This window comes from Pseudomonas sp. OG7 (assembly GCF_014192825.1).
GTDB classification, from domain to species: domain Bacteria; phylum Pseudomonadota; class Gammaproteobacteria; order Pseudomonadales; family Pseudomonadaceae; genus Aquipseudomonas; species Aquipseudomonas monteilii.
Window position 1 is genome coordinate 1 of the sequence record NZ_JACHYK010000002.1, and the last position, 57671, is coordinate 57671.

The following is a 57671-nucleotide window of genomic DNA, read 5'->3' on the forward strand; positions in this document are numbered from 1 at the left end:
CAGCCGTCCGAAGCCCCGCCGCAGCCCCATGTGCTCAAGCACGACCAACTGAACTGGGTAGCCGACTTCAAGGCCCGGGACGATGCCGACCTGCAGGCGCTGCTGGACCTGCAACCCTTCAACAACGACCAGATCGTCTCGCCCCACGCCTCACGCCAGGCCCTGGCGCCGCCAGTGAACCAGACCAAACCCCGTGGCGCCGCCATCGTGATCGAAGACGCCATCGGCATTACCCAGGAGCTCAACGCCTGGCGCAATGCCGCGGTCGATGATGTGAAAACGAAGTGGCTGGAACGCACCGTGGAACCCGGCGTGGACAACGAGCGCAAGCTGCTGGTGGCGCAATCGTTTCTGGAGATCGAGAAGCTCTACCCGCAGATGGTGACCGAGCAGATCGTCAAGCGCGAAGTCATGGCCGAGAAAGTGCGCAACCAGCCTCACCTGCATGCGGAGATCTACGCCTTTTCCGAACGGGCCAGGCAGCAAGCCGACGCCCATGACGAACGCATGAAGCCCCACATGGCGCAGTTCGAGCGCGACATCCGCGCCAAGGCCCAGGCCCGCCAGGACACCGGCGAGTTCACCAAGAAGTTCGACCAGAAATACGGCCACTTGGTCGACCGCCAGGCCATGCACGATCAGCTCGACGCGTTCGAGCAGGCCATGCAACAGGCCCAGCAAGCCGCCGAAGACCGCGCCAAGGACCATGCCCGCTGGGTGATCAGCGAACGCTTGCTGCAAGCGCTGGACCGCTACGACAACGCCGACCTGATCAGTGGCCTGGCCTTTGCCGAGCAGACCGGCCAGTGCGTGATCGGCATGGAGCTGAGCGACTGGGGCACGAAAGTGCTGGACCATTGGTGGCGCAGTGACGTGGCGGACCGGGGCAACCTGGCGATGCGCGGCATCAGCTACAACCAGGACGACATCCGGGAAGAGCTGGCGGCGCTGACTGAGGCCGCCAAGGGCGAACCGCCCTCGGAATTCAACTACACGCTGGCCGAAGGCCTTGCCAGGCGAGCACACGCGGCAGCGAATGCCTTTGGACGTATCAACTCGCTGTACGAGGAACTGCAAAAGCAGAACAACACCGCCAGCATCGGCCTGCATGCCTGGTTCGTCGCGCTTGGGCGACAGGTGCTGCGTAGCGGAGCCCCCAACAGTGCAGACCGGGCGCTGCACCATGGCCTGCGACTGACGTTGTTTGCGTCGGTGCATGAGACCGCGCTCGACATTCGTCTGAGCGAAGCCGCTCGAAATGGACAATCGCTCAGCTCTCAACGCAGCGGTGGCCAGATTGCACGCTTTCTGGACCAGGCCTGGGCTGAGGGCTTGATGCAGGCAGACGGCAAGAAAAGTGACTTCTACAAAGTGCGTGCCGCCAGTCTGGTCTGCCTGCTGGAAGGCATGCTGATGGCGTTCAAGGCGCGGGAGCTGCCCGACAGTGATGCGCGAGTGAAGACCGAACTCCTGGCAGCCGCGATGACCACTGCAGCGGCGGGCTTTGAAGTCGGCGCCAGCTATGTGGACCAGGTGGTAACCCGATACGGCGCTAAGAGTGTGACCGGGAAAGGGGCAGCAGCGACATTGGGAAGGTTGAAACTATGGGGCGCTGGATTGGCGGGTATCGGAGGCTCGCTGCTAGCGTGGTGGGATTTCACTGATTCAGTTGAGCATTTCAATAGCAGCCAGAGTGGCGCTACCAAGCAGGCTGAAAAAAACTCCAGACTCTTAGCCGCTACGTATTTTCTAAGAGGGATGGCCACAATAACCCTTTCACTGGCAGAGTTAGGAACAGCAGTTGCGATTGCAAAGCCCCTCTTCGACTACCTTTCTCAAAATGCCAAAACCAAGCTGGCAAGGATGGTATCCACGTCCTTGGGAGCGATCGCAGAAAAACTCGGTACGCAAGCTGCTCGTTTATTACTTACTCGTCTAATTCTTGGCGCTTTCTGGGTCGGCCTGGCTCTGACTGTAATAATTTACATATTTGAGGACGATGCTTTAGAAAAATGGTGCAAACGCAGCACGTTCCGTCTTGCAAAAAATTCAAAGCCTTTTGAAGATATTGAAGAGCTGAAGACCCTGCACTCGGCATTCAGCGAGGTATTGTAAATGTATTTGATCGAATGGGGTTTTTGGAGAATGGCCAAAGAATCCAAGGCTGAGCGAGAAGCATATGAAGCAGAACGGACACCGAAAGAAAAACGCGGAAATCAGGACTTCTATGAGGGCGATTTGCAGGAAGAAATACATTTCCAATCCGTCAGTGAAAAACCTTGTGCAAGAGGCCCTGTATTCGCTTTTAACGACATCTTCTTGGAAGTTCGCTGTGGTGGCTCAGAAGAAAAGCGAGGCCTAATTACGCTCGCAACGCTCGGCGCTATCGCCCCAGCCATCGCTGTCGGACTATACATCACCATTGGTTTTATATGGATGGATATTACGGATCCTGAGGGGCGATCCGCAGTCACCCTCCTCACCACAGTAATAATGCTCTCAGCTTCCTCGACCATACTCTATCTTTACTCGAAATATGGAATTCATCTAACCCGACTGGAAATGCTCACGAGCCGCCACCTACTCATTCGCTTCAATCGAGTAACTCAACAAGTTTACCTCCATAGACCGAAATACTGTGGTGGCATCGTAACTTTCCCATGGAGAACAACCGGAAGCACTGCCATTGACCCAGAAGATGACTCACTCAGCCTAGGCATGCGACTCGGTCTGGTCTGGCACCCCAGCCGCACCGGCCTCCCCCATATGGAAATGGCCCTGCTCGGCAAACAAGGCCAAGGCGGCAGTGAACTCCGCGACGAGTGGGAGTTCATTCGCCGCTACATGGAAGAAGGCCCGCACGCCGTCCCCCGCCCTCGCCTGAGCACCCAACTGCCCTCACCCATCCAGGCCTTCAGCGCCCAGTTCGAAGGCCTTGGTCGCTTCTTCCGCAAAAGCAGTTGGCTGTTCAAAGTCGTCCTGCTCATGATCTGGCCCGCCTTCGTCATCGTAGGTACCGGCCATTGGCTCAGCCTGCTGCTGTGCTGGCGACCACGTTGGCCAAAGGTCATCCGCGAGGCGGGTATGCCTGGCAAACCCGTCCCACCGGTGACGACCCTCAGCGACTACCCGCCGGCCATTCAAGAACGCCTGCTCGCCAACGCCGATCGCTGGCAGCTCAAGCCTGGCAAGCGTCCGGAGAAAAAACCACGCAAACCGCGGACGTCGAAGTCGAAGGGTGCACCGGCCCCATGATGTTCAAAATTCGACCGTGTACCCCACAATCACCCGGTTCTCATCCGCTGCATCGGCAAAGTTCGAGCGCATGCTCGCATTTCGCCAGCGCAGCGACACATGCCTGAGTGGCCCCGACTGCACCACGTAGGTGATATCCGTGGTGCGCTCCCACTCCCGCCCTTCTCCATCGTCTGTCGCCAGGGCTCTGCCCTTCACGCTGGCTATACGCTGCGGCTCCACCTGGTCGCCCTTCACATAACGCACATTGAACGTAAGCCCCGGGATACCCAAGGCGGCGAAGTTGTAGTCGTAGCGCAGCATCCACGCACGCTCGTTGGCCAAGGCAAAGGTGCTGACCTGCTGTTCACTGAACAGGTAGGTATCGGTACCGCCCACATAGGCGTACGCCGTGTCACCGCTCACCTTCTGATAACCACCACTGAACGTGTGGCCCTGAATGCTGTAGCCGACGTTGGTGCTGAGGGTCTGGTTGTCGACTTCACCCAACAATGCCCGGCCTTGCTGGCGTGCATTGAACCAGCGCCACTCGGTGAAGACATCCCCCGGCCCCAGGCGGGTCTTAAACTTGAACCCGGCAAAATCACGGCGGAACAGGTCCTCCAGCTTACTGGTGTGCAGGCTGAAAGTCAGGTTGTTCAGGGGTTGGTAGTCCGCACCAACGTAGTAAAGCCGGTCACTGGTGACTGTTGCCGAATAGGCCCCTTGCTGCGCCATGGCCGTCAGGTCTTCGTAGTCAGTGGAGTCGCGCAACTTGGTGGCATCGACTTGCAGCAAGGTAAAGGTAAACCGGTCCAGATCCTTGCTCACCAGCTGCGCACCGTTGAACCACTGGGGGAACAGCCGGCTGTTGTTGGACGCCAGCAGCGGCAATTGCGGGCTCAGGCCGCCGACTTTCAGTTCGCTCTGCGCCAGCCTGGCCTTGAAGGTAGCTACGGCCTTGGCGTAGTCATCCGCCGCTCGTTTGTCGCTGCCCCGTGGCAGCAGGCCGGTGCCACTGCGGTCGGGCGAGGAGTCCAGCTTGAACCCAAGCATGCCCGCCGCATCCACGCCGAAGCCGACCACGCCGTCGGTGTAGCCAGACTGCAAGCGCAGCAGAAACCCTTGGGCCCATTCCCCGCGCCGGGATTGCGTGGCGCTGTCACCGTGAAAGTCGCGGTCGAAATAGAAATTGCGCAGTTCCAGGCTACCGCTGCCGTCATCGACGAAGGCAGCCTGGGCGGTTTGGCAGGCGCAGCAAAGCGCCGCGAGCATCAGCGATGCTCGCCGGAAACGGATGATCATGGGTGTGCCTTGTTCTTGTTGTTCGAAGACTCAGCGCCAATCAGCTTTTGGGGTTGCGCACGTAGCGCATCACCACCAGGCAGGCGATCAGGATCAGCGGGGCGATCGACAGCATGCCCATGTAGGTGCTGCCGGTAAGGTCATTGATCTTGCCCACCATCACCGGTGCGACGATACCGCTCAGTTGCCCCACCGAGTTGATCGCAGCGGTGCCTGTGGCGATCGCAAGCCCCGAGAAGGTCGACTGGGGAATGGTCCAGAAGATCGGGATGGCGATAAAGGTGCCTGCGGTAGCCAGCACCAGTGCGGCCATCATCGCCATTGACGAGTCGGAAAACAGGCACGCCAGCAGATAGCCGATGGCCGCTGCAAGCAGGCAATACACCAGGTAGCGCTTGCGTTCACCGGTACGGTCGGAGCGCCGGGTCAGTAGCACCATGCCGATACAGGCCACCGCATAGGGTAACGCCGACAGCACGCCGACCCAGAGCATGTCCTGCACGCCCGATGACTTGATCAGGTGTGGCATCCAGAAGTTAAGGCCATAGGACGCGGTTTTGACCACGTAGTAGATGAACGCCATGATCGCGACTTCACGGGTCAGCAGTACCCGCCAGAGCGAGCCGAGGATGGGTTTTTCGGTGCGTTTGTCCTGGGCCAGGTTTTCCTTCAGCACGTCTTTCTCTTCACGGCTCAACCATTTCGCCGCGTCGATGTCGCGGTCCAGCTTCCTCAGCACCAGCAGGCCCAGCACCACGCAAGGCAGGCCGGACATCAGGAACAGCCAGTGCCAACCGGCCAGGCCCAGCACGCCGTCCATTGTCCCCAGCAAAAAGCCTGCTGCCGGGCCACCCACCGCGCCGGCCAGCGGCACGGCAAGGAACCACAAACCATTCATCTTTGCCAGGTGTTTGCGGGGGAACCAGCACGCCAGGTAGAACAGGATCGCCGGACCGAAACCGGCCTCCATCACCCCGATCAGAAAACGCAGGAAGTACAGGGTGTACTGGGTATAGGCAAACACCAATGCAGCCGTGGCGAGGCCCCACGACACCATGATCCGGCAGATCCAGGCCGGCGCACCGTAGCGTTTCAGGCCCAGGCTGCTGGGCACCTCGAACAATACATAGCCGACGAAGAACATGCTTGCGGCCAGGCCATAGGCGGCATCGCTCAAGCCCAGTTCCTGCTGCATCTGGGCTTTGGCGAAACTGATGTTGATACGGTCGAAGTACGAGAACAGGAAGCAGATGATGGCCAGCGGCATGATGCGCCAGGCCACACGGCGGTAAAGCAGCAGTTCGTTGATGTGGCTGTCGGTGCGCTCACGCGCCAGTTCGCCGGTCATGGCAACCATGGTGGATCTCCATTCTTGTAATTATTGGAGAGCAGCAGCGCCTCGGCGGGCGCCACTTGCAGGGTTTTCAGCGGATGCGGATCAGCTTTTCCTTGAAGGCCTGGCCTTTGCCAACGTATTCGGTGGCGTTGCGCCGCATGGCGGCGATAGCGTCCGGTGTCAGTTCGCGCACCACCTTGGCCGGCGCCCCCAGGATCAACGAGTTGTCCGGAAACACCTTGCCCTCGGTGACGATTGCGCCAGCACCGACCAGGCAGTTATTGCCGATGACCGCGCCGTTGAGCACTACCGCCTGGATGCCAATCAGCGCCCCGTCACCAATGGTGCAGCCATGCAGCATGGCCTGGTGGCCGATGGTGACGCCCTGCCCCACGGTCAGCGCAAAGCCTGGATCGGCATGCAGCACCGCGCCTTCCTGTACATTGCTGTACTGGCCAATCCGGATGGGTTCGTTGTCTCCGCGCAGCACGGCCTGTGGCCACACGCTGACACCTTGTTCGAGGGTAACGTCCCCGATCACGCTGGCATCCTCGGCAACGAATGTTTCCGGGTGCAGGCTGGGCGCAAGGGTGTCGTATTGATAGATCGCCATCTCAAGCCCCCCTCACACCGCGTCGTCGGTTTTCAGCACACCCGCCGCGCACAGCTCGGCAATGTGTGCATCGCTATAGCCCAGGTCGCGCATCACCTGGCGGGTGTGCTCGCCAATCCGCGCAATAGCTCGGCGCGGCTGCAGGCGCTGGCCGTCCAGCGACAGCGGCAGCAATGGCATCGGCGTGTGGCTGCCGTCTTCCAGTTGCAAGTCGGCCATGCCGCCGCTCTGTTGCAGGTGCGGGTCATCGAACAATTCTTCCGGGCGGCGGATGGGGGCGAAGGGAATGCCATTGGCTTCCAGCTGCAATGCCAATTGCCCGGCGTTCAGCGGTGCGAATACCTCGGCCAGGTGCGCGAGCAAGCGCGGCCGTTGCAACACACGGTCGTTATTGCTGGCGAGTGTCGGGTCATCCAGCAAGGCCGTCTGCCCCAGTAACTGGCACAGCGCATGCCACTGCCCTTCACCGGTGGCGGCGACAAACATCTGCTCGCCACCGGCGAAGGTGAACACGTCGTAGATGGCCCAGGCGCTGATACGGTTGGGCATCGGCGCCGCTGCCTCGCCAGTGACCACGTACTGCTGCATGTGCTGGGCGGCCAGCAGCACGCAGTTCTCGTACAGGGCGCTTTGTACCTCGCGGCCGGTGCCGCTGGTGTGGCGCTCGTTGAGCGCGGCCAGCACACCAATGGCACCGAACATGCCGCCCATGATGTCGTTCACCGAGCTGCCCGCGCGCAGCGGGCGGCCTACCGGCCCGGTCATGTAGGCCAGGCCGGCCATCATCTGCACCACCTCGTCCAGCGCCAGGCGGTTGTCATAGGGCCCGCTGAGGAAGCCCTTGTGCGAGGCGTAGATCAGCCGAGGGTTACGCTGGCGAAGCGCGGCGTAGTCCAGGCCCAGCTTGCGCATGCGCCCGGGCTTGAAGTTCTCGATGAACACGTCAGCAGTGTCGATCAGTTGCAGCACGGCCTCACGGCCCTCAGGCGTTTCGACGTCGACAGCGATGCATTGCTTGTTGCGGTTGAACGTTCGGAAAAAACCCGCCCCTGCGCCCAGCAGCCGGCGTGTGCCATCGCCACGCACCGGTTCGATCTTGATCACTTCGGCGCCAAGGTCACCGAGGATCATGCCGCAGGTCGGGCCCATGACCATGTGCGAAATCTCGACGACACGAATGCCGTCCAAGGGAAGTCTGGACATCGTGATATTCCTCGTGCGTGCGGGTCAGGCGTGGTGGGCTGCATTGGCGAAGTTGAGCGGCAATCCGGCGCGGGCAATGCAACCGTAAAGTGGCTCGTCCGGCAGCGCCTCACTCAATACCCGGCGCGACTCGATCAGCGCAGGCAGGTCGATACCCGTGTCGTAGCCCATGCTCTGCAGCATGAACACCAGGTCTTCGGTGACGGTATTACCAGACGCGCCAGGGGCAAACGGGCACCCCCCCAGGCCAGCCAGCGAAGCGTCCAGCTCGCGGATGCCCTGTTGCACCGCAACCAGGCTGTTGGCCAGGGCCAGGCCACGGGTATCATGGAAATGCGCGGCCTTTAGACGGTCACCGGCAAGCGCACGCACAGCCTGCAGCACCTTCGCCACCTGGTCCGGGTTGGCGTAGCCCGTGGTGTCGCCTAACGAGACCAGGTCACAACCGGCTTCGATCACGTGGCGGGTCAGTGCGCAGAGGTCGGCCAGCGGCACTTCACCCTGGCGGGTGCAGCCAAAGGCAACCGACATGCCCGCCATGACCTGCACCTCGTGCAGGCCCATTTCGGTACGCAGTTGGCACATGCGCCCCAGCTCCTCGACCATTTCCCTGGGTGTGCGCCGCACGTTGGCCAGGCTGTGCGCCATGCTGACCGATACCGGGGCAACGATGCGGTGGGCGCCGGACTCGAATGCGTCCCGGGCACCACGCAGGTTCGGGGCCAGCACGGTGACGTGCAAGCCCGGGTATGTGAGGGCATGGGCCACCACTTCGCGGGCATCGGCCATTTGTGGCAGCAAGCGCGCCGGCACAAACGAGGCGACTTCCATGTGGCGCACGCCAGCGGCGTAGGCGGCGTCGATCCAGCGGCGCTTGGCGTCCGTCGGCATGATTGTCTGCAGGCTCTGCAAGCCATCGCGCATGCCGACTTCGTTGATTGTTATTGTTGTCATCACGGTCTCTCTGTCTGAAGCGTTGCGCCAGACTAAGAGCTGCATGGCAAGCAGAAAAGACGTGTTTCACGGGCTGATCCATCGTCAGCCACGATGGATCAGCCTGCCGATTGCCAGGCCGGTGCGCGCAGTAACAGGTGGTCGAGCAGGCGCCGCGCAGACAGCGACAGCGTGTGCCTGTCGCGCATGCAGATGACGAACTCGCCCAGCGCCCAGTCGTCGGTCAGCGGAATCACCCTTAGGTCGAACAGCGCTGCATAGCGGGCCACGGCCTCCTGCGGGAACACCGCCAGGCCCAGACCGAACTGCACCAGGCGATACGCAGCGTCGAACGAGGACACATACGAACGAAAGCGCAGCTCCCGGCCGGCCTGTTCTGCACTGTTGCGCATGAAGCTGTTCAAGGTGGCGAATGCCGACAGGCCCAGGTGTTCATAAGCCAGCGTCTCTTCGAAGGCAACCTGGCTGCGGCCGGCCAAGGGGTGTTCGGCGCCCACCACTACCGCCAGGTGGTCCTGTCGGTAAGGCACGAACTCCAGGTCGCCCACCGCCATGGACTTGCGGCAAACCCCCAGGTCCGCATTGCCTTCCGCCACACCGCGCACCACGTCCGGGCTGAAGCGCTCTTCGATATCGGCCTGGATCAGCGGGTTTTCCAGCATGAACGCCGAGAGTTCCTCAGGCAGGAACTCCATGATCGACGACACGTTCGCCAGTACCCGCACATGGCCTCGTGCCCCTTCGGCGTATTCGCTAAGTTCGCTGTCCAGTCGCTCCATGGCGCGGGTCATGTCCCGGGCATGTCGCAGCAGGGCCAGCCCCGCCGGGGTAGGCTCTACGCCGCGTTTGCTGCGTTTGAGCAAGGCGGTGCCAAACCGCGCTTCGATGTCCGAAATGCGTTTGCTGACGGCGGACGGCGCCATGAAAGCGCGCTCGCCGGCGCGAGCGATGGTGCCCTCTTCGCAAACGACGATGAACAGGTTCAGGGACAAGTGATCGAGGGGTTGCATTGCATCGCTCGGCGTGGGGAGGTGGAAGGCCGATGCACTGTAGCAAAGTTGGGACTGCACCCGCCTGTCGAGTCGCAAAGGCCTCCCCCCAATCCCCAATCCTGGGGGAAGGCTGCCCACCGTCGACAGCGTGTGGAATGCCCCGTTTAAAAACTGGATCCCTTGTGCCGCAAGGCCTTCAAGGCACTTTCCAGCTTTTGGCACAGCTCTTGCCGATCTCCTCCCAGACGCCCCAAGTCCATGGGCCCGTTTGCAGGAGGAATAGACTCATGCACCGACCGATACCCCACCCGCTGGCAGTGGCGATTTTCGCCGGCATGCTCCAGCTCCCGGCGCAGGCTGCCCTGAACGCTGTCGATCCAGGCGCCTACGTCCCCGCCAACGGCGGCTTCCCTGCCTGGTACCAGGACAGCCACGGTCGTACCCTCGACCTGTGCCTGACCAAGGCGGTCAGCTCCAGGGTTGCCGGCGCACCCGGCGCACCGGCGTACATGTGTACGCTGCTGCCCACGCCGGGCGTATTCGACGATACGCAACCTATTGTCTTCCCCACCAACTTCCCTGACGAAGCGTTCTGGTTCACTGCAGACGCCGCCATCGTCGACGCCGCCCGTGGCATCGACCTCAGCTACGGTACCGCGATCGAAGCGGCATTCGCCGCCGAAGAGCCGGTCGAGGGTGACCAGGTCAGCTTCGCCCGGGTGCGCATCCGGGTCGATGTGCCTACCGCTGGCACCTACGTGGTCACCCACCCCTACGGCGTCGAAGTGTTCGACGTGCCCGCCGCCGGGCGCCGGGCGATCAACATGACCCGCGACATCGGCATTGCCGGCGCAGGCGACTTCACCGGCGCGCTCAAGGGCGATGTCGGGCCTTTCCTGCGCAGTGTCAACGGCCCCTACACCGAAGGCAGCGAGCGCTTCATCGGTGACCCGAACCTGGATGAACGGGTAACCGGTAGCCCATTCAACACCAACTTCGTACGCATCGAAGGCCCCGGTGGCATCGACCTGCGTACCGAGCTGTTCTCGATATCCGGCAAGCTCTCGACCGTCGCCCTGCCAACCCCGCTGATGCCACAGCGCAGTACCTATTCGCGGCACACCGAAGACGGCAACCTGCGCGCCCAACAAGACATCTTCGTGATGGCCCCGCCGCCACCGGCCAGTGTCACCCTGACCAGTCAAACACCCAGCCTGAACCTCACTGAGGCCAACGGCACCGGCGCCTGGTATGCGCAGTCGGCCCTCAACCCGGCGGCAGGCAGCATCCTGACGCTGACCGCCGACAACAGCGTGGCGATCCCGACCAGCAGCCTGACCACCCGCAACGTGCCATTGACCGACCTGGTGACCATTACCCAGGCCCAATACCGCCTGTCCACGGGCGAACTGACCCTGGTGGCCAGTACCAGCGACGAAACGACCCCGCCAGTGCTTACCGCACACACCGGCAACGGCACGTTGATCGGCAACCTTGGCGGCACCGGCGCCGTGAAAACGTTGAGCATGACCCTCTCGCCCATCCCGCCGGCCAAGGTGCAGGTCACCAGTGCCAATGGCGGTAGCGACACTGAAGACGTGGTGCTGGTGCCATGAACAGACAAAGGCTCAGCCTTCAAGGAGGCCGCATGAACACTTGGTCGCGCCGTGCGCTGTTCGCCGCCGGTTTTTCCCTCACCGTTACCAGCGCCGCCTTTGCTGCGCTGTCTGAAGTCGACCCAGGGCCTTACACCTTCGCCACGGGCGGCTACCCCATGTGGTACAAGGACAGCCTCAACCAGTCCCTGGAGCTGTGCCAGTCACGCGCCACCAGCACCCGGGTACCCGGCACCCCCGCCGCGCCATCCTACATGTGCACGCTGCTGCCAGAGCCCGGAATCTACGACGATGCATTGCCGTTGGTATTCCCCGACAACTGGCCGCCAGAGATGTTCTGGTTCCTGGCCGAGGCCACCATCCCGGCAGTCGGCAACAGCGGCTATGAACTGGATGCCTACGTTGCCGGCCTGGAAGCAGCCTTTGCCGCCGAAAACCCGGTAGACGGCGACCAGCAGAGCTTCGCCCGCATTCGTATCCGCGTCTCGGTGCCGCGCGCCGGTACCTACACCATTACCCACCCCTACGGTGTGGAAACGGTCAACGTCACCACGCCAGGCCGGCGGGCGATCAACATCACCCGCGACATCGGCATCGGCGCACCGGGCAACTTCACCGGGGCACTCAACGGTGCACTCGGGCCATGGTTGCGCGGGGTTGGTGGGCCTTACACCGAGGTCAACCCGGACACCGGTGCCACGGAAACCTTTATCGGCGACCCGAATCGCCCGGAAGCCGTGGTCGGCAGCCCGTTCAACACCAACTTCATCCGCATCGACGGCCCGCCCGGGCGCATCGAGACCGCACTGTTCACCGTATCGGGCAAAGTGCTGGACCAACGCGCGCAAACGCCGGTCACGCTGGAGCGAGCCACCTACTCGCGCACCGGTGGCGGCACCCGTGTAGAAGTGTTCGCCAAGGCCCCGAGAGAGGCCAGCCTGTGCATGCGCAATGGCCTGGCCCTGATCGGCACGCCCCCTTCGCCGTGCCAGTTCAACCTGACGGCGGACAACAACGGCCTGTTCTTCAGCCAGCAACTTAGCCAAGACGTACCGCCTGCGGTGGTGGTGGTCACCGCCAGCAACAGTGCTGGCGGCACCCAGCCGACCGCGCTGTCGAGCAAGTTGACCGATGTGGTCAAGGTCAGCACTGCACGCTATGACTGGGCCAACAAACGCCTGCTGATCGAGGCCATGTCCAGTGATGAGGTCGTCATCCCCGACATGCTCGCCCAAGGCTACGGCCGCATGTCGAAAGCGGGCACGCTGCAAAGCATCACGGTCAACGACGTGGCACAACCGCCAGCCACCGTTACGGTCAAGTCTGCCCACGGGGGCAGCGATGTAGAACCGGTGATCGTGGTCGGCAACGCACCGGTCGAGGCAGCCAACCAGCCACCGCTGGCCCAGGCCGATGTCGGTAGCACCAGTGTCGGTGTGCCAATCACCCTCAACCTGCTGCAAAACGACAGCGACCCGGACGGTAACGTGCCGTTGACCATCAGTGACCTCACCCAACCAGGCACCGGCCTTGGCGGCGTGGTGCTCAACGGTACCACCTCGGTCACCTACACCCCGCCAGCCGGGGCTACGCAACCACTGGTGGCCACCTTCAGCTACCGGGCGGTGGACGCCAAGGGCCTGAAGTCGGAACCGGCAACAGTCACCATCAACGTTGCACCCAACCAGGCTCCAACCGCCAACCCGGAAACCGTCGCCACCCTGAGCGTGCCTTTGACCATCAACGTGCTGGCCAACGACACCGATCCGGAAGGCAACGTGCCGTTGGCTGTTGCGGCCGTCACCCAACCGGCGGCAGGCCGAGGCACCGTCAGCACCGATGGCACCACGGTGACCTACACCCCACCGGCCACGGTAACCGCAGCCTTCACCACCACCTTCACCTATCAGGCACGTGACTCGCTGGGGGCGCTGTCCACCCCGGGCACGGTCACCGTCAACGTGTCGCCAAGGCCAGCCGCCGAAACCTTCACGGTCACGGCAGCTACCGTCACGGCACGCTCCAACAACCGTTACAACTGGGATATCAGCGGTACCTCATCGGTTACCACGGGCAACGTTGTCACGGTCCGGGTCACCACTACCACCGGGGTGCAGACGCTGGGTACCGCCACAGTGCCGGTTACCGGCCGCTGGCGCCTGGCCGTCAGCAACAGCACCACGATAATCCCGACCGCCGCGCCGACGGCGACCATCACCACCAGCCCGGGTACTACCCGCACCGTCAACGTGGTTGTGCAGTAAAGGCGGGGAAACGCCATGAAACGCCTGTATCCACTGCTGCTCAGCCTGGCCCTCGTGGGCCAGGCCAGCTGGGCCGACGACCTGATGGACAATGCCGACCTTGCGCCCGGCAACGACCTCGGCGACCCGGTGATCATCCGCCTGCTACCGGTCGGTGCCGGTCAGGCTGCGGTGATCGAGCAGCAAGGGGCGGGCAACCGCGCCGCCCTCGACCAGAACGGCCAGGCCCTGCTGGGCCGCATCGTCCAGGCCGGCGGTGCGCAGGAAGCGTACATCTTGCAGGAAGGCAGTGACCTGATGGCCAGCATCAGCCAACAGGGAAATGGCAACAGCGCATCGATCCGCCAGAGCGGCAGCGGCAACAGTGCAGCCATCGAGCAGATCGGCAACGACAACAGCGCCAGCATCGTGCAGTCCGGCTCGGGCCTCAACAGCTCCGTGACCCAGACCGGCAATGGCCAGCATGTGCAGATCACCCAATACCGATAGACCTGGAGGCACCACCATGTACAAGCTCGCTCCGTTAAGTGCCGCTATCGTCCTGGCCCTCGCTGGTCAGGCCATGGCTGCTGACAGCACCTCGTCCCAGACCCAGGACGGCAAGGAAAACATCGCCGAAGTCAGCCAGACCCAGGCGTCCTTCGCTTCGGCCACCCAGAACCAGACCGGCAAGGGCCACAATCACCTGGCCGTGCAAACCGAAAGCACCAGCGATATCCAGCAGAGTGCCACCGGCCAGTACAACGCGGGCTATGCCGAGCAGTTGTTCGAAAATGGCAGCCAGATCAAACAGCAAGCCGCAGGCAGCTACAACGATGCTTTCGCCAGCCAGTCGGTGGGGCTGAACAACGAATCGCTGCAAACCCAACAAGGTGTCGGTAACAAATCCACCGTGTGGCAGGACAGCCAGGAAGGCAGCAAAGCCACCACCTGGCAATCCGGCCAGCGCAACGAGGCCTTCATCGAACAGACCTTCGGAGGCAGCAACAACCGCAGTACCGTCAACCAGACCGGCCAGGACAACTATGCCGCCGCCGAGCACCTGAACCATGTCGACGGCGACATCCAGGTCTACCAGGATGGCCACGACAACTGGGCTTACGGCGACCAGCGCGAAGGCACCGGTGGCACCATTGGTATTGGCCAGTACGGTGGCGGCAACTCGGTTGAAGTGTGGCAGGACACCCAGATTGGCAGCCAGGCTTCCGTGGTCCAGACCGGCCAGTCCAACGAAGGCTATATCGACCAGAGCTTTGGCATGAACAACAAGGTCAGCCTGTCGCAGCAAGGCAACGCCAACGCCAGTTGGTCGGACCAGTTCGAGACCAACAACTCGACCACCACCATCACCCAGACGGGCAACAACAACCTGCATTTCACCTATCAGAATGGTGAAAACCTCAACCTGACCATCAATACCAAAGGCAATGGCAACAGTATCACCGCCAGCAACTGGAAAGGCGCCAAGATGGGCGGCCAGTTCGGCACCAATCAGAACGCCACCATCAACCAGAACGGTAACGGCAACGGCGTCAACCTGACCCAGAACGGATCTGACCAGCTGGCCACGCTGACCCAGACAGGTAAAGGCAACCAGATGCAGACCAAGCAGGCCGACAGCAACAACGAGCTGTATTTCGAGCAGAACGGTACGGACAACATCCTGATCGCCGACCAGCGCGGTACCGACAACTACGCCTACGGCAACAGCCAGGGTACTGGCAACACCATCACGCTGGACCAGTCCGGGTACAGCAACCAGAGCTACACCAACCAGCTGTACGGTAGCGGCAACGAAGCCACCATCAAGCAGACTGACAGCATCAACGTCGCCTACGTGACCCAGGGAGGCCAGGGCAACAAGGCGTACGTCGACCAGAGCGGTATCGCCCAAACCGCCACCATCACCCAGCTGGGCAGCGCGAACCTGGCCACCGTGACCCAGAAGTAAACGACTCCCCCCTTGAACCGCGGTGCTCCTCTCCCTGGTGCCGCGGTTCCTTTTTCTCGATTGCACATGCCGGGATACAATGCCGTAACCCTTGAACATGTGCAGTGCCATGATCCAGTCCGACCTCGACCTGTTCGGCCCTCAGCCACAACGCCTGGCCAGCCACACCGTGCTGCTGCCCGGCTTCGCGCTGGGCGAAATCGAACCCCTGCTGGACGCTTTGCGCCCGGTACTGCGCGCCGCGCCGTTCCGGCACATGCGCACACCGGGAGGCCTGCACATGGCCGTGGCCTTGACCAGTTGCGGCGCACTGGGCTGGGTGAGTGATGAACACGGCTATCGCTACAGTGCCACCGACCCGCTCAGCGGCAAGCCCTGGCCCGCCTTGCCCCCGGTGATACTGAGCCTGGCCGCCCGCGCTGCGGCAATGGCGGGTTTCGAGGGTTTTGTCCCCGACGCCTGCCTGGTCAACCATTATCTGCCCGGCACCCGCCTGAGCCTGCACCAGGACCGTAACGAGCAGGACTTCAGCCAGCCGATCGTGTCGTTTTCGCTGGGGTTACCGGCCGTGTTCCTGCTTGGGGGCCTGCAGCGCGCCGACAAGACCCAGCGCGTACCCCTGAGCCATGGCGATGTGTTGATCTGGGGCGGCGAAGACCGCTTGCGCTTTCACGGCGTGCAGCCCATCAAGCCCGGCGTCCATCCGCGCATGGGCGAGCGGCGGATCAACCTCACCTTGCGCAAGGCCGGTGGCTGACACAAACACGATGAACGTGCATGAAACACGTTGAACATCTTGGTTTGGCAAGCTTCAAAGGATAAGCCGCGTTCTCACACTCAGGAGCCTGCCATGCCGTACTTGCCTTGCCCGATGCCCCCGCACGACTCACCGGCCGCACGCTCATGAAAATGCCCGGTCGTGCACCCAATGCCTCGCTGCAACTCGATTACGTGCGCGACACCCTGTTTGGCCCGGTGGCGCAAAGCGTGGAGTGCCAGTGCCAACTCGCCGCCCTCAACCTGCAGGGCCGGCCAGCGTTGCGTTTGCACATTTGTCCGCCACTGCCCGACAAGGTCGACCGGGCCCACAGCGTGGCGTTCATTTGGGACGGGCGCAGTTATCACGGTGTCGTACGTGACCAAGGCAAGTGCGGGGATGGTGGTTTGAACCTGTTGCTGGAACTGCAGTAAGCCGGATAACGCAAGTACACCCGGCCAGCTCAAGCCGGCCGGGTATACATCGGCTCACTCAGGCAATGGCCTTGAGTGGCACCGGGTGGCTGTCACGCAGCGCGTGCAGCTGCCCCACCAGGTGGACCAGGTCACGGCAGCTGTTGAGGCTTTGCAGCGGGACCCCACTCAGGGTCACGCCCTCGTCGAGACTCTGACCCTGACCCAGGCGGATGGTCAGGTTGGTGCCATCCAGGCAGCTGACTTCACAGCGATCAGGCAAGCAGGCCTGCTCGATCAACTGCCGCATCTCTAGCATCGAAACTCCAATCAACGACATGGTACGACCCTCTCTGTGGGATGGCCTGTTGTGTGGATTTACGCCCTTGTGCGGCGAGGCGCCAATTGATATTGCGCATGCCCGGGCAGGCCTCCATGCGCCCGGGCAATGATGATGCTGGGAATCCTTTAGCACCTTAGTGGATGATTGCCAGCAGGGGCCGTGTGTTCGGTCGCAATCGCACACTTGGCGACGGGTGGTATTGGCAGCGTTCATGAGGGCGGGCTATCGCTCAGTGGGCCGCACCACCACGTTCGTCCTGCATCTGCCCAAACCGCCCGGCATGGAAGTCGTCGAACGACTCGGCAATTTCCGCCTGGCTGTTCATCACGAACGGGCCATAACCGACGATCGGCTCATCGATAGGCTCGCCACTGAGCAACAGCACACTGGCACCTTCCAGCGCTTCGACAGTTACATCCTCGCCACCTCGGTCCAGCAGCATCAGGCTCGATGGCCCGGCATCGCGTTCACCGTTGACCTGCACGCTACCGCGCAACACCACCAGCGCCGCGTTGCGCCCGGCGGCCAGCGGCAGTTGCAGGGCCACACCGGCGTTCAGCCGCAGGTCCCATACATCCAAGCGGGTAAACGTCCGCGCAGGGCCGGTATGCCCACGGTAGCTACCGGCAATTACCCGCAAGCTACCGCCCTCGCCGTCCAGCGTGACTTCAGGGATGTCCTGCGCCAGCAACGTCTGATACCCGGCCGCTGCACGCTTGTCTCGCGCCGGCAGGTTGACCCACAGCTGCACCATCTCCAGCGTACCGCCACTGCGGGCAAAGGCCGGGGAATGGAACTCTTCATGAATGATGCCGTTGGCTGCGGTCATCCACTGCACGTCGCCAGGGCCGATCAGGCCGCCAGCGCCCGTGGAGTCACGGTGCTCCAGCTCCCCTTGGTAGACGATGGTGACCGTCTCGAAGCCGCGGTGCGGGTGCTGGCCAACGCCACGCCGTGCGTTGGTGGGGGTGAAGTCATGGGGCCCGGCGTAGTCCAGCAGCAGGAATGGACTGATTCGGCTGGCCAGGTTGTCGTAGGTGAACAGGCTGCGCACCGGGAAGCCGTCACCCACCCAATGAGCGTGCGGGCTGCGGTGGATACCCAGGATCTGTTTCATGAGAAGGCTCCTCTCTTGGCTGAGTTAACCTTATCAATGATGGCAATCTGGCGGTAGCCAGCGGAATTGGCATGCATCGTTCCATACATGGAACAGTTAGCCCTGCAAGAAGGCGAGCACCTGCTGGACCGCCGCAGCCGGGTCTTCCTGCATGAAACAATGACCACCCGCAACTTGCTGTGCAGTCACGGTGCGGTTGAGCCCCGCCAGACGGTTCACTGAGTGCGGCACGAAGGGGTAAGTATGCTCGCCATACAACACCCGCGTCGGCGTCGTGATTGCGGCCAGGTTTGCCCACATGCGCTTGGGGAATGAACTGAAAATTTCCACTTCCCGGCTGGGCCGGCACTTGAGTACCACCGCATCACCGCAATCACCGATGGCATGTTCGACATAGGCCTGCAGCGCCGCATCGGCCCAGCCCTTGAAAATGCCCCGCCCTTTCAGCGATGCCAGAGCTGCCTCGCGATCGGGCCAGTGGCTGCGGCGGCCGGCAGCCTTGCGCGCCAGGGCATGGCGTTGGTGCAGGCCAACCAGAGCAGCCGCCCCCATCACACCGATCATGCGCCGGCTGAACAGTACCGGGTCAAGCAGCACCGCACGGGCAAACAGGTGTGGCTCACTGGCCAGGATCAGCCCGGTGAGCACGCCACCAAAACTGTGGCCCACGGCAAACCGGGGAACATCGCCATACTCGCCACGCCCGGCCTGAAAAGCTTCCACTGCCAGCTCGGCTGTACGGTTCCACCCCCGAAACACACCGCCGTGATCGCTGTCACCATGCCCCTGAACGTCGCAAAGCCACAGGTCAAAATGCTCGCCCAGGCCCATCAGCAATGGCTGGTAGGCCAGGCAACAGAAACCGTTGCCGTGCAAGAAATGCAGCAGCGGCTTGCCACTGGCCGGGGTTCGCCAGCCACGCAGGGTGAAACCTTCGGCGCATTCGTGGGACCAGGGAATCAACTGCATCGGTTTGCTGTACTCGCGGGGCTAGGAAAACGCTGATTCTACAAATAGCAGCGGGTACAGTGAAATCACCAGCAACAAGGCCATCAGGACATTGAACAGCATCAGCCAGCGGGGGTTCTGCAACAGATTGCGCAAGGCGCTGCCAAACATCACCCACACGCCGACGCTGGGCAGGTTGACCAATGCGAACAAGGCCGCGATCACAATCACGTTCGTCACATAACCTTGCGCGGGTGTGTAGGTGGTGATCGCCCCCACTGCCATTACCCAAGCCTTGGGGTTGACCCACTGGAACACCGCTGCCCCCCAGAAACCCAGCGGTTTTCGGGTGCTGGACGAGGCCGTGCCGACCGGCCCGGAGGTGGCGATCTTCCAGGCGAGGTAAAGCAGGTAGACGGCGCCGGTGTAGCGCAGCACGGTGTAAAGCGGCGGCCAGGCCTTGAACACTTCACCCAGGCCCAGGCCTACGGCCAGCACCATCACCATGAAGCCGACGCTTATGCCCAGGGCGTGAGGTATTGAGCGGCGCACACCAAAATTCACCCCCGAGGCCAGCAGCATGGTGTTGTTGGGGCCAGGGGTGATGGAAGACACGAAGGCAAACAGCACGAAGGCGGTCAGCAGATCGGCAGAGGCAAGCATGGCGGGCATTCCACTTTCGTTATAGGTGCTGTCACACTAGCGGAGTCGCCCTTCCCTGCGACCTGTACAGTTGCATTAAATTTTGTGAATACACATCACTGTACCGCAAACCTGGATCAAGGAAGCCGTCACCATGAGCCTCACCATTCGCCCTGCCGTTCGTTCCGATGCCGGGCAGATCCTCGCGTTTATCACCGAGCTGGCCGATTACGAACGCGCCCGCCACGAGGTAGTCGCCACCCTTGCCGACATCGAGCACAGCCTGTTTGGCGAGGGCACCACGGTACACAGCCTGATGTGCGAGCGCGATGGCCGGGCAGTCGGCTTTGCCGTGTACTTCTACAGCTACTCGACCTGGCTCGGGCGCAACGGCATTTACCTGGAAGACCTGTACGTTACCCCCGAACAGCGAGGCGACGGTGCCGGGCGGCAACTGCTACGACATATTGCCCGCGAAGCGGTGGCAAACAAGTGTGGCCGCCTGGAATGGAGCGTGCTGGACTGGAACGAGCCGGCGATCGGCTTCTACGAGAAGCTCGGTGCCGAGGCGCAGGATGAGTGGGTGCGCTACCGGCTGGATGGCGAGAAGCTGACGGCGTTTGCCCAAGGGTGAACGGACTGGGGGCTGCTTTGCAGCCCCCAGTGTCTCGCAGCTATCTCATTCCCGCCGCCACACCGCTCCGGCAATGTCGACCCGTTTTGGCAGGATCTTGTTGTCAAAAAACAACGCCGCCGTGCGCTGCTGCGCCGACACGATTTCATCACTCACCGGCAGCACCGGTGATGCCGGCCGGTGGCTGAAACTGCGCTGCACCACCGCCTCCGGCAAGCCCATGAACTGCGCCAGCAAGCGGATGCTCCCAGCCTCATCGCTGCGGGTCAGCGCCTCGGCCCGGCTGATTTCATCGAGCAACTGGCCGACAAAGGCACCATGGGCTTGGACATAGGTCCGTGAGCCCAGCATGAACGGCCCGATCAGCCCCAACCCTTGGCCGTCGGCCAACAGCCGCGCCTTACCCTCCAGGTCGATGGCCGAGTAGAACGGGTCCCAGATCGCCCAGGCATCCACACTGCCCCGCTCGAACGCCGCCCGGGCATCGGCGGGTGCCAGGTACACCGGCTGAACATCGCGAATTCCAAGCCCCGCCTTGGCCAAGGCACGCAGCAGCAGGTTGTGCGCGCTGGACCCCTTCTGCAGGGCAATGCGCTTACCCTTGAGCTCGCCCACTGCGCTGATCGGGCTGTCCTTCGGCACCAGAATCACCTCGGCCTGGGGCTTGGCCGGCTCGGCACCGATGTACAACAGGTCGGCACCGGCAGCCTGGGCGAAGATCGGCGGGATATCACCGGTCGAGCCGATATCGAGGCTGCCGATGTTCAACGCCTCCAGCATCTGAGGGCCGGCCGGGAACTCGATCCACTCAACGCGGGTATTGGCAAATCGCTGCTCCAGCAGACGATGCTGCTTGGCCAGCACCAGGCTGATCGAGCCCTTCTGGTAGCCAATGCGCAAGGTAGCCGGGTCTGCAGCCTGGGCCGCACCGGCCAAGGCCACCCACAACAGCATGGCAAGGCGTAGCACGCGCATCGGTCACTCCTTCCAGTCGGTCGAGGGTTTTTCCCACAGGTTGATCCCGCCTTCCACGGCGTACTGGTCGATGGCAGCCAACTCTTCGGCGCTGAACACCAGGTTGTCGAGCGCTGCAACGTTCTCGATGATCTGCTCGGGCCGGCTGGCACCGATCAAGGCAGAGGTCACCCGTGGGTCACGCAGTGTCCAGGCCAAGGCCAGTTGGGCCAGGCTCTGGCCACGCTGACGGGCGATGTCGTTCAGGGCGCGTGCACGGGCGATGTTGGCTTCCGACAAGTGCTGGGGTAGCAAAGAACCCCCGCCCGCGCGGTTCACCCGGGCGTCGGCCGGGATGCCATTCAGGTATTTGTCGCTGAGCAAGCCCTGCGCCAGCGCTGTGAATACGATCACCCCGGCACCCAAGGCATCCGTGGTATCGAGCAGGTCGCGCTCGATCCAGCGGTTGAACAGGTTGTACGACGGTTGGTGGATCAGCAGCGGCACCTTCAGCTCATCGAGCAATGCCGCAATTTCTGCGGTTTTGCCGGCGGAATAGGACGAGATGCCGATGTACAGCGCCTTGCCCCGGCGCACGATGTCGGCCAGTGCGATGGCCGTTTCTTCCAGCGGCGTGTCGGCATCGAAGCGGTGCGAATAGAAGATGTCGACGTAATCCAGCCCCAGCCTTGCCAGGCTCTGGTCCAGGCTGGAAATCAGGTATTTGCGCGAGCTGCCGCCCTGCCCGTATGGCCCCGGCCACATGTCCCAGCCAGCCTTGCTGGAAATGATCAGCTCGTCGCGGTAGCTGCGCAGGTCTTCACGCAGCAGCCGGCCGAAGTTGGTCTCGGCGCTGCCATAGGGCGGGCCATAGTTGTTGGCCAGGTCGAAATGGTTGATGCCGGCATCGAAGGCAGTGTGCAACAAGGCACGCTGCGTGGTGATGGGCGTGGCATCGCCAAAGTTGTGCCACAAGCCCAGGGACAGGGCCGGCAGCACCAGGCCGCTGCGGCCTACACGTCGGTAAGGCATGCGCGCATAGCGCTCGGGGTTGGCGGTGTAGCTCATGGTTGGCCTCGTTCGGCAAAGTAAGGGTTGGCTGGGCGCTGCAAGCCCAGGTGTTCGCGCAGGGTGTGGCCCTGATACTGGCGGCGGAACAGTCCACGCTGCTGCAACTCGGGCACTACATGGCGGGCGAAGTCTTCCAGGCCCAGTGGCAGGTGCGGCACGAGCACGTTGAAGCCATCGGCGGCGCTGCCTTCGAACCAGGCTTGCAGCTCATCGGCAATCTGCACGGGGGTACCGACCAAGCTGTAGTGCCCTCGCCCACCGGCAATGCGCCGCCCCAGTTGGGCCAGGGTCAGCTGCTCGTTGCCGGCCAGTTCGGTGAGCAACTGCTGGCGGCTGCGCTGGCCGTCTTCGGTCGGCGGCAACTCGGGCAACGGGCCATCCAGCGGGTAGCCGGAAAGGTCGAAGTTGCCGAGCATGCGCCCAAGCAGGCCAACCCCGACACGCGGGTCGACCAGCGTCTGGAGCTGTTCGTACTTGTCCTCGGCCTGCGCCTGGCTTTGCCCCACTACCACGAACACGCCGGGCATGATCTTCAGCGATTGCTCATCCCGCCCATGGCGGGCCAGGCGGCCCTTGAGGTCGGCGTAAAAGGCCTGTGCGCGTGCCAGGCTGGGCTGGGCGGTGAACACCACTTCGGCGCTTTGGGCCGCCAGTTCGCGGCCGGTTTCGGACGAACCGGCCTGCACCAGCACCGGTCGCCCCTGTGGCGAGCGGGCGACATTGAGCGGGCCTTTGACACGAAAGTGTTCGCCGACATGGTCGATGGCCCGCACGGCTTGCGGGTCGTGGAACAGGCCACTGGCCTTGTCACGCACGAACGCGTCATCGGCCCAGCTGTCCCACAGGCCTTGCACCACTTGCTGGAATTCCCGGGCACGGGCATAGCGTTCGGCATGTGGAATATGCGCCTGGCGGCCGAAGTTGCCGGCCTCGGCGGCGGCGTCGGAGGTGACCATGTTCCAACCGGCACGGCCTGCGGACAGGTGGTCCAGGGAGGCGAACTTGCGTGCCACATGGTACGGCTCGTTGTAGCTGGTGGTGGCAGTGGCGATCAGGCCGATGCGATCGGTAACAGCACTGAGTGCCGACAGCAGCGTCAGTGGCTCGAAGTACACCGAGCGGGCGCTGTGGCTGGCGAGTGCGTCACCGGGCGCAGCCACGCTGTCGGCGACGAACAAGGCATCGAAGCACGCGGCTTCGGCGATGTGTGCGGTGCGCTTGTAGGTGGCGAAATCCAGCGGGTCGGCGGGTACGTCCGGGTGGCGCCAGGCGGCCACATGGTGACCGGTGGCCATGAGAAAGGCACCCAGGTTCATTTGGCGGGGCATAGTGTTCTCCTTGGTCCGAAAAGCCACAGATTCAGAAATCCTTGCGCAGCTGCACGCCGAAATAGCGCCCGTCATCGCGTGGTACCGAGCGGTAGATGTAGTCACCGCCACTGGCCAGCATCTGCGCATACGACTTGTCGCCCAGGTTCTTGCCCAGCAGCGCCACGCGCCAGCCGTCGTTGTAGTCGGCCAGGGCGATGCTGGCGTTCCAGATGCCGTAGGCGCCCTGCACGGTGTCCGGGTTCTGATCGAGGCTGAACTGCACCGCGTCCTGCCAGCTGTAATCGCTGCTCAGTTCCACATCCAGGCCGTTGTCCAGCGGGATCACGTAATCGGCGCGCAGGTAGGTCTTCCAGTCCGGCGTGAACGGCAAGCGGCCGCCATCGATGTTGCAGCTGGCCGCCGCACCGGCCGGGCAGTTGAAGTGATCGACGCGAGCCTTGGTGTAAGCCACCGCGGTCGACAGCTTCAGGCGCGAGGTGGCCTGGAAGCTGGCATCCAGCTCCACACCCTGGGTCTTGACCTTGCCCGCGTTGACCAGACGGGTCACCACCTGGTTGGCCACGGTGTCGTAGAAGTTGGCCTGATAGTTGTCGTAGTCGGTGTGGAATACGGCCAGGTTGGCGGTCAGGCGATTGTCCAGCGCCGTGCTTTTCAAACCGATTTCATAGGCATCGGAGGTCTCGGGTTTGAGCGCTTCGGTGTCGCGCGGCTGCATGTTGAAGAACACGTTGTAAGCCGGGCCTTTGTAGCCGCGCGAATAGGTGACGTAACCGGTCAGGTTGTCGCTGAAGTCGTATTGCAAGCCGGTCCTCCCACTCCAGCCGTCCTCATCCACCGACCCCGAGCTGGCGGTAGAGGGCTGAATGCCGGTTACAGAAGTGGCCGAGGTGGAGACGCGGCGGTGGTCGTATTCGAGGTCGTCGTGGGTCCAGCGCAGGCCGAAAATGGCACGCAAGTCGTCAGTGAAATTGAACGTGTTCTCGCCGAACAGCGCGACACTGTCGTTGGTGGTGGAATAGTCGGCACGGCCACTGTTGACAACACCGCCGTTGACCGACAGGCGCTGGTAGGTCTCTCTGGACGTGCCATGCATGTAGAAGGCTCCCAGCACATATTCGTTGAACTGCCCTTTGGGCGAGGTCAGACGAAACTCCTGGCTGTACTGGTCATAGTCCACCGTGCCTTTGTCGTGGGACGCGGTCAGTGGCAGCAAGGCGCGGCGGTCTCCGTCCTGGTACTGGGTGTTGTCCCAGCCGCGCCAGGCGCTGATCGACGTCAGGGTGTAGTCGCCCAACTGCCAGTCCAGTTGCGCCGACAGCCCCTGGTTCTCGTCCTCGACGTGGGTCTTGAAGTCGCTGTTGATGTCGCGGTTGTGGGCGCTTGGCGTCACCGGACGCAACTGGTTGGCGAAGGCGGCGCTGGCGCTGGTGATCACACCGCTGGGCAAGGTGTCTTCGCCTTTCATGTAGTCGGCGATCAGGGTCAGGCGCAGGTCTTCGTTGGGCTCGAACTCCAGCTTGCCGCGGGCGCCTTTGCGCTCGTAGCCATTGACGTCGTGACCATTGGCAACGTTCTCGACATTGCCGTCATAGTCGCCCCACAGGGTGCTTAACGACCCTTTGAACTGCTCGCTCAGGCGCCCGCCAATACCGAAACGCAGGCGGTTTTCGTCGCCTCCACCAAAGTGCGAATAATCTACATAACCTTGGGTCTGTTCAGGGATGGCCTTGCTGACCACATTCAGCACGCCGGCCGAGGCATTTTTGCCAAACAGTGTGCCCTGCGGCCCGCGCAGTACCTCGATACGTTCCAGGTCGAGCAGGTCTAAGGTCGACTGGCCCGGGCGGCCGAATACCACGCCATCGACCACCGTGGCCACGGTAGGTTCTACGCCCGGCGAGGTGGAAATGGTGCCCACGCCACGAATGAACAACGAGGTGTCCTTGTTCGAGGCCCCGGCGCGGTAATTGAGGGTAGGCACCTGCTGGACGATGCTGGCCACGTTGTTGCGGTTGTCTCGCTCCAACTGCTCGCCATCAATCACCGACACTGCCACCGGCACTTCCTGCAATGTGGCTTCGCGGCGTGTGGCTGTCACGGTAACCGCACCCAGTGCAGTGGCCTGCGCAGCCCCCGTTTCAGCAGGCTCGGCTGCTTGGGCGCCCTGCCCGAAAACGGCCAGCAGGATGGCTGCGGCCAACGGCCGGCGTTGCGTAGCGGGAAAAGGTGTACGGTTTTTCTGCATGGTGCTCACTGCCTCGGGAAACCAGACCAGGCCCCCATTGACGGGGCCGACACGAAGTTGCTGTGGTTGTCTGGTCTCGCTCGTGCGAGTGGCAGGCGCTTGCCAACAGCAGCGCTTGTTAGCGCTAACATGAGCAAGTATCTGTGGCCATCGTTTAGCACGTCAAATACTTAAAAGTCAGATTTATATGCAATAAAGCTATTTGCCAATCGCTGATCCGTTAGCGCTACCATCGGGCCATTTCCACAGGAGGCAGCCCGGTGAGCCAGGCCAAGGATCCCCCCCGCAAGCGACGCGGCGCAGGCCGTGTCACCCTCGCCGAGGTGGCGCGGGCTGCTGAGGTTTCAGCCATCAGCGTGTCGCGCTACTTCAACCAGCCAGACCAGGTTTCACCGCCGCTGCGTGAACGTATCGAGGCTGCTGTACAAGCGCTGGGCTATGTTCCTAATCTGGTCGCCGGGGGGTTGGCCTCGGCGCGCGGACGCATCGTGGGCATGGTGATCCCGAACATTTCCGGGCCGATCTTCGCCCAGACCATCCAGGCCTTCAGCGATACCCTCAGCCGGCATGGTTACCAGTTGCTGTTGGCGTCCAGCTACTTCAGCGAAGCGCAGGAAGAAAGCGCGGTGCGGGCGTTTCTTGGCTGGTCACCGGCGGCGTTGGTGGTGACCAGCCATTTCCACAGCCCGGCCACGGAAAAGATGCTGGCCGACGCAGATGTGCCTGTGGTGGAAATCTGGGATTACCGCCCGGAGCGGGCGCCCCTGCAGGTGGGCTTCCTTCATCACCAAGTGGGTGTACAGGCCTGCCGATACCTGCTGGACAAGGGCCATCGGCGCATCGCGTTCGTGCAAAACAGTGCAGCCGGCGACCTAAGTGCGCTGGAGCGGCGCGACGGCTATGTCGAGGCACTGGGTGAAGCCGGGCTGGAGCCTTGGGTGTTCGTGCCCTCGGCAGACTGCGCGCCGTTCGAGGCGGGCAAGCAGGCGATGGAAGCGTTGATCCGCCGTAATCCACGGCCTGAGGCGATCATCTTCGCCAATGACAACCTGGCGGCCGGCGCCCTCTTGGCCGGCCAGCGGGCCGGCTTGCGCCTGCCTGAAGACATGGCCATTGTCGGCTTCGGCGACTACCCCTTTGCCAACATGCTGCTGCCCAGCCTCACCACCCTGCGCCCGCCCTCCCGGGAGATTGGCGAAGTGGCGGCGCTGCGGGTGCTGCAGCACCTGGGTGCGCTGGCGTGTGACGGTGAGGTACAGCGGCTGAACCTGTTGGCGTGCGAGTTGATTGCCCGCGAGAGCGCGTGATTCAGGGTACGGCCACTGAGGGTGGCATTGACGCCAAGCCCGCCCCATGCTCTCCTTATGCCTCACGTTCAGGTGCCCCCTTGGGGGTGAAACGGGAAACCGGTGCGTCGCAGGCCCTCCAACAGGGCCGGACAATTCCGGTGCTGCCCCCGCAACGGTAAGCGAGCGAAGCGTCTGTACCACTGTGCCCTTGTAATGCGGCATGGGAAGGTGACGCTTTCCAGGAGCCCTGCTCCTCCTCGCAAGCCCGGAGACCGGCCTGGCGTTCATGAACACCCCGCGGTGGGCGGGCGCTGTTGCATTCCCCTGGGCGACTACGCTCGGGGCTGCCGCGCTTGCCCATTGCCCACAAAAAGCAGAGGAACGCGTCATGCCCGTCACCAGCGCCAAGCAACACAGCCTTGCCACGCCTGTCACCCTCAGCCAGCGCATCGTCATCGCCGTCGGCGCCAGCCTGCTGGGCCTGTGCCTGGTGTACTTTGCCGGTTTCTCGCACATCGAGGCCGTGCACAACGCCGCCCACGACACCCGCCACAGCGCCGCCTTCCCCTGCCACTGAGTACGCCTGATGATCACGCGCATTGCCCGTACCGCGGGCTTCAGCGGGCTGCTTGCGGCCCTGTTTCTGACCTTGCTGCAAAGCTTGTGGGTCGCCCCGCTGATTCTTGAGGCGGAAACCTACGAGTCCTCGGCCCCTGCCGCCCACCACGAGCATGGCAGCGAGGTGCCCGCCCATGAGCACAGCGCCGAAGCCTGGTCGCCGGAAGACGGCTGGCAGCGTGTGCTGTCCACTACGGGCGGCAACCTGGTGGTCGCGGTCGGCTTCGCCCTGATCCTCGCCGCCCTGTACAGCCTGCGTGAACCGACCCGCGCCAGCACGGGTGCAGGGTGGGGGCTGGCCGGCTTCGCCGTGTTCTGTCTTGCCCCGACCTTGGGCCTGCCACCCGAACTGCCCGGTACGGCTGCCGCCGACCTGGGGCAACGTCAGACCTGGTGGATCGGCACAGCCAGCGCCACCGCGCTGGGCCTGGCCTTGCTGGTGTTCGCTCGCCACTGGCTGCTGAAAGCGCTGGGCGCCGTGCTGCTGGTAATCCCCCATGTGATTGGCGCGCCACAACCCGAAGTGCATGAAAGCCTGGCCCCCGAAGCACTGGAAACCCAGTTCAAAGTGGCCTCCTGGCTGACCAACGCCGCCTTCTGGTTGGCTTTGGGCTTGCTCAGCGCCTGGCTGTTCCGCCGTTCCAGCCGGGCCTGATGCCGCACTTCTACGCCGGCTTCGGCTGCCGCCGGGGTTGCCCGGCGGATACCCTGCAACGCTTGCTGGACCAGGCCCTGGACAACCAGGGCCTGGCATTGGCCGACCTGCGCGGTATCGCCAGCATTAGTCTGAAGGCCGACGAACCCGGCTTGCTACAACTGGCCGAACGCCTCGGTTTGCCCTTGGTGCTGTACCATAGCGTGCAACTGCAACCTTACGAACCCCTGCTCAGCCATCGCTCCGCCGCCGCCCATGCCCACAGTGGCTGCTGGGGTGTGGCCGAGAGCGCGGCACTGGCCCTGGCCAGCCAGCACCTTGGCGAGGCCAGGTTGCTGCTGGCCCGCCAGGTGCTTGGCCCGGCGACCCTCGCCCTGGCCGGCTGAGCGCTTCCCCCTCTTTCCTGCAAGGACTTTCCATGACGGTCTACTTCATTGGCGCCGGTCCCGGCGACCCGGAACTGATCACGGTCAAGGGCCAACGGCTGATTCGCCAGTGCCCGGTGATTATCTATGCCGGCTCATTGGTACCCGCCGCCGTGCTCGAAGGCCATCAGGCCGAGACCGTGATCAACAGCGCCGAACTGCATCTGGAACAGATTGTCAACGCCATGCGCACCGCCCACGAAGAGGGTCAGGATGTGGCCCGTGTACACAGTGGCGACCCCAGTCTGTACGGTGCCATCGGCGAGCAAATCCGCCACTTGCAGGCGCTTGGCATCGATTACCAGATCATCCCCGGGGTCACCGCCACGGCAGCCAGCGCCGCACTGCTCGGCTGCGAACTGACCCTGCCACAGGTGGCGCAAACGGTGATCCTCACCCGCTATGGCGACAGCTCGCCCATGCCGCCCGGCGAGCAACTGGGAGACCTGGCGCGCCATGGCAGCACCCTGGCGATTCACCTGGGGGTCAAGCACCTCTCGCGCATTGTCGAAGAGTTGCTGCCGCACTACGGCGCGCACTGCCCGGTAGCGGTGGTGCACCGGGCCACCTGGCCTGACCAGGACTGGGTGCGTGGCAGCCTCGGCGATATCGTCGAACGCGTGGCGGCCAAAGATTTCCGGCGTACGGCACTGATCCTGGTTGGCCATGTGCTAGGGGATACGCCATTCGCTGAGTCGGCCTTGTACCGTGCCGGGCACGCCCATCTGTATCGCTCTGCCGACTGAGCATTGCCAGGCTTGCCACAGGCGTAGCAGACTCCGGGTTCCCGCCTGCGAACAGGAGTTACGCCCATGCTGGAATTACGCCCTAACTGCGAGTGCTGCGATACCGACCTGCCGGGCGACAGCCCCGATGCGCTGATCTGCTCCTTCGAATGCACCTTCTGCCGCACCTGCGCCGAAACCCGCTTGCTGGGCCGTTGCCCGAACTGCTCGGGCCAGCTGGTGGCCCGCCCGACGCGGGTCGGCCAGGCGTTGGCCAACAACCCCGCCTCAGCCCAGCGCGTAAACAAACCGCATGCGGCCTGCGTCTGACCGACCGGAGAAAACCGGCATCACCGCTTTGATAGGGTGATGTCTATCCTGCTTTTTGTAGGATTTTTCAACAACAAGTGCGGGTGATTTCAACACTTCTATACTCGGCATTACCAAACTTCGGGATTGGTCGTATCTTGCAGCGCTTCCGATTAACCCACTTGCAGACGTATTCCTGAGTGATCCAGGAAGCGGACCACATCCCGACAGGAGTTTTCCCCATGACAACCGTGCTGATCGTCGACGACCACCCTATCGTTCGGGTTTCCTTGCGCATATTGCTTGAACGCGAGCGCTTCCATGTCGTCGGCGAAGTCGGCAATGGCAGTGAAGTGGCGCAGGTGGCCCGCGAACTGCGCCCGGACGTCGTCATTCTCGATATCGGCCTGCCTGGGCTGGACGGCATGGAAGTCATCAAGCGCCTGCAGTGCCTGGAGCCGGAGCCGAAGATCATGGTATTGACCGGCCAGGCCACCGACCTGTACGTGCGACGCTGCCTGGATGCCGGTATCGGCGCTTTCGTCACCAAGGAAGAAGACCACGAAGCGCTGCTGTTTGCCCTCAAGGCCCTGATCAAAGGTTATTCGACCTTTCCGCAGATGTCGGTCAACAGCAATTCGCTGGAAAGCGAGCCCGTGCGCCTGGCCAGCCTCTCCAACCGGGAGATGGAAGTATTGCGGCGCCTGGCGCGCGGCGAGAACAACAAGAATATCGGCACTTGCATGAACCTCAGCGCCAAGACCATCAGCACCTACCGGGGCCGCATCATGGAAAAACTCAAGACTGAATCACTGGTAGAAATGGTCGACCTGGCCAAACGCAACAGCGTTTATTGAGCGTTTGCACACCATGAAGCGCCTGCTGGCGAGCATCTTTCTGGCTACCGGCTTATTCGCTTCGGCCGATCTGTTGGCCAGCAGCGAACCCCGTCAGTTGCTGGCCCGATCGGCCAGTGCCGCCGCCCCCCTGTCGTTGTCCAGCGAAGACCGGCAGTGGCTGCAGCGACGCCAGCACCTGGTGCTGGGCAGCTCTCGGCCCGACTATCCACCGTTCGAAATCAACGTCAGTCAGCACGAATACGAAGGCCTTAGCGCCGATTACGCCGGGATTATCGCCGAGCAGTTGGGCATTCCCGTCGAGGTACGGCGCTACGACAGCCGCCACGAAGCGATCACCGCCTTGCGTGAGGGCAGCATCGACCTGCTGGGCAGCTCCAATGCCTTCGAGGCGGCTGACGCTCAACTTAGCCTCAGCACCCCCTATGCTGACGACCTCCCGGTCATCGTCACCCGCAAGGGGCACAGCCTGAAGGGCACACCTGACCTCGCCGGCCTGCGCCTGGCCATGGTCGATCATTATCTACCCGCCGCTGCCGTTCGAACGCTGTACCCCAAAGCGCAACTGAGCCTGTACCGCTCGACGCAAGCCGGGCTGGCGGCCGTCGAACTGGGCGAGGCGGATGCGTACCTGGGCGATGCCATCAGCACCGACTTTCTGATTGGCAGGAGTTACCAGGGCACGCTCAAAATCGATCACTTCTGCCAGGTGGCCCCCGGGGCTTTTGCCTTTGCCCTGGCCGATGACAACCCACGCATGCACCGTCTGGTCGACAAGGCGCTGGCGCGCATCAGTGAAAGCGAACGCCTGAACATCCTGCGCCGCTGGAGCAGCGGTAACACCAGCCTGCTGCTGCAGCGCCATCTCTCTGCCTTGAGCGCAGAAGAGGAGGCCTGGATCGCCGCCAACCCCTCCATCCGTGTGCTGGTCAATACCTCGCTGGCCCCCTTGACCTTCAACGACGCTCAGCATCGCCCCAGTGGCATAACCCTCGACCTGCTCAAGCAGATCTCGCTGCGCACGGGGCTGCAGTTCACACCCGTCGACAGTGCTTCAGCACAGGCCATGGTGGACCGCCTGGCCCGAGGCGAGGCGCAAATGATCGGGGCGCTGGGCTATGGTGCTGACCGTTTGAAGCAGTTGCGATTCACCCGCCCCTATCTGGTCAGCCCACGCGTGCTCGTCACCCGCAGCGACGTCGAATCTCCCGCACAAGCCAAGGCCATGAACGGCAAGCGCATCGCCCTGGTGCGTGGTTCACCGCAACGGGCCATACTGCATCAGCGCTACCCGCAGGCCAAGATAGTCGAAGTGGACAACCCGCTCGGCCAGATGGAGGCCGTGGCCAACGGTACCGCCGACGTTGCCCTTAGCAGCCATATCAATGCTGCCTACTACATCAGTCATGTGTTCAAGGATCGCTTGCGCATCGCCAGCGTGCTCGACGACGAACCGGCCGTTGCCGCCTTCGCCGTCGCCGCCGACCAGCCCCAGCTACAGGCCATTCTCGACAAGGCGCTGCTGAGCATTCCGCCCGAAGAGCTCGATCAACTGATCAACCGCTGGCGTACCAGCACCTTGGTCAGCGACAGCCCCTGGCGCGACTACCGCACCTTGGCCTTGCAGGTGCTGGTGCTGTCGGCCCTGCTGCTGGCTGGGGTCATATTCTGGAACAGCTACCTGCGCAAGCTGATCAACCAGCGTACAGAGGCCCAGCACGCGCTGCAGGCACAGTTGGCGCTGAGCCGCGGGCTGCTTGAGCAATTGCGCCAGGCCAAGGACGACGCCGAACAGGCCAGCCAGACCAAAAGCACGTTCCTGGCCACCATGAGCCACGAAATCCGTACCCCGATGAATGCCGTGATCGGCCTGCTGGAACTGGCACTGGAGGACAGCCGTGGCGGCCGCTGCGACACCCAGACCTTGCAGACCGCTTACGACTCGGCAATTGGCCTGCTCGAGCTGATTGGCGACATTCTCGACATTTCCCGCATCGAATCCGGCCACCTCAGCCTGCAGCCAGTGCCCACCGACCTTGTAGAGCTGGTGCGCGCCACACTGCGGGTATTCGAGGGCAATGCACGGGCCAAAGGCCTGCACCTGCACAGCGAACTGCCGGCAGAGCCAGTCTGGGTGCTGGCTGACCCCGTGCGATGCAAGCAAATTCTGTCCAACCTGGTCAGTAATGCCATCAAGTTCACCGACCGTGGTGAAGTGCAGGCGAGCCTGCTGCTGCCCAAGGTTGCCGGTCAGGGCATTCTGGCAATCGAGCTGAATGTGCGCGACACCGGTATTGGCATCAGCCCTGCCGACCAGGCCCGCCTGTTCAATGCATTTGTCCAGGCCGATGGCCCAAGGGCCCGCCAAGGTGCAGGCCTGGGGTTGGTCATCAGCCGTACCCTCGCCGAATTGATGGGCGGCGCCTTGAGCCTGCAGAGCGTGGAAGGCGTCGGCACCCGGGTGCAAGTCTGCCTGCAACTGCCCACCTGTGCGGCACCGGTAAAAGCCGAGCAGGCACCGCCAGCACATGAAAGCACTAGCGGCCCGCTCAACATTCTGGTGGTCGACGACTACCCCGCCAACCTGCTGTTGCTGGAGCGGCAACTGCATACCCTGGGGCACCGCGTGACCTTGGCGGAAAATGGCGAAATCGCCTTGGCGCGCTGGCAGGCCGCGCGCTTCGACCTGGTGATTACCGACTGCAGCATGCCGGTCATGGACGGCCACGAACTCACCCGGCGCATTCGCACCCTGGAGAGTGAACGCGGCCTGCCAGCTTGCAGGATTCTCGGCGTGACCGCCAATGCCCAGGCTGAGGAACGCGCCCGCTGCCTGGCCAGCGGCATGGACGAATGCCTGTTCAAACCCATTGGCCTGCGTTCGCTAAAGGCCCATCTACCCCTAGTCCGCCCTCAGCAACAAGAAACACCGACAACACGCCATAGCGGGTTCGACCTGGCTGAACTGCGCCACCTGACCCAGGACGACGAACAGCTGACGCGGCATTTGCTCGAACAGCTGTCGGTAAGCGTCGCCGAAGACCTGGCCGCCTTACGGGCCCTGGCACCAGACGCCGCCGACGAAGCCGTGCGGGCCCTGACCCATCGCATCAAGGGTGGCGCCAAGATGATCAGGGTCCGCATCGTGGTCAAGGACTGCGAAGCCATCGAGCTCGCCCACGCACAGGGGCTGCCGACGGTCGAGCAGCGCGCGCTGCTGCAAACCAGCCTGCAAGCCCTGCTTGACGAAATGCGCGATGCGCTCAATGCAATTGCAACGTCGAGCTGATCTGGCTGATGGCATCCACCACGTGCCGTGAGCCTTGCTGGATTTCCATGATCACCGTACCGGCCTCGTTGGCCAGCGCCACGCCGTGACCGGTGCGGTTCAGGCTCGACTGCATGCTGGCTACCGCCAGTAGGGACAGGTCGTGGTTTTGCCGCACCACATCGACAATCTCCAGGGTGGCCTTGCTGGTGCGCGCCGCCAGGTTACGCACCTCATCGGCCACCACCGCAAAGCCTCGCCCGTGCTCGCCGGCACGGGCGGCTTCGATCGCGGCATTCAGGGCCAGCAGGTTGGTCTGGTCGGCGATGCCACGAATGGTCAGCACGATCTGCCCGATTACATCCGATTGCTTGCTGACCGCATCGATGCTGCGTGCAGCGTCGTTAAGCTCCTGGGAAATCTGTTCGATTACCTGCACCGTCTGCTGCACCACTTCTGTCCCCTTGCGCGCGCAGGCGTCGGTCTGCATGGAACTGGCATGGGCGGCATCGGCGGCATTCTGCTGGGTGCAGACCTGGCGGGTAATGTCACTGGCGAACTTCACGACCTTGTTCAAGCGCCCCTTGCTGTCGAAAATGGGGTTGTAGGAGGCTTCCAGATAGACCATCCGGCCCTGCTTGTCGATACGCTCGAAACGGTGCGAATGGTATTCGCCACGGTTAAGCGACGCCCAGAACTCGCGGTACTCGACCGACTCGCGTTCATGCGCAAGGCAGAACAGGCCATGATGCCGGCCAACCACCTCGTCGAGGCGATAGCCCATGGTGTCGAGGAAATTCTGGTTGGCTTTGATCACCCTGCCCTGGGGGGTGAATTCGATCACCGCCATGGAGCGGCTGATGGCCTTGAGCAGGTTTTCGCTTTCATGCTCCTGCACCACCCGCTGGCTGATGTCGGCGGCCACCTTGATCACGCTGGTGACCTGACGCTGCTCGTCCAGCACCGGCATGTAGCTGGCCTCCAGCCATACCTCGCGACCGGCCTTGTCGAGGCGCTCGAAGGTACCGCTGATAGCCTTGCCCTGCCCCAGTTCACGCCACAGCTGTTGGTATTCGGCACTTTTTGCGTAGCCTGGATCGCAGAACAACCGGTGGTGCTTGCCACGCAACTCGTCAACGCTGTAACCCATGGCTTGGCAGAAACGCTCGTTGGCATCGAGAATGGTGCCATCGGGAGCGAACTCGATCATCGCCATGGAGCGGCTGATAGCGGCGAGTTTGGCCTGCGCGGTGGCCAAAGCCTGTTGGCTGCGCTGGATCTCGACCAAATCGGACTTGCGGTGGAAATCGAACATGACGCCGGGCTCCTTTATGCGCGGTTTCATGAGCATAGATCGCCATCATTAGCATGCAAGCACAGTGCTATCACTTTGTAATTAGTGCATTTTCATTACCAAGCGTCTGACACGCTTGCTGCCCAGGCGTGAAACTCAGGAGCTTTCCCGCACCATCAACTCAAAGCCCAAGTCCTGCTGTGGGTTGGGCACACGCTTGCCATCGAGCAGCGCCAGCAGCGCCTGCGCCGCCCCACGCCCCACGGCAGCCCGGGGCGTGCGAATCGATGTCAGCCTGGGCACCATGTGCGCCGAGGCCGGCAAATCGTTGAACCCGACCATCGCCACCTGGCGTGGTACCTCCACCCCCTGGCGCAAGGCCTGCAGCACCGCGCCTTGGGCAAGGTCGTCGTTACAGAAGAAAATGCCGTCGACATCCGGCGCCTGCTGCATCAGTTGGCTGAACAGTGCACTGCCCAGTGCAATCGATGACGGCTCCGGCGCCAGTACCTCCAGCTCGGTCGCCTGCAAACCGGCCTCGGCCAGCGCCTGGCGGAAACCTTCGGCTCGCTGCATCACCCGTGGGTCGAGCTGCGCGGCAATGAATGCCAGGCGCTTGCGCCCGCGCTCGATCAGGTGCCGGGCAGCGGCACGCCCGGCCTGCTGCTGCGAAAACCCGACCGACAATGCCCCAGGCTCGCCATTGAGCTCCATCATGTGCACACAAGGCACACCACTGGCAGCCAGCATCTGGCGGGCCGCATCGCTGCGCTCGAAGCCGGTCAGCAGCATGCCGCAGGGCTGATAGGCCAGGTAGTTGCGGATCAGGTTCTCTTCTTCAGCAAGGTCATAGTGATAGTTGCCGATCAACACCTCGAGCCCACGCGGGCGCATGACCTCGTGGATGGCCTCCAGGGTATCGATGAACAGCTGGTTGGACAGTGACGGGATCAACACCACCACCGACTGGCTACGCGCCGAGGCCAGCGCCCGGGCCGCCGGGTTGGCGACATAGCCAAGGTTTGCCGCTGCGGCGAAAACCTTTTCCACCAGCTCCGGCGCAACCGTGCTGACTCCGCGCAAGGCGCGCGAAGCGGTAATCGGGGAAACCCCGGAAAGCCTGGCAACTTCTGCCAGGGTGGGACGACCTGTAGTACGGGAGCCGGTGCGGGACATGGATGTTGTAATTTTACTACTTGCAAGGAGAGGGAACGGCCACTAAGGTAGCGCTGTCTCAGGACGCAGGCAATGTAATCTTTGGTAGCAGCCATCACGCGCTCGCCACCAGGCGTCCATACTGCGTAAGGACAAGACCAATAACACCGGGGAGGTCGTTGTTCGTCATTGACGAGACAGCGCTATCTCACCCCGCAGGAGGTACTGATGAATTCTCCCCTGTCCGCCATCGTGGTGATGGGCGTGGCCGGTTGCGGCAAAAGCTGCATCGGCGCCGCCATCGCTGCCAGAAGCGGCGGCCGCCTGATCGAAGGCGACGCTTTCCACCCTGCCGAAAACATCCGCAAGATGAGCGCTGGCATCCCGCTGGACGATGGCGACCGCGCCGGCTGGCTGGTACGCCTCGGTCAGGAGTTGCAGGCCACCACCCAGGCTGGGGAGCGCCCGATCCTGACCTGCTCGGCACTCAAGCGCCGCTACCGCGACACCCTGCGCGATGCCATGCCCGGGCTGGTGTTCGTGTTCCTTGAACTGTCACCTGCCGAAGCGGAAAAACGCGTGCGTGCCCGCCCCGGTCACTTCATGCCGGCCAGCCTGATCGACAGCCAGTTCGCTGCCCTGGAATCGCCACGCGGCGAGCCACTGACCCTGCCACTGGATGCGACCCAACCCGTCGAAGCACTGGCCGAAGCGGTGGACCGCTGGCTAAAGGCCTGCGGTGAGCTGGGGCTGGCGCAAACCGCCTGACCCTGGCGGTTTTCCGGCTCACCAAAGACAGCGCTACCCCATCCCGCAAACGCGGGAAAAGTTCCAAAAAGCTACGCCCAAAACAACGATAAGACCGAGGCCTTCAAACCATGTTCGGACTGGCTACTGATACCTTCCTGCTGCTCGACGCGCTGGTTACCATCGTCGGGCTGATCCTGCTGATCACCCACTTCAAAGTGCACCCCTTCGTCGCCCTTACCCTCGCGGCCGGCTTCCTGGGCCTGACCTCCGGCATGCCGGTGGCCAAAGTCATGAAATCGTTCCAGGACGGTTTTGGCGGCGTGCTGGGCTTTGTCGGCATCGTCCTTGCCCTGGGCACCATGCTCGGCAAGCTGATGGCCGACTCCGGGGGCGCCGACCAGATCGCGCAAACCCTCATCCGCGCCTTCGGCAAGAAGAACGTGCACTGGGCCATGATGTTCGCCGCGTTCCTGGTGGGCATACCGCTGTTCTTCGAAATCGGCTTCGTGTTGCTGATTCCACTGGTGTTCATCGTCGCCCGCCGCTCCGGGGTGTCGCTGGTGAAGATCGGCATTCCGCTGCTGGCCGGCCTTTCCGTGGTGCACGGCCTGGTCCCGCCTCACCCGGGCCCGCTGCTGGCGATCGGCATTTTCCACGCCGACATCGGCAAGACCATCTTCTATGGCCTGATCGTCGCACTGCCCACCGCGATCATCGCTGGCCCGCTGTTCGGTAACTTCATTTCCCGCTACATCCCGGGCAACCCGTCGCAGGAACTGATGGACCAGATCGCCAAGGAGTCCGACCAGGGCAACCTGCCAAGTTTCAGCATCACCCTCATCACCGTGCTGCTGCCAGTCGCGTTGATGCTGCTGAAAACCTTCGCCGACGTGGTGCTGCCGGCCGAGCACATCGTGCGCCAGTGGATGGACCTGATCGGCCACCCGATCACCGCCCTGCTCGCCGCCCTGCTGCTGGCTTTCTACACCTTTGGTTCGGCTCGCGGCTTCAACCGCCAGCAGATCATGAAGATGCTCGACCAGAGCCTGGCCCCCACTGCAGCCATCGTGCTGATCGTCGGTGCTGGCGGTGGCTTCAAGCAGATGCTGGTGGACACTGGCGTGGGCAACGTGATCGGGCAGATGGCCGTGCAGGCGGAAATTTCACCCATCATGCTGGCCTGGCTGGTGGCGGCAGTGATCCGCATCGCTACCGGCTCCGCCACGGTCGCCACCATTACCGGTGCGGGCATCGTTGCTCCGGTGATCGATCTGGTGCCGGGTGTGAACCGTGAGCTGTTGGTACTGGCCACCGGTGCCGGCTCGCTGATCCTGTCGCATGTGAACGACGCCGGCTTCTGGCTGGTGAAGCAATACTTCAACATGACCGTTGCGGAAACCTTCAAGACCTGGAGCATGATGGAGACCATTCTCTCGGTAGTCGGCATCATCTTCATCATGTTGTTGTCGCTGATGGTGTAACCGTTGATCGGGGCAATGGCACCTGGATGCGTCGGGTAGGGCCGAAGAAAAGTATGAGCCCTACCCAACGCAATGGAGTCTGCCATGACCCGCACAAGCATTCTGCTGATCACCCTGCTTGGTTCGCCGCTGGCCTTGGCCGCCGGCACCGGCCCGACCTACCCTGACGACCCGCACAGTACTGCGCCAAGGCCAGGCGTGGACAGCACCCTCAACCCGATCGAGAAGCCCATGCCGCGGGATACCGACCCGCGCATCAAGGGTAACGACCCGGACAGCCCGCCGGCAGAGCAGAATGACAACCGTGACCTGCCGGGAATGGATGGCAGTGGCCAGGAGGGCATTCGCCGGCAAAGTGGCGCAGCTGACGATAGTCAGCACTAGACGCCTGCCCTACCACTGACGCTTGTCTGGCCGGGTCAGCCCCAGTTTCTCGATCCGGTAGCGCAGCATGTCCCGCGACAGCCCCAGCATCCGCGCCGACTTGGTCACGTTCCAGTCGGTACGGTCCAGGGTCTTGCACACCAGGTCGCGCTCCATGTCGGGCAGGCTGGTGCCCGGCTCCGGCTCGTGCCGTGGCATTTCGAACATTACGGGCGCCTGCTGAGCTGCCGATGGCTCGTCGATCAACGTCATGCACAGGTTCAGCTGGTGCGCCTGCACCACCTCGTTCGGTGCCAGCAGCACGGTCTGCTCCAGCATGTTACGAAGTTCGCGCACATTGCCTGGCCAGCTGTAGCCCAGCATCAGGCTCTCGGCTTCGGCAGAAAAACGCAGGTTCGGCTTGCCATAACGCCGGCCATGGTGGGCCAGGAAATGCCGGGCCAACAGCAGAATGTCCTGCCCACGGGCATACAGGCGCGGCACCTTCAGGGCAATGATGCGCAGGCGGAAGAACAGGTCGCGGCGGAACTTGCCCTGCTGCACCATCTGCTCCAGATTGCAGTTGGTGGCACTGATCACCCGCAGGTCAACCTTGCGCTCCTTCACCGCACCAATCCGGCGGATGCTGCGGTCTTCCAGCAGCTTGAGCAGCTTGGCCTGCAGCACCAGGTCCATCTCGCCAATCTCGTCGAGGAACAAGGTGCCGCCATCGGCCGCCTCCACCAGGCCTACCCGGCGCTCCTTGGCGTCGGTGAATGCACCTTTCTCGTGGCCGAACAGTTCGGCCTCCAGCAGGTTGGCCGGGATCGAGGCGCAGTTGAACTCGATGAACGGCCCCTTGCTGCGCGTGCCATCGAAATGCAGGGCGCGGGCCACCAGTTCCTTGCCGGTGCCGGTTTCGCCTTCGACCAGCACCGGTGGCAGGTCGTCACTGGCCATCCGCCGTTCGGCATCCAGCACCTGGCGCAGGGTGTGCTTGAGGGTCAGCATCGTAGGCGACTCGCCGATCAACGCCTGCAACCCGGACTTCTGCGCCTCTCGCTCCTGGTAGAACGACAGCGTGCGCTCCATGCGCTCGGCAGCCAGGGCCTTGTCCAGGGTCAGCTTGAGTTCGGCCAGCACCACGGGCTTGCTCAGGTAATGGAAAGCGCCCTCCTTCATCGCCTGCACGGCATCTTCGACATTGCCGTAGCCGGTCATCATGATCACTTTCAGGTCCGGCACCTGTGCCACCAAGGTCCGCAGCAGGTCGTGCCCGCTCATGCCAGGCAGCGAGTTATCAGTCAGCACCGCGTCGGGCCGGGCCCGTTTGATCTGCTCCAGCGCCAGCTCCGCGCTATGGCATACGGTGACCTCGTAGCCCTTGAGGCTGAGGTAGGTGCGAATGTTGTCGGCGAGAATTTCATCATCCTCGACTACCAGGATGCTGTGCTCCATGGTCCCCTCCCGCTGCGATATTGAATGTAAGGCTGACGCGGGTTCCTTCCTCTTCGCGGCTGCTCAGGCTGACCGAGCCGCCAAAACGTTCCATGATGCGTTTGACCAGGGCCAGGCCTATACCGAGCCCCCCCTGTTTGGTCGTGAAGAACGGTTTGAACACCATCCTTTCCTGCTGTTGGCTCATGCCCTTGCCCGTGTCGGTGAGCACGAATTCGGCACGCAGGCCACCCTGCACATTGACATGGGCATTCAACATACCGCCGCAGGGCATGGCCTCCAGAGCGTTGGAAAACAGGCTGTTGAGAATTTGCGTCAGCTGCAACGGCTGGCTGGCCACCCACTGCACGTCAGGCCCCTCGAAATGGAAGCGCACGCCGTTTCGTTCGATCTGCTGGGCGAAGGCCAGGTGGGTGTCTTCGATGGCGGCCACCAGGTCAACGGCTTCAGGTTCGTCGCTGGTCGGGCGCAACGACACCAGCAGGTCACGTACCCAGCGCGACATTCGGTCGACCTGGCTGATGATATCGGTGATGTTCTTCTGCGCGGCAACGTTGGCGGTTTCCTGGGCCAGCTCGGCGCTCGAGCGGATGTTGGCCAGCGGGTTGCGCAAGCTGTGGGCTACCGCAGACGACATCTCGCCCAGCGCCACGTAGGTTTCGCTGGCCACCAGCCGGTCCTGTTGCAGATGCAGCATCTGCGCCGCCCGGCGCACGATCCAGAACAGCCCGAAATAGATGAGCGCCCCGCCCACCAAGGTCGAAGCCCAGATCAGCACATAACCCCGCTGGATACGCCGCACCAGGTCCTGTGGCTCTTTGTAGATTTCCACCATGGCCAATACCTGCTCGCCCTGGCTGTCGAACAACGGAATGTAGTTTTCGATGAAAAGGTAGCGCGGTTCACGCTGAAACTTCTGTTCTTCGCGATCTTCCTCGGCCTTGTGGTAGCTGGCGGACACCGCCTTGCGCGACCGGAAGGCACGGTCGAGGTCGCCGTCGGCTTCTATCCGCTTGCCGATCAGCTCGACGTTGGTGGACCACACGATGGTGCGGTCGCGGGCGTAGACGTTGGCCAGCAAGGTATCTGGCAAGTGCTCGACATGGTCCAGGAACTCGACCCGGGTCGACTCGGCCAGTGCGGGAGTGAACTGCAAGTGCTGCAGGTCCAGACGCGGGTCAAGCAGCTCACCCATGGTGGTGCCTGGCGGCAACTGCGAATGGCGTACCTCGGCCTGGGCCATGGCCTGAATGAACTGCGCGGTAAGCATGGCATCGCGCTGCACGCTGTCGCGAACCACGAACCGCGTTGACACATAACCCAACCCGCCCGCCACGGCGGTGATGATCAACAGGCTGATGACCGAAAACCACCGCAGCAGGTTGAACTCACGCAATGGCACAGCCAGGCCGCTGGCGGTCGCACCGGGCTTGTCGCGAACTTCGTTTTCCAGCATCTGCATCGCGTGGTTCCCGCACAGGGCGTCCGTCCAGAAATGCCTCAAGGCCAACAGCCAATTGAAAGCACCCCGCCTGGGCAGCCTGATAGCTGCCTTGTGTTGCGTGTTGCGTGTTGCGCTCTGCACATCACGTAGCAAGAACTCAGCCAGCCAGTAACAAACCAATATAATTCAGTACGTTATAAAGCTTTTCTAAATACAGACTGAGGAAAAACCCCCACATTTGGGTAATTGCCACCAAATCCCTATAAAATCGTTAAGCATCAACAGCTTAAATACTTTAATTAATGTTTGTTATAAGCAGGATACCAACCGGAACGTCAAAGATACCCGCGTACCATGGCCCTCGCTGCTGCCGAGCCGAACCGAACCGCCGAAGCGCTCCATGATGCGTTTCACCAGCACCAGGCCCACTCCTAGCCCACCCTGTTTTGTGGTGAAAAACGGCCGGAAGGCCATGCGCTGCTGCTCTTCGCTCATGCCCTTGCCATTGTCGGACAGGCGCAGTGTCAGGCAGCGACGGTTCTGGCGCACCACCTCGATACGCAGACGCCCGCCCTGCTCCATCGACTCCAGGGCATTGGCAACCAGGCTGCTGAACACCTGCCGCAGTAACGCCGGGTGCCCCAATACCTGCACTGCCGGTAACGGTTGCAGGTCAAGGCTTACCCCACTGCGTGCCAACGGCACGGCATAGGTCTGCAAGCTTTCCTGCAACGCCTGTGGCAAGTCCACCGCCACGGCCTCGTCGTTCAGCGGGCGCAGTGACTGCAGCATCTGGCGGATCCACTGCGACATGCGATCGACCTGGCTGATGATATCGTTGACTTGACGTTGCGCCGGGCCGTCGTCGAACGCCTGGGCCAGTTCGGCACTCGAGCGGATACTCGCCAGCGGGTTGCGCAGGCTGTGGGCCACCGCCGACGACACCTCGCCCAGTGCAACGTAGGTCTCGTTGTTAATCAGCCGCTTCTGCTGCACCGCCAGCAACCGCGCGGCACGGTGCATGATGCCGTACAGGCCGATATAGACCAGCGCGGCCCCCACGGTGATAGCCAGCCAGATCAGGATCAGGCCATGCTCGATGCGCACGATCAGGTCATGGGGCTCTTTATAGATTTCGACCATTGCCGTGACGTTCTCGCCATCGGCATCGAACAGCGGAATGTAGTTTTCGATGAACAGCTGCTCGGGCGGCGTAACGAATTTCTGCTCGGCGCGGGCCTGTTCGAAGTTATGGTAGCTGGCCGAGACCCGCATCTTGTACTCGAAGGCCCGCTCCAGGTCGTCGTCGCCATTGATCAGCTTACCGACCAGCGCCGGGTTGCTGGACCAGATCACCGTACGGTCCGGCGCATAGATATTGGCCAGCAGCATGTCGGGCAGGTGGGCGATATGGTCGAGAAACTCACCGCGCGCCTTGCGTCGGGCATCCGGGTCGACATCTGGCAGGTTGCTGCGGTCGGTACGCGGGTCGATCAGCTCGCCCATGGTGCGCACGTTGGGGATCGACACGTGGCGTACTTCGGCGTCGGCGATGGAGGTGATGAATTGCGCGGTGAGCAAGGCATCGCGCTCCACGCTCTCATCGATGATGAAACGGCTGGAAATCAGCCCCAGCCCGGCAGCCACCGACAGGATGATGGCCAGGCTGACCCAGGCATACCAACGCAAAAGGTTGAATGGCTTGCGCGGGGCAGCCAACTCGTTACCGACAGGCACTTCGATGGTCTCGGAACGAGGGGCGATGTCCATGGCGGACTCCACATCTGGGCACCTTCAGAAGGTTATAGCCCAGAGTTGGGGAAACCATAGTATTAAATTGATGGCATCCGCCGAAGGGTAACGTTTTTTTCACTTCGTACAGCCGGTCACTGCAGAAACGGCAGCCGTACCCGACCCCCTCAGAGAGCGCCATCGTCTGCCAACCCCTGCAATTTGCGGTATTCGCGCAGCACAGCAGGTACATAACGGCGAGTTTCGGCATATGGCGGCACCGCTCCGCGCCGCAACACGGCATCCGGCCCCGCGTTGTAAGCCGCCACGGCCAAGGTGATGTCGTTATCAAACAGAGTCAGCATGCGCTTCAGGTAGCGTGCCCCACCCTGCACGTTGTCTTCCGGGTCCAGGCGGTCTTCCACGCCCATCTCGCGAGCGGTATCGGGCATCAGTTGCATCAACCCCACCGCACCCGCCGGCGAACGGGCCTTGGGGTTATAGCCGGACTCGGCCTTGATCAGCGCGTGCAACAACGCCGGGGGCACATTGTGGATGCGTGCCGCAGTGGCAACCACCTCGGCATAGGGGCGCCCAGTGATCATCTGCGCATTGGCCGGGCCAGCCTGGGCCAGCGGTTCGTTGATCACCTTTTCATAGTGGCGTCCGGGCCGATGAACGTTGGTCAGTACGTAGCCACCCTTGGCATCGATTGAGATGTACACATCAGCCTGGGCAGCCCCTGCCGCCAGCCAGATCAAACCGAGGATGAGTCCACGCATGTCGGTCGCCTCTTCGTCGTGGCCCCCGATGTGGGGGAAATGCCCCGGAAAACCCGAGGTCGATGACCACGACGCAAGCACTGTGCCGCTTCCTGTGCCGCATGGCGCAAGGCCCCGAGGCAGACGTGCATGGCTGTTGCATGGTGCCTGCCAACGCGTGTTCCCATGCAGTGGAGGGCTTCACCATGCAGCGCAGAACCAACCCGCAACGTGGCTTCACCCTGCTTGAACTCCTGGTGGTACTGGTGGTGCTCGGCCTGTTGGCCGGCATCGTCGCGCCCAAGTACTTCAGCCAGCTCGGCCGCTCCGAGGCCAAGGTGGCACGGGCGCAGATCGAGGGGCTGAGCAAGGCCCTGGACCTGTACCGCCTGGAAGTCGGCCACTACCCCAACAGTGAGCAAGGCTTGCAGGCCCTGGTGGTCGCCCCCAGTGGCGAGGCTCGCTGGACCGGCCCGTATCTGCAGAAGGCCGTGCCGCAAGACCCATGGGGCCGGCCATATATCTACCGGCAGCCCGGCGAGAACGGCGGTGAATACGACCTGCTGTCGATGGGCAAGGACGGCCAGCCCGGTGGTGACGGGGAAAACGCCGAAATTACCAGTTGGCAGTAAGGAGAGCGGCCATGCGCTACAGCCTCAAGGCCCTGGGCAGACAGGGTGTGGTGCAATTGCAGATCGACGCCGAGGACGCCGACCAGGCCCGCCGCCAGGCCGAGGACCAAGGCCTGCGTGTGCTCAGCCTGCGCAGCAACGGCGGCGCCTTGCGCGGCATGGCCTGGCGCCGCGAGGCGGCGTTCGACCTGGTGCTGTTCAGCCAGGAGCTGTCGACCCTGCTCAATGCCGGCCTGCCGCTGATCGACGCACTGGAAAGCTTGGCAGAAAAGGCCCCCGCTGCCGCCACGCGCAAGGTGCTGGCCGAACTGGTGCGTCAGCTGTACGAAGGGCGCTCGCTGTCCCAGGCCCTTGGTCAGCAATCCCGGGTATTTCCGCCGCTGTATGTGGCGCTGGTGCAGTCCAGCGAACGCACCGGTGCGCTGGGCGACGCCCTTGCCCGCTACATCAGCTATCGCCAGCGCCTGGACCTGGTGCGGCAGAAGCTGGTGGGCGCATCGGTGTACCCGTTGCTGCTGTTGCTGGTAGGTGGCGGCGTGGTGCTGTTCCTGCTCGGCTATGTGGTACCGCGTTTCAGCCAGGTGTTCGAAGGCATGGGCACCGAGTTGCCTTGGCTGTCACGGGTGTTGATGCAGATCGGTCTGTTTCTGCACGCGCAGCAACTGCCACTGGCGCTGGGCACTGCAGGTGGCGTCACGGCGCTGTGGCTGCTGCGCCGCCACCCTCGGGTACGACGCTGGGCATCTTGTCAGTTGCGCCGGCTGCCAGCGCTGCACCAACGTTTGATGATGTACGAGCTGGCGCGCTTCTATCGCTCGTTGGGCATCCTGCTGCAAGGCGGCATTCCCATCCTCACTGCCATGGGCATGGCGCGCGGCCTGCTCGGCAGTGCCGCCGGCCAGGGCCTGGTACTGGCCAGCCAGCGGGTAGGCGAAGGGCTGCCGCTGTCCGATGCGCTGGAGGCCGGGCACTTGGTTACGCCGGTGTCGCTGCGCCTGCTACGGGCCGGCGAGCAGTCCGGCAACCTGGGCGAGATGCTGGAGCGCTGTGCCGACTTCCACGACCAGGAAATCGGCCGCTGGGTGGAATGGTTCGTCAAACTGTTCGAACCGCTGCTGATGACGTTCATCGGCCTGCTCATCGGCCTGATCGTGATCCTGATGTACATGCCGATCTTCGAACTGGCCTCAAGCATTCACTGAGACACCAAGCCCAAGGGTTCGCAATGACGTGGTGCGTTCATGTTCACATCTTTACAATCGCCCACGTCGATGTGTGATCCACACATATCATTCAGCGTGATAATAACCTTCGCGCCGTTCGATTCGTGCCTCACGCGCAACACACTCACACTCCGCCCACTACTAATACATTGGCGGAGTTCTCCATGGAACAATCACTCAAACCCTTACGCTTCCCCCTCGCTGCCCTGGCAGTGGTGGTGATCAGCGCTTGCGGTCGAACCCCCGACGCCGTGCAGGCTCCCGCCGCGCCGAAGGTCAGTGTGGCCAAGGTGATCGAGCAACCGATCAACGAATGGGACGAGTTCACCGGCCGCCTGGAAGCCCCGGAAACCGTCGAAGTACGCCCACGGGTCTCCGGCCAGATCGATCAGGTGGCCTTCACCGAAGGCGCCCAGGTCAAGAAAGGCGACCTGCTGTTCCAGATCGACCCACGCCCGTTCCAGGCTGAAGTCCGCCGCCTTGAAGCCCAGCTGCAACAGGCCAAGGCCACTGCCATTCGCAGTGCCAACGAAGCCCGCCGTGGCGAACGCCTGCGTGACAGCAACGCCATCTCCGCCGAGCTGGCCGAATCGCGCAGCAGCGCTGCCGCCGAAGCCCGTGCCGGGGTCGATGCCATTCAGGCCCAGCTCGACCTGGCACGCCTTAACCTCAGCTTCACCCGTGTCACCGCGCCTATCAGCGGCCGTGTCAGCCGCGCCGAGTTCACCGCCGGCAACATCGTCAGCGCCGATGTCACCCCGCTGACCAGCGTCGTGTCCACCGACAAGGTCTACGCCTACTTCGACGCCGACGAGCGCGTGTACCTCAAGTACACCCAGCTGGCCCGCGAAGGCCAGCGTGGCCAGAGCACCCCGGTGTACCTGGGCCTGACCAACGAAAGCGGCAACCCGCACCTGGGCCAGATGAACTTCGTCGACAACCAGGTCAACCCGCGTACCGGCACCATCCGTGGCCGTGCGGTGTTCGACAACAGCGACGGCCAGTTCACGCCGGGCCTGTATGCGCGCCTGAAACTGGTGGGCAGTGCCCAGTACGACGCCGTGCTGATCAACGACGAAGCCGTGGGCACCGACCTTGGCAAGAAGTTCGTGCTGGTCATGGACAAGGACAACAAGGCTGCCTACCGCGCCGTGGAGCTGGGGCCGAAGCTGGAAGGCCTGCGCATCGTGCGCAGCGGCCTGGGCAAGGATGACCGCATCGTGGTCAAGGGCCTGCAACGCGTGCGCCCTGGTTCACCTGTCACGCCGGAAGAAACCCAGATGGCCAGCGAACAGACCCTCGCCGCCCTCGCCCAGCAGCGCCAGGCCCTGGAGGCCAGCAACCCGGCGCCGAAGGTGGCGGGCAATAACGTGAAAGTCGCCAGCGCCCAGGCGCCACGCGGTTAAGGGACCACACCGATGAACTTCTCGAAATTCTTCATTACCCGGCCAATCTTCGCCGCGGTGCTGTCGCTGGTGCTGCTGATCGCGGGCTCCATCTCGCTGTTCCAGCTGCCGATCAGCGAATACCCCGAAGTGGTGCCCCCCACCGTGGTGGTGCGCGCCAACTTCCCCGGTGCCAACCCCAAGGTCATCGGCGAAACCGTCGCCGCGCCGCTGGAGCAGGCCATTACCGGTGTGGAGAACATGCTGTACATGTCCTCCCAGTCCACCGCTGACGGCAAGCTGACGCTGACCATTACCTTCGCCCTGGGCACCGACCTGGACAACGCCCAGGTACAGGTGCAGAACCGCGTTACCCGCACCCAGCCCAAGCTGCCCGAGGAAGTGACCCGCATCGGTATCACCGTCGACAAGGCCTCGCCCGACCTGACCATGGTCGTGCACCTGACCTCGCCGGACAACCGCTACGACATGCTCTACCTGTCCAACTACGCCATCCTCAACATCAAGGACGAACTGGCGCGCCTGGGCGGCGTAGGCGACGTGCAACTGTTCGGCATGGGCGACTACTCGCTGCGCGTGTGGCTGGACCCGAACAAGACCGCTTCGCGCAACCTCACCGCCAGTGATGTGGTCGCTGCAATCCGCGAGCAGAACCGCCAGGTGGCAGCAGGCCAGCTGGGCGCACCGCCCGCCCCCGGCTCCACCAGTTTCCAGCTGTCGATCAACACCCAGGGCCGTCTGGTCAACGAGGAAGAGTTCGAAAACATCATCATCCGTGCCGGTGCCAATGGCGAAATCACCCGCCTGAAGGACATCGCCCGAGTCGAACTCGGCTCCAGCCAGTATGCCCTGCGTTCGCTGCTGAACAACCAGCCGGCCGTGGCCATCCCGATCTTCCAGCGCCCAGGCTCCAACGCTATCGAGATCTCCGACGAAGTGCGGGCGAAAATGGCCGAGCTGAAGAAGGACTTCCCGGAAGGGATGGACTACAGCATCGTCTATGACCCGACCATCTTCGTGCGCGGTTCCATCGAAGCGGTGGTACATACCCTGTTCGAAGCACTGGTGCTGGTGGTGCTGGTAGTGATCCTGTTCCTGCAAACCTGGCGTGCCTCGATCATCCCGCTGCTGGCTGTGCCGGTGTCGTTGATCGGTACCTTTGCAGTCATGCACCTGTTCGGCTTCTCGCTCAACGCCTTGTCGTTATTCGGCCTGGTGCTGGCCATCGGGATCGTGGTGGACGACGCCATCGTCGTGGTGGAAAACGTCGAACGTAATATCGGGCTGGGGCTGAAACCGCTGGAAGCCACGCAAAAGGCCATGAGCGAAGTGACCGGGCCGATCATCGCCACGGCGCTGGTGCTGTGCGCCGTGTTCGTGCCAGCGGCGTTCATTTCCGGCCTTACCGGGCAGTTCTACAAGCAGTTCGCCCTGACCATTGCCATTTCTACGGTGATTTCGGCCTTCAACTCGCTGACCCTGTCGCCGGCCCTGGCTGCCGTGCTGCTCAAGGACCACCACGCACCCAAGGACCGTTTCTCGCGCATCCTGGAAAAACTGCTGGGCAGCTGGCTGTTCGCGCCGTTCAACCGCTTCTTCGACCGCGCCTCGAACCGCTACGTCGGTGGCGTACGCCGGGTCATCCGCTCCAGCGGCATCGCGCTGTTCGTGTACGCCGGCCTGATGGGCCTGACCTACCTGGGCTTCTCCTCCACCCCGACCGGCTTCGTGCCGGCGCAGGACAAGCAGTACCTGGTGGCCTTCGCCCAACTGCCTGACGCCGCCAGCCTTGACCGCACCGAGGCGGTGATCAAGCGCATGAGCGAAATTGCCCTGAAACAACCCGGTGTTGCCGACTCGGTAGCCTTCCCGGGCCTGTCGATCAACGGTTTCACCAACAGCCCGAACAGCGGCATCGTGTTCACCCCGCTCAAGCCGTTCGATGAACGCAAGGACCCGAGCCAGTCGGCGGCAGCCATCGCGGCTGCACTGAATGCACAGTTTGCCGACATTCAGGATGCCTACATCGCCATCTTCCCACCGCCGCCGGTACAGGGCCTGGGTACCATTGGTGGCTTCCGCCTGCAAATCGAAGACCGTGGCAACCTGGGTTACGAAGCACTGTACAAGGAAACCCAGAACATCATCGCCAAAAGCCACAACGTGCCAGAGCTGGCAGGGCTGTTCACCAGCTACCAGGTCAACGTGCCGCAAGTCGATGCCGCCATCGACCGGGAAAAGGCCAAGACCCATGGCGTGGCGATCACCGACATCTTCGACACCCTGCAGGTTTACCTGGGTTCGCTGTACACCAACGACTTCAACCGCTTTGGCCGCACCTACCAGGTCAACGTCCAGGCCGAGCAGCAGTTCCGCCTCGATGCCGAGCAGATCGGCCAGTTGAAGGTGCGTAACAACCTGGGCGAGATGATCCCGCTGGCGACCTTCCTCAAGGTCAGCGACACCTCCGGGCCAGACCGGGTCATGCACTACAACGGCTTCATTACCGCAGAAATCAACGGTGCCGCCGCCCCGGGCTACAGCTCTGGCCAAGCCGAAGCTGCGATCGAGAAACTGCTGAAAGAGGAACTGCCCAACGGCATGACCTTCGAGTGGACCGACCTGACCTACCAGCAGATCCTCTCGGGCAATACCGCACTGCTGGTGTTCCCGCTGTGCGTACTGCTGGCGTTCCTGGTACTGGCTGCCCAGTACGAAAGCTGGAGCCTGCCACTGGCGGTGATCCTGATCGTGCCGATGACCCTGCTGTCGGCCATTACCGGTGTGATCGTGTCGGGTGGCGACAACAACATCTTCACCCAGATCGGTTTGATCGTACTGGTGGGCCTGGCGTGCAAGAACGCGATCCTGATCGTCGAGTTCGCCAAGGATGAACAGGCCAAAGGCCTCGACCCGCTGGCTGCGGTGCTGGAAGCCTGCCGCCTGCGTCTGCGGCCGATCCTGATGACCTCGATCGCCTTCATCATGGGTGTGGTGCCACTGGTGTTCAGCTCCGGTGCAGGTTCCGAAATGCGCCATGCCATGGGTGTGGCAGTGTTCTCGGGGATGATCGGCGTGACCGTGTTCGGCCTGTTCCTGACCCCGGTGTTCTTCTTCCTGATTCGCCGTTTCGTCGAGCGTCGCCAGGCCCGCAAGGCCGAACACGTTCAAGTGCTGGAGAACCATGCATGAACCTGCTCAAACCCCTGACCCCAAGCCTGCTGGCACTGGCCCTTGCGGCCTGTGCGGTAGGCCCGGACTACCAGGCCCCGGCCACCGAACCTGCGCAACTGAACAGCGACGCGCAGGCCAAGGCCTACGACCGTAGCCGCTTCGAAAGCCTGTGGTGGAAGCAGTTCGATGACCCGGTGCTGAACCAGTTGGTGCAGGCCTCGCTTGACGGCAACCGTGATTTGCGCGTGGCCTTCGCCCGTTTGAAATCGGCGCGGTCGATCCGTGAAGACGCCGAGAACGACCAGTTCCCGGTGGTCACCAGCCGCGCCAGCAGCGACATTGGCAAGGGCCAGATCCCCGGCCAGACCACGCAGCGGGTGAACAGCGAGCGCTATGACCTGGGCCTGGACATGGCCTGGGAGCTTGACCTGTTCGGCCGCATCCAGCGCCAGATCGAGGCCAGCGAAGCCCAGGAAGCGGCGGCCGCCGCCGACCTGCAGCAGTTGCAGGTGAGCCTGATCGCCGAGCTGGTCGATGCCTACGGGCAGCTACGCGGTGCCCAGTTGCGCGAGAAGATCGCCCTGGCCAACCTCAAGACCCAGCAAGAATCGCGGACCATTACCGAAACCCTGCGCGATGCCGGTGTGGGCAACGACCTGGACGTGGTGCGTGCCGATGCACGCCTGGCCGGGGTCGAGGCCACTGTGCCGCAACTGCAGGCTGAACAGGCTCGGGCGCGTCATCGCATTGCCACCCTGCTCGGCCAGCGCCCAGAGGCACTCAGCGTAGACCTGTCGCCCAAGGCCCTGCCGGCCATCGCCAAGGCGTTGCCGGTAGGCGATCCGGGCGAACTGCTGCGCCGCCGCCCGGATATCCGCAGCGCCGAACGCCAACTGGCGGCCGCCACCGCCAACGTAGGCGTAGCCACGGCAGACCTGTTCCCCCGCGTCAGCCTCAGCGGCTTCCTGGGCTTTACCGCCGCGCGTGGCTCGCAGATAGGCTCCTCGGCCGCCAATGCCTGGGCACTGGGCCCAAGCATTACCTGGGCGGCCTTCGACCTGGGCAGCGTGCGGGCCCGCCTGCGCGGCGCCAAGGCCGATGCCGAAGGGGCGCTGGCCAATTACGAGCAGCAGGTATTGCTGGCTCTGGAAGAGTCGGCCAATGCCTTCAGCGATTACGACAAGACCCAGCAACGGCTGCTGTCGTTGATGCGCCAGAGCGACGCCAGCCGCAAGGCGGCAGAGCTGGCCTCGATCCGCTATCGCGAGGGTACGGTCGACTACCTGGTGCTGCTGGATGCCGAGCGTGAGCGGTTGAGCGCAGAAGATGCGCAGGCTCAGGGCGAAGTCGAGCTGTACCGCGGCATTGTCTCGATCTACAAGGCCCTGGGCGGCGGCTGGCAACCGGAGACTGTGGCCAGCGCACACTGATACCCCCCCGTTTCAACGACTCCTTTGGTTGGTTCCTCCCCCAACCGTTTGCCCCGCTGGCCCTGGTCTGCGGGGCTTTTTTATCGTGGATAAGCATTGGCGACGTTTTGCCGCCAAACTACAAGGGCTCGGTTGCATTTACCCCCCACCTGGCCCAAGCTCTGCCCTTCCCCCGCCACGGATCGTCCGATGCCCAGACGCAACCGCTACCTGATCGCCTTGCTGTTGTTGATCCTGGTATCGGCCCTGTTCGGCTACCTGTGGCGCGACACCCCGCCAGCCGCACCGACCCTGCCGGCACACAGCTACGCCAAGGCCCTGCGCCAGGCCCACGAAGGCCAGCCCGGTGCGGCACGGGTGCTGTATCAGCAATTGCAACGTAACGACTTGCCCGCCATCCGGCGTGCGGCCCTGTACGCCGAGTTGCCCAACTACCCCTCGCCACTGGCATTGAAGCTCGCCCGCCAGGACCTGGAGCATGCCGACCCACTGGTGCGCCGAGCGGCCATTGCCGGTATCCGCCGCCTGTTACCGGCGGCGCAGCGTAGCCTGGTGCTCGGCCCGCTGCTGGACGACGACGAGCAAAGCGTGCGTTTTGCCGCCGTGGATGCCCTGCTGGGCCTCGACCCCGACGCCATCGGCCTGTATTTCGGCCCGCTGCAAGCAGCCCTCGAGCAATACCAGCAAGCGCTGGAGCAACAGCCCGAGGATGCCGATGCCCAAGTGCACCTGGCACGCCTTTATCTGCATGAAAACGACTACACCCAGGCCGCCACAGCCCTGCAACGAGCGCTGGCGGTCGCCCCCGGCAACCTTGACGCCCTGGCTACTCAGGTACGCCTGCTCGAGCGCCAGGGGCATCACGATGCCTCGCGCCAGGTGCTGGGCCAAGCCTTGGCGCTAAGCCCCGACTCGTCCTTTCTGCAGTACGAGCTAGGGCTTTGGCTGAACCGCCACGAACAGCGCGAATATGCCTTGCTGGCCCTGTCCCGCGCCGTCGAGCTGGAGCCGGACAACGCCGACTACCGCTATACCCTGGCAGTTACGCTGCACGAGCTGGGCCAACTCGACGCTGCACAGAAGCAACTGGAAACCGTGCTCAATCGCCAGCCTGCCAACCGCCGGGCGCGGGTGCTGCTGATTCAGTACTGGAAAGAGTCCGGCCAGCTGCAGAACGTCCAGGTGCTGCTGGCCGAGCTGGAGCGGCAAAACCCTGACGACCCCGTGCTGCAACAGGGTTTGTAGGTAACGACTGACTTTTGTTGAACCCTGAGTCTGTGCCCAGGGTCCAGTGGATATCAGGTCACCCTACAGGAGAGTCGTGTTGGCCAATTCATTGGCGCTGGACGAACGTGCCTTGATCCTGGCACCCCCGACGCTGGCGGCGGATACCTCGCGTCTACTCGCCTCCGCCGGCATCGATAGCCTGTGCGCGGTCGACCTGGCCAACCTGCAGGCGCGCCTGGCCGAAGGTGCAGGGTTGGCGATCATCGCCGAACAAGCGTTCAGCCAAGGCCCAAGCGCATCGCTGCAGGCGTTCATCGATCAGCAACCGAGCTGGTCAGATTTGCCTATCGTACTGGTCACCGAGGGCGCCTGGTCGGCCAGTGGCGTTAGCAACCATCCAGTGGGCAACCTGGTATTGCTGGTCGCCCCCTTTGAAAATGCCCAGCTGTTGCACATGACCCAGTCCGCCCTGCGCAATCGGCGCAGGCAGTACCTCACACGCGACCAGTTGCACGGCCTGCAGCAACGCCTGGAAACCCGACGTTCGCCGCCAGACAACGAACCCGAACACGACGAGTTCGCCCGCTACCAGGCACGCAAGATGGAAGCCATTGGCCAACTGGCCGGCGGCGTTGCCCACGACTTCAACAACCTGCTCACCAGCATCGGCGGCAGCTTTGAACTGATCGACCGACGCCTGCGACAGGGCCGTAGCGACGGTCTGGACGGGCTGCTGCGCATGGGCCGCGAGGCCGTATCACGGGCCGCCCGCCTGACCCACCGCCTGCTGGCTTTCTCGTCGCGGCAATCGCTGCACAGCCAACGCATAGACCTGCATACCCTGCTACAGACCAAACGCCTGAAAGCCTGCCTTAACCCGGCGGTATCCCTTCAGGTACACATGGCCAAAGGCCTCTGGGCCGTGGAGGCTGATGACGAGCAGCTGCACGAAGCCCTGGACAACCTGACGGCCAATGCCTGCGAGGCCATGCCCAGCGGCGGCCTTTTGCGCATCGAAGCAAGCAACCTGCACGTGACCTCTGGCCAGTTCGCCAGCGGCGCCCTGGCCAATGGCGATTACGTGCGGCTGCGTATCATCGACGACGGCCAAGGCATGGCGCAAAGCACACTGGAACATGCATTCGAGCCATTTTTCAGCACCAAGGCGATAGGCCAAGGCATCGGTCTTGGCCTATCGATGGTGTACGGTTTCTGCAAACAGTCTCATGGGCATGTGACCCTGCACAGCCAGACCGGCCAGGGTACCCGGGTAGACCTTTACCTGCCGCGTCATACCGGCCCGGCGAGGCAATCGGGCCAGCCGGTGCAACCTGCGTACCCTGACGGCGGCCGACATGTACTGGTCGTCGAGGACGACCCGCATGTGCGCCAGTTGCTGTGCCAAGCGCTGCGCGATGACGGCTTCACCTGCCACAGCGCCGCCAACGGCAACGAGGGGCTGAAGATGCTGCGCTCGGCGCAAACGGTAAATTTACTGATCAGCGATGTCGGCTTACCCGGTATGAACGGCCGGCAACTGGCCGAGATAGCCCGCACACTGCGCCCCCAGCTGCCGGTGCTGTTCATCACTGGGTACGCGGAAACGGCCATGGCCCGAGCCGGCTTTCTGGGGGCAGGCATGCACTTGATCTGCAAGCCGTTCGAGCTGAAGCAGCTGCAAGCACAAGTGACGCAGATTCTTGGCAAGCCGTGATGCCCACTATGCATCAAGCATGCGCAGTGCGTTGTCAGCAAGCTCTGCCAGCAGGAACGGCTTGTTCATCAATGCGGTGCCTGGTTGATCAAGCAATTGCGCTTCGATGGGCTGGTCCGCATAACCGGTGATGAACAGGATTTTCTGTTGCGCAATCTGCATGCGCATGGCCCTGGCCACTTGCCGGCCACTGAAGCCACCTGGCAAGCCGATGTCGGTGATCACCAGGTCGAAGGGGCCATCATGGCGGAAGCGCGCCAGGGCAGTATTCGCATCGCCTGCTACCGTCACGTTGAAACCACGCTCGGCCAGGTATTCATGCATGACCACGCGCAAATTCACTTCGTCATCCACCAGCAGCAGACGTTCGCCCCGGGCCATACGCTGCGACGGCGGCACAGGCTTGGGCTCTTCCGGGACCGGGTCATGACACCTTGGAAAAAGCATGGAAACTTTGGTGCCCTGCTCCGGGGCAGACTCGATCCAGACATACCCTCCCGATCGGCTGACGAAACCATACACGGTCGATAACCCTAATCCGGCTCCCCGACCGATGGGTTTGGTGGTGAAGAACGGTTCAAAGGCCCTGGCGATGTCCGCTACCGACATTCCAAGGCCGTCATCCTCGACATCCAACGCTACATAATCGCCAGGTGGCAGGCCACATGCATCCGTGAATGGGGCGGTCAACCGCTTGTTGACAGTACGCAGCGTAACATTGCCCTGCGTCAGGCATGCTTCCCGGGCGTTGGTACAAAGGTTGATCAAGGCACCTTCAAGCTCACTAACGTCCAGGTCTACCGCCCATGCCACTACATCCAGCTGCCAGTGCAAGCCGACCTCCGCGCCCAACGTCTTCAGCAGTAATGGCTCACAAAGGCGCAGTTGCCGATTCAAGTCCAGCGGCCGCTTGGCCAAGGGTTGTTGGCTAGACAACGCCAGCAAGCGGCGGGTCAGTTCCATGGCGCGCTGCACCGACTCGCGGGCTACTTCCACGTAGGCCTCCACCCGCTCCAGGCGCCCCTCCTGCAGGCGCCGTTGCAACAACTCAAGACTGCCGCCAACACCGGACAGCAGGTTATTCATTTCGTGGCCCACGCCCCCCGCCAATTGGCCGACCACCTGCATACGCTCGCTGTTGCGAATCAGCGCCTTGGACTGCCGTACAGCCTCTTCACGGTCTGCGGTGATGTCCCGGCCAACCGCCGTCAGCAGCCTGCCATCAAACCGCGCGCTCCAGCGAAACCAGTGGTAATGACCATCACGGTGCCGCAGGCGGGTCTCGATCTGTTCCGGGTTGATGCCTTGCAGCAGCCCCGACACTGCCAGCTGCACGTCGGTGCGATCTGCCGGGTGTACCAGTTCAAGCACCGGCATATCCTGCACCTGCTCTTGGGTCCAGCCCAGAATACGGTACCAGGCCGGGTTCACGGCACGCAGTTTCAGTTCCGCAGTCACCGTCATCATCGCGTCGCGCGACAGTTGCCAGAACTGTTCGCGCTCAGCAACATAGCGTTCGGCCTGCTGCTCGAACCCCAGCGCCTGCGCGCGCCAATGGCGGTGCGCCTCGACACTGGCCGTGGTTTCAATCACCGTATGCAGAAAACCCGCCACATTGCCCAGCTCATCATGCAACGGTGCAAAACCGAACGCGCACCATATCGGCTCCTCGTCCGCGACGCCGGGAATACTCAGGGGGGGATCCTCGACAAAACTCGAGCGCCCCTCCAGCGCCTGGAACACCTGGGGTCCCACTGCCGGCCAGACATCGTGCCACAGCCTGTCGAACGCTGTACCCAAGGCGTCCGGCACGGCCCGCAGCGCCCTGTAGCCTTCGTTGTGCAGCACACAAAGGTCAGCCCCCCAGACCACCGCACAAGGGAACGGTGACAAATGCATCATGTCGACGGCAATACGCAACGAAGCCGGCCAGCGCGGCAATGGCCCGAGCGAAGTACGCCCCCAGTCGAAACGTGCAATCCGCTGCGCCATCAAATCGACCGGTTGGGAAACAGGCGGCTGCGGCATGGCCGGCTGCGAAGGCCCGCGTGGCGTACTGTTTGCGACCAATATCGTGACTCCAGCAATGCTCCGGGTTGGCCACGGTGCTGCCTGAACAGACAGGCTCACCCATGGAATCTGTTCACGTTAGCACAGCACGCACCACTTACCATGGCGCACTTGCAGGGGGCAGCTATGCTGATTAGGTTTTCCCTTGGGCCAGGGAGCATCGGCTATCCAGGCTGCAGAAAGGAGCACGGTCATGAGCAAGAAAATGCTGGTGGTGCTGACCAACACAGCCAAATACCCAACCCTCAAGCGGGCGACCGGGTTGTGGCTGGGTGAGGCCGTGCACTTT

Annotated in this window: 49 protein-coding genes, 1 pseudogene and 1 riboswitch (1 of these 51 running past the window's edge); of the genes and pseudogenes, 28 read left to right on the top strand and 22 right to left on the bottom strand. The window is 62.9% G+C overall.

What is annotated here, in order from left to right:
* Together FHW75_RS04480 and FHW75_RS04485 are read left to right on the top strand one after the other, a co-directional pair.
* The coding region (locus FHW75_RS04480; protein WP_260308755.1) for a T6SS effector BTH_I2691 family protein at nt 1-2115 on the top strand (2115 nt) is incomplete at its 5' end.
* A complete protein-coding gene (locus FHW75_RS04485) occupies nt 2116-3255 on the top strand; it encodes a DUF6708 domain-containing protein (RefSeq protein ID WP_155951549.1) in 1140 nt (379 codons plus the stop codon).
* 3 nt (nt 3256-3258) lie between these two features.
* On the opposite strand, the gene FHW75_RS04490 is transcribed toward FHW75_RS04485, so the two are convergent.
* The 6 genes from FHW75_RS04490 to FHW75_RS04515 form a co-directional block, all read right to left on the bottom strand.
* A complete protein-coding gene (locus FHW75_RS04490; protein WP_027609790.1) occupies nt 3259-4539 on the bottom strand; it encodes an OprD family porin in 1281 nt (426 codons plus the stop codon).
* A 40-nt stretch (nt 4540-4579) separates the two neighbouring features.
* Nucleotides 4580-5896, bottom strand: coding sequence for an MFS transporter (locus FHW75_RS04495; RefSeq protein ID WP_019099236.1), 1317 nt, complete (start codon nt 5894-5896; stop codon nt 4580-4582).
* A 67-nt stretch (nt 5897-5963) separates the two neighbouring features.
* Complete coding sequence (locus FHW75_RS04500) at nt 5964-6488, bottom strand: gamma carbonic anhydrase family protein (protein ID WP_183673215.1); 525 nt, start codon at nt 6486-6488, stop codon at nt 5964-5966.
* Nucleotides 6489-6500: 12 nt separating this feature from the next.
* Complete coding sequence (locus FHW75_RS04505; protein ID WP_183673217.1) at nt 6501-7691, bottom strand: CaiB/BaiF CoA-transferase family protein; 1191 nt, start codon at nt 7689-7691, stop codon at nt 6501-6503.
* A 24-nt stretch (nt 7692-7715) separates the two neighbouring features.
* Entirely contained in the window at nt 7716-8645 is a 930-nt protein-coding gene (locus tag FHW75_RS04510) for a hydroxymethylglutaryl-CoA lyase (protein WP_183673219.1), read from the bottom strand.
* Nucleotides 8646-8743: 98 nt separating this feature from the next.
* On the bottom strand, nt 8744-9655 hold the full coding sequence (locus FHW75_RS04515; protein ID WP_019099239.1) for a LysR family transcriptional regulator: 912 nt from the start codon (nt 9653-9655) through the stop codon (nt 8744-8746).
* Nucleotides 9656-9924: 269 nt separating this feature from the next.
* On the opposite strand from FHW75_RS04515, the gene FHW75_RS04520 reads away from it, so the two are divergent.
* From FHW75_RS04520 to FHW75_RS04545, 6 genes are all read left to right on the top strand, one after another.
* On the top strand, nt 9925-11253 hold the full coding sequence (locus tag FHW75_RS04520) for a hypothetical protein (RefSeq protein WP_019099240.1): 1329 nt from the start codon (nt 9925-9927) through the stop codon (nt 11251-11253).
* 32 nt (nt 11254-11285) lie between these two features.
* A complete protein-coding gene (locus FHW75_RS04525; protein ID WP_027609792.1) occupies nt 11286-13517 on the top strand; it encodes an Ig-like domain-containing protein in 2232 nt (743 codons plus the stop codon).
* Nucleotides 13518-13532: 15 nt separating this feature from the next.
* Nucleotides 13533-14006 (top strand): curlin, encoded by a 474-nt coding sequence (locus tag FHW75_RS04530; RefSeq protein ID WP_016714043.1) that lies wholly within the window; start codon nt 13533-13535, stop codon nt 14004-14006.
* Nucleotides 14007-14022: 16 nt separating this feature from the next.
* Nucleotides 14023-15468 (top strand): curlin, encoded by a 1446-nt coding sequence (locus FHW75_RS04535; RefSeq protein ID WP_019099243.1) that lies wholly within the window; start codon nt 14023-14025, stop codon nt 15466-15468.
* 109 nt (nt 15469-15577) lie between these two features.
* A complete protein-coding gene (gene alkB / locus FHW75_RS04540; RefSeq protein WP_183673221.1) occupies nt 15578-16225 on the top strand; it encodes a DNA oxidative demethylase AlkB in 648 nt (215 codons plus the stop codon).
* 146 nt (nt 16226-16371) lie between these two features.
* Nucleotides 16372-16659, top strand: a complete 288-nt coding sequence (locus FHW75_RS04545; RefSeq protein ID WP_019099245.1) for a hypothetical protein — start codon at nt 16372-16374, stop codon at nt 16657-16659.
* Nucleotides 16660-16717: 58 nt separating this feature from the next.
* Here the strand turns inward: FHW75_RS04545 and FHW75_RS04550 are convergent, their stop codons facing one another.
* From FHW75_RS04550 to FHW75_RS04565, 4 genes are all read right to left on the bottom strand, one after another.
* Entirely contained in the window at nt 16718-16978 is a 261-nt protein-coding gene (locus FHW75_RS04550) for a DUF1652 domain-containing protein (protein WP_016714039.1), read from the bottom strand.
* A 232-nt stretch (nt 16979-17210) separates the two neighbouring features.
* Nucleotides 17211-18098, bottom strand: a complete 888-nt coding sequence (locus FHW75_RS04555) for a pirin family protein (protein WP_183673223.1) — start codon at nt 18096-18098, stop codon at nt 17211-17213.
* 96 nt (nt 18099-18194) lie between these two features.
* Nucleotides 18195-19067, bottom strand: a complete 873-nt coding sequence (locus FHW75_RS04560) for an alpha/beta fold hydrolase (RefSeq protein WP_019099247.1) — start codon at nt 19065-19067, stop codon at nt 18195-18197.
* Between the two features lie 21 nt (nt 19068-19088).
* Nucleotides 19089-19718 (bottom strand): LysE family translocator, encoded by a 630-nt coding sequence (locus FHW75_RS04565; RefSeq protein WP_183673225.1) that lies wholly within the window; start codon nt 19716-19718, stop codon nt 19089-19091.
* A gap of 124 nt (nt 19719-19842) precedes the next feature.
* Between FHW75_RS04565 and FHW75_RS04570 the strand changes: the two genes are divergently transcribed.
* Nucleotides 19843-20322, top strand: coding sequence for a GNAT family N-acetyltransferase (locus FHW75_RS04570; RefSeq protein ID WP_025752923.1), 480 nt, complete (start codon nt 19843-19845; stop codon nt 20320-20322).
* A 45-nt stretch (nt 20323-20367) separates the two neighbouring features.
* Here the strand turns inward: FHW75_RS04570 and FHW75_RS04575 are convergent, their stop codons facing one another.
* Genes FHW75_RS04575 through FHW75_RS04590 form a run of 4 tightly spaced genes read right to left on the bottom strand, consistent with a single transcriptional unit; the run spans nt 20368 to nt 25923 of the window.
* Entirely contained in the window at nt 20368-21297 is a 930-nt protein-coding gene (locus FHW75_RS04575; protein ID WP_027609793.1) for an aliphatic sulfonate ABC transporter substrate-binding protein, read from the bottom strand.
* Between the two features lie 3 nt (nt 21298-21300).
* Nucleotides 21301-22344, bottom strand: a complete 1044-nt coding sequence (gene mgrA, locus FHW75_RS04580) for an L-glyceraldehyde 3-phosphate reductase (RefSeq protein ID WP_183673227.1) — start codon at nt 22342-22344, stop codon at nt 21301-21303.
* Nucleotides 22341-23675, bottom strand: coding sequence for an LLM class flavin-dependent oxidoreductase (locus tag FHW75_RS04585; RefSeq protein WP_183673228.1), 1335 nt, complete (start codon nt 23673-23675; stop codon nt 22341-22343). Before FHW75_RS04585 ends, mgrA begins: the two co-directional genes overlap by 4 nt.
* A 31-nt stretch (nt 23676-23706) precedes the next feature.
* Nucleotides 23707-25923, bottom strand: a complete 2217-nt coding sequence (locus FHW75_RS04590) for a TonB-dependent receptor (protein ID WP_183673230.1) — start codon at nt 25921-25923, stop codon at nt 23707-23709.
* Between the two features lie 260 nt (nt 25924-26183).
* Between FHW75_RS04590 and FHW75_RS04595 the strand changes: the two genes are divergently transcribed.
* From FHW75_RS04595 to FHW75_RS04630, 8 genes are all read left to right on the top strand, one after another.
* Entirely contained in the window at nt 26184-27230 is a 1047-nt protein-coding gene (locus FHW75_RS04595; protein ID WP_025752926.1) for a LacI family DNA-binding transcriptional regulator, read from the top strand.
* A 53-nt stretch (nt 27231-27283) separates the two neighbouring features.
* Nucleotides 27284-27508, top strand: a riboswitch (cobalamin riboswitch).
* A gap of 92 nt (nt 27509-27600) precedes the next feature.
* Nucleotides 27601-27789, top strand: coding sequence for a CbtB domain-containing protein (locus FHW75_RS04600; RefSeq protein ID WP_016714029.1), 189 nt, complete (start codon nt 27601-27603; stop codon nt 27787-27789).
* A 9-nt stretch (nt 27790-27798) separates the two neighbouring features.
* Nucleotides 27799-28485 carry a CbtA family protein gene (locus FHW75_RS04605; RefSeq protein ID WP_019099254.1) on the top strand — a complete coding sequence of 229 codons (687 nt, stop codon included), beginning with the start codon at nt 27799-27801 and terminating at the stop codon, nt 28483-28485.
* Nucleotides 28485-28871, top strand: a complete 387-nt coding sequence (locus FHW75_RS04610) for a cobalamin biosynthesis protein (RefSeq protein WP_183673232.1) — start codon at nt 28485-28487, stop codon at nt 28869-28871. Before FHW75_RS04605 ends, FHW75_RS04610 begins: the two co-directional genes overlap by 1 nt.
* A gap of 32 nt (nt 28872-28903) precedes the next feature.
* Nucleotides 28904-29656 carry a precorrin-4 C(11)-methyltransferase gene (gene cobM / locus FHW75_RS04615; protein ID WP_019099256.1) on the top strand — a complete coding sequence of 251 codons (753 nt, stop codon included), beginning with the start codon at nt 28904-28906 and terminating at the stop codon, nt 29654-29656.
* A 66-nt stretch (nt 29657-29722) separates the two neighbouring features.
* Nucleotides 29723-29965 carry a DUF1272 domain-containing protein gene (locus tag FHW75_RS04620; RefSeq protein WP_019099257.1) on the top strand — a complete coding sequence of 81 codons (243 nt, stop codon included), beginning with the start codon at nt 29723-29725 and terminating at the stop codon, nt 29963-29965.
* A gap of 221 nt (nt 29966-30186) precedes the next feature.
* Nucleotides 30187-30801, top strand: a complete 615-nt coding sequence (locus FHW75_RS04625) for a response regulator transcription factor (protein WP_019099258.1) — start codon at nt 30187-30189, stop codon at nt 30799-30801.
* A 13-nt stretch (nt 30802-30814) separates the two neighbouring features.
* Complete coding sequence (locus tag FHW75_RS04630; RefSeq protein WP_019099259.1) at nt 30815-34090, top strand: transporter substrate-binding domain-containing protein; 3276 nt, start codon at nt 30815-30817, stop codon at nt 34088-34090.
* Here the strand turns inward: FHW75_RS04630 and FHW75_RS27085 are convergent.
* From FHW75_RS27085 to FHW75_RS04640, 3 genes and pseudogenes are all read right to left on the bottom strand, one after another.
* Nucleotides 34065-34559, bottom strand: a complete 495-nt coding sequence (locus tag FHW75_RS27085) for a methyl-accepting chemotaxis protein (protein WP_371105382.1) — start codon at nt 34557-34559, stop codon at nt 34065-34067. The genes FHW75_RS04630 and FHW75_RS27085 overlap by 26 nt on opposite strands.
* Nucleotides 34560-34598: 39 nt before the next feature.
* Nucleotides 34599-35420 (bottom strand): annotated as a pseudogene (locus FHW75_RS27090) (PAS domain-containing protein); the annotation flags it as partial.
* A 99-nt stretch (nt 35421-35519) separates the two neighbouring features.
* Entirely contained in the window at nt 35520-36539 is a 1020-nt protein-coding gene (locus FHW75_RS04640) for a LacI family DNA-binding transcriptional regulator (protein WP_183673235.1), read from the bottom strand.
* Nucleotides 36540-36746: 207 nt separating this feature from the next.
* Here FHW75_RS04640 and FHW75_RS04645 point away from each other — a divergent pair, with 207 nt between their 5' ends.
* The 3 genes from FHW75_RS04645 (at nt 36747) to FHW75_RS04655 (ending at nt 39133) form a co-directional block, all read left to right on the top strand.
* Complete coding sequence (locus FHW75_RS04645) at nt 36747-37286, top strand: gluconokinase (RefSeq protein ID WP_019099261.1); 540 nt, start codon at nt 36747-36749, stop codon at nt 37284-37286.
* A 110-nt stretch (nt 37287-37396) separates the two neighbouring features.
* Complete coding sequence (locus FHW75_RS04650; protein WP_019099262.1) at nt 37397-38749, top strand: GntP family permease; 1353 nt, start codon at nt 37397-37399, stop codon at nt 38747-38749.
* An 84-nt stretch (nt 38750-38833) separates the two neighbouring features.
* The gene (locus FHW75_RS04655) at nt 38834-39133 is read left to right on the top strand and encodes a hypothetical protein (RefSeq protein WP_019099263.1); all 300 of its coding nucleotides are present in this window, start codon (nt 38834-38836) and stop codon (nt 39131-39133) included.
* Between the two features lie 9 nt (nt 39134-39142).
* Here FHW75_RS04655 and FHW75_RS04660 read toward each other — a convergent pair whose 3' ends face one another.
* The 4 genes from FHW75_RS04660 to FHW75_RS04675 all read right to left on the bottom strand — a co-directional run bounded on the left by FHW75_RS04660 (nt 39143) and on the right by FHW75_RS04675 (nt 44527).
* Nucleotides 39143-40570, bottom strand: a complete 1428-nt coding sequence (locus FHW75_RS04660; protein WP_019099264.1) for a sigma-54 dependent transcriptional regulator — start codon at nt 40568-40570, stop codon at nt 39143-39145.
* The gene (locus tag FHW75_RS04665) at nt 40539-42032 is read right to left on the bottom strand and encodes a HAMP domain-containing sensor histidine kinase (protein WP_019099265.1); all 1494 of its coding nucleotides are present in this window, start codon (nt 42030-42032) and stop codon (nt 40539-40541) included. The genes FHW75_RS04660 and FHW75_RS04665 overlap by 32 nt, the downstream gene beginning before the upstream one ends.
* A gap of 291 nt (nt 42033-42323) precedes the next feature.
* Nucleotides 42324-43784 (bottom strand): HAMP domain-containing sensor histidine kinase, encoded by a 1461-nt coding sequence (locus FHW75_RS04670; protein ID WP_019099266.1) that lies wholly within the window; start codon nt 43782-43784, stop codon nt 42324-42326.
* Nucleotides 43785-43933: 149 nt separating this feature from the next.
* Nucleotides 43934-44527, bottom strand: coding sequence for a lytic transglycosylase domain-containing protein (locus tag FHW75_RS04675; RefSeq protein WP_019099267.1), 594 nt, complete (start codon nt 44525-44527; stop codon nt 43934-43936).
* A 185-nt stretch (nt 44528-44712) separates the two neighbouring features.
* Here FHW75_RS04675 and gspG point away from each other — a divergent pair, with 185 nt between their 5' ends.
* The 7 genes from gspG (at nt 44713) to FHW75_RS04710 (ending at nt 55312) form a co-directional block, all read left to right on the top strand.
* Complete coding sequence (gspG, locus tag FHW75_RS04680; RefSeq protein WP_003253843.1) at nt 44713-45138, top strand: type II secretion system major pseudopilin GspG; 426 nt, start codon at nt 44713-44715, stop codon at nt 45136-45138.
* Nucleotides 45139-45149: 11 nt separating this feature from the next.
* On the top strand, nt 45150-46340 hold the full coding sequence (locus tag FHW75_RS04685; RefSeq protein ID WP_025752932.1) for a type II secretion system F family protein: 1191 nt from the start codon (nt 45150-45152) through the stop codon (nt 46338-46340).
* Between the two features lie 185 nt (nt 46341-46525).
* Nucleotides 46526-47767, top strand: coding sequence for a multidrug efflux RND transporter periplasmic adaptor subunit MexE (gene mexE, locus FHW75_RS04690; protein ID WP_019099270.1), 1242 nt, complete (start codon nt 46526-46528; stop codon nt 47765-47767).
* A 12-nt stretch (nt 47768-47779) separates the two neighbouring features.
* Nucleotides 47780-50959, top strand: coding sequence for an efflux RND transporter permease subunit (locus FHW75_RS04695; RefSeq protein WP_016714007.1), 3180 nt, complete (start codon nt 47780-47782; stop codon nt 50957-50959).
* Nucleotides 50956-52371, top strand: coding sequence for an efflux transporter outer membrane subunit (locus tag FHW75_RS04700; protein WP_025752935.1), 1416 nt, complete (start codon nt 50956-50958; stop codon nt 52369-52371). Before FHW75_RS04695 ends, FHW75_RS04700 begins: the two co-directional genes overlap by 4 nt.
* Before the next feature lie 189 nt (nt 52372-52560).
* Entirely contained in the window at nt 52561-53616 is a 1056-nt protein-coding gene (locus tag FHW75_RS04705; RefSeq protein WP_019099272.1) for a tetratricopeptide repeat protein, read from the top strand.
* A 79-nt stretch (nt 53617-53695) separates the two neighbouring features.
* Nucleotides 53696-55312, top strand: a complete 1617-nt coding sequence (locus FHW75_RS04710; protein WP_019099273.1) for a response regulator — start codon at nt 53696-53698, stop codon at nt 55310-55312.
* Nucleotides 55313-55318: 6 nt separating this feature from the next.
* Here FHW75_RS04710 and FHW75_RS04715 read toward each other — a convergent pair whose 3' ends face one another.
* Entirely contained in the window at nt 55319-57382 is a 2064-nt protein-coding gene (locus tag FHW75_RS04715) for an ATP-binding protein (RefSeq protein ID WP_019099274.1), read from the bottom strand.
* Nucleotides 57383-57575: 193 nt separating this feature from the next.
* On the opposite strand from FHW75_RS04715, the gene FHW75_RS04720 reads away from it, so the two are divergent.
* A protein-coding gene (locus tag FHW75_RS04720; RefSeq protein ID WP_019099275.1) for a type 1 glutamine amidotransferase domain-containing protein crosses the window boundary here: on the top strand, nt 57576-57671 show its beginning. It continues 597 nt past the right edge of the window; the window shows 96 of its 693 coding nt (coding positions 1-96); it begins with the start codon at nt 57576-57578; its stop codon lies off the right edge, out of view.

Excerpts from the sequence above, each read along its gene's own strand:
- FHW75_RS04640 (WP_183673235.1), bottom strand. The coding sequence starts at position 36,539 with ATGTCCCGCACCGGCTCCCGTACTACAGGTCGTCCCACCCTGGCAGAA.
- FHW75_RS04590 (WP_183673230.1), bottom strand. The coding sequence starts at position 25,923 with ATGCAGAAAAACCGTACACCTTTTCCCGCTACGCAACGCCGGCCGTTG.
- FHW75_RS04645 (WP_019099261.1), top strand. The coding sequence starts at position 36,747 with ATGAATTCTCCCCTGTCCGCCATCGTGGTGATGGGCGTGGCCGGTTGC.
- FHW75_RS04535 (WP_019099243.1), top strand. The coding sequence starts at position 14,023 with ATGTACAAGCTCGCTCCGTTAAGTGCCGCTATCGTCCTGGCCCTCGCT.
- FHW75_RS27085 (WP_371105382.1), bottom strand. The coding sequence starts at position 34,559 with ATGCAGACCGACGCCTGCGCGCGCAAGGGGACAGAAGTGGTGCAGCAG.
- FHW75_RS04660 (WP_019099264.1), bottom strand. The coding sequence starts at position 40,570 with ATGGAGCACAGCATCCTGGTAGTCGAGGATGATGAAATTCTCGCCGAC.
- FHW75_RS04620 (WP_019099257.1), top strand. The coding sequence starts at position 29,723 with ATGCTGGAATTACGCCCTAACTGCGAGTGCTGCGATACCGACCTGCCG.
- mgrA (WP_183673227.1), bottom strand. The coding sequence starts at position 22,344 with ATGAGCTACACCGCCAACCCCGAGCGCTATGCGCGCATGCCTTACCGA.
- FHW75_RS04485 (WP_155951549.1), top strand. The coding sequence starts at position 2,116 with ATGTATTTGATCGAATGGGGTTTTTGGAGAATGGCCAAAGAATCCAAG.
- FHW75_RS04515 (WP_019099239.1), bottom strand. The coding sequence starts at position 9,655 with ATGCAACCCCTCGATCACTTGTCCCTGAACCTGTTCATCGTCGTTTGC.
- FHW75_RS04605 (WP_019099254.1), top strand. The coding sequence starts at position 27,799 with ATGATCACGCGCATTGCCCGTACCGCGGGCTTCAGCGGGCTGCTTGCG.
- cobM (WP_019099256.1), top strand. The coding sequence starts at position 28,904 with ATGACGGTCTACTTCATTGGCGCCGGTCCCGGCGACCCGGAACTGATC.
- FHW75_RS04685 (WP_025752932.1), top strand. The coding sequence starts at position 45,150 with ATGCGCTACAGCCTCAAGGCCCTGGGCAGACAGGGTGTGGTGCAATTG.
- FHW75_RS04565 (WP_183673225.1), bottom strand. The coding sequence starts at position 19,718 with ATGCCCGCCATGCTTGCCTCTGCCGATCTGCTGACCGCCTTCGTGCTG.
- FHW75_RS04525 (WP_027609792.1), top strand. The coding sequence starts at position 11,286 with ATGAACACTTGGTCGCGCCGTGCGCTGTTCGCCGCCGGTTTTTCCCTC.
- FHW75_RS04695 (WP_016714007.1), top strand. The coding sequence starts at position 47,780 with ATGAACTTCTCGAAATTCTTCATTACCCGGCCAATCTTCGCCGCGGTG.
- FHW75_RS04505 (WP_183673217.1), bottom strand. The coding sequence starts at position 7,691 with ATGTCCAGACTTCCCTTGGACGGCATTCGTGTCGTCGAGATTTCGCAC.
- FHW75_RS04550 (WP_016714039.1), bottom strand. The coding sequence starts at position 16,978 with ATGTCGTTGATTGGAGTTTCGATGCTAGAGATGCGGCAGTTGATCGAG.
- FHW75_RS04610 (WP_183673232.1), top strand. The coding sequence starts at position 28,485 with ATGCCGCACTTCTACGCCGGCTTCGGCTGCCGCCGGGGTTGCCCGGCG.
- FHW75_RS04650 (WP_019099262.1), top strand. The coding sequence starts at position 37,397 with ATGTTCGGACTGGCTACTGATACCTTCCTGCTGCTCGACGCGCTGGTT.
- FHW75_RS04675 (WP_019099267.1), bottom strand. The coding sequence starts at position 44,527 with ATGCGTGGACTCATCCTCGGTTTGATCTGGCTGGCGGCAGGGGCTGCC.
- FHW75_RS04500 (WP_183673215.1), bottom strand. The coding sequence starts at position 6,488 with ATGGCGATCTATCAATACGACACCCTTGCGCCCAGCCTGCACCCGGAA.
- FHW75_RS04625 (WP_019099258.1), top strand. The coding sequence starts at position 30,187 with ATGACAACCGTGCTGATCGTCGACGACCACCCTATCGTTCGGGTTTCC.
- FHW75_RS04490 (WP_027609790.1), bottom strand. The coding sequence starts at position 4,539 with ATGATCATCCGTTTCCGGCGAGCATCGCTGATGCTCGCGGCGCTTTGC.
- FHW75_RS04570 (WP_025752923.1), top strand. The coding sequence starts at position 19,843 with ATGAGCCTCACCATTCGCCCTGCCGTTCGTTCCGATGCCGGGCAGATC.
- FHW75_RS04510 (WP_183673219.1), bottom strand. The coding sequence starts at position 8,645 with ATGACAACAATAACAATCAACGAAGTCGGCATGCGCGATGGCTTGCAG.
- FHW75_RS04700 (WP_025752935.1), top strand. The coding sequence starts at position 50,956 with ATGAACCTGCTCAAACCCCTGACCCCAAGCCTGCTGGCACTGGCCCTT.
- FHW75_RS04670 (WP_019099266.1), bottom strand. The coding sequence starts at position 43,784 with ATGGACATCGCCCCTCGTTCCGAGACCATCGAAGTGCCTGTCGGTAAC.
- FHW75_RS04560 (WP_019099247.1), bottom strand. The coding sequence starts at position 19,067 with ATGCAGTTGATTCCCTGGTCCCACGAATGCGCCGAAGGTTTCACCCTG.
- gspG (WP_003253843.1), top strand. The coding sequence starts at position 44,713 with ATGCAGCGCAGAACCAACCCGCAACGTGGCTTCACCCTGCTTGAACTC.
- FHW75_RS04630 (WP_019099259.1), top strand. The coding sequence starts at position 30,815 with ATGAAGCGCCTGCTGGCGAGCATCTTTCTGGCTACCGGCTTATTCGCT.
- FHW75_RS04705 (WP_019099272.1), top strand. The coding sequence starts at position 52,561 with ATGCCCAGACGCAACCGCTACCTGATCGCCTTGCTGTTGTTGATCCTG.
- FHW75_RS04655 (WP_019099263.1), top strand. The coding sequence starts at position 38,834 with ATGACCCGCACAAGCATTCTGCTGATCACCCTGCTTGGTTCGCCGCTG.
- FHW75_RS04495 (WP_019099236.1), bottom strand. The coding sequence starts at position 5,896 with ATGGTTGCCATGACCGGCGAACTGGCGCGTGAGCGCACCGACAGCCAC.
- FHW75_RS04575 (WP_027609793.1), bottom strand. The coding sequence starts at position 21,297 with ATGCGCGTGCTACGCCTTGCCATGCTGTTGTGGGTGGCCTTGGCCGGT.
- FHW75_RS04585 (WP_183673228.1), bottom strand. The coding sequence starts at position 23,675 with ATGCCCCGCCAAATGAACCTGGGTGCCTTTCTCATGGCCACCGGTCAC.
- alkB (WP_183673221.1), top strand. The coding sequence starts at position 15,578 with ATGATCCAGTCCGACCTCGACCTGTTCGGCCCTCAGCCACAACGCCTG.
- FHW75_RS04520 (WP_019099240.1), top strand. The coding sequence starts at position 9,925 with ATGCACCGACCGATACCCCACCCGCTGGCAGTGGCGATTTTCGCCGGC.
- FHW75_RS04530 (WP_016714043.1), top strand. The coding sequence starts at position 13,533 with ATGAAACGCCTGTATCCACTGCTGCTCAGCCTGGCCCTCGTGGGCCAG.
- FHW75_RS04555 (WP_183673223.1), bottom strand. The coding sequence starts at position 18,098 with ATGAAACAGATCCTGGGTATCCACCGCAGCCCGCACGCTCATTGGGTG.
- FHW75_RS04665 (WP_019099265.1), bottom strand. The coding sequence starts at position 42,032 with ATGCAGATGCTGGAAAACGAAGTTCGCGACAAGCCCGGTGCGACCGCC.
- FHW75_RS04545 (WP_019099245.1), top strand. The coding sequence starts at position 16,372 with ATGAAAATGCCCGGTCGTGCACCCAATGCCTCGCTGCAACTCGATTAC.
- FHW75_RS04600 (WP_016714029.1), top strand. The coding sequence starts at position 27,601 with ATGCCCGTCACCAGCGCCAAGCAACACAGCCTTGCCACGCCTGTCACC.
- mexE (WP_019099270.1), top strand. The coding sequence starts at position 46,526 with ATGGAACAATCACTCAAACCCTTACGCTTCCCCCTCGCTGCCCTGGCA.